The sequence below is a fragment of the Ralstonia sp. UBA689 genome (assembly GCF_002298975.1).
In the GTDB taxonomy this organism is placed as follows: domain Bacteria; phylum Pseudomonadota; class Gammaproteobacteria; order Burkholderiales; family Burkholderiaceae; genus Ralstonia.
The window spans coordinates 1-50,691 of the sequence record NZ_DBMV01000007.1 but is presented as its reverse complement, the minus strand read 5'-3'; the positions used below and the strand labels follow the sequence as shown (position 1 = coordinate 50,691).

Below are 50,691 nucleotides of genomic sequence, written 5' to 3'. Positions count from 1 at the left end.
CCCGCTTACAAAAATTCAAGGCACCATCAAGAGCAGGAACGGCCAAACCGACGGGGCACGCAACCGAACGCGTAGATCGAATGTGGCGCGGCGCACGAGGGACAAGACGAAGAGGCGCGCTGGCAAAAGATTGTTTCCTTTACCCCTGCCCTAGATGGCGCCTTGAATTTTTGTTGCAGGGAGGAAAAAGAGATGGGGCTTGTCTGAGGCCCTTTAGGGCCGAGTTTGCCCCGTCTCCCTCCCTGCGACAGAAATTCAAGGAATGGGTCGCCATCTTGGGCGCGCCTTTCTTTTGCTTACTTTTCTTTGGCAAGACAAAGAAAAGTGAGTCAGCCCCGGCAGGGGATGAAACAAGGGATGGACCACCAAGGTAAAAAAACAAAAAAAGCCTAACCATGCCGCCGCGCAGCCAACGCCACCCCACCCATCAGCAACAGCGCAGCCACCACCTCAAGCCCATGCGGCCACCGCCCCGCATAAACAAATCCATACAGCAGCGCAAACACCGTCTCAAACACAATCAACTGCCCCGAGAGCGTCAACGGCAGCTTGCGGCTGGCCGCATTCCAGAGGCTGTTGCCAAGCACGGAGGCCCCCAGCGCCACGCCGGCATTGACCAGCCAGAACATCGCCCAAGCCGATGCAGGCTGCGCAGCGCCTGTCGCCATGCCAGGCACGAGAAACGCCGGCACCGCCAGCACCAACGACAGCGCTCCCGTTGCAATGCCGGTCAAGAGCGACCACTCCCGGCTGGTGAACTGCGGACGTTCGCGCAAATACCGCGCATTGCACACCGCATACACCGTCCAGCATGCCAGCGCACCGGCGGCCATCAACAGGCCGATGGCGTAGGTGCTGCCATGTCCGCCCGCGTTCGCGGCGGGGGCATCCAGGTAGATGCACGCGACGCCCGCAATAGCCATGGCAAGTGGGAGCGCCAACCGCCGCAGGGGCAGGCTGCCCCGTTCGGCCGCGCCAGCCAGCGTGACCGTCACCGGCAGCAGCCCGACGATCAACGACACCGGCGCGACGCCCGCACGCTGCACGCCGCCGGCCACGCACAGGTAATACAGCAGGTTGCCCGGCAGCGACAGCAACAGCAGCACCACCCAGTCGCGCCGCGTGGTCTTGTGCCACAGCGCGCGCCACACGGGCAAGGCCAGCGCGAGTGAGAGCACGCCGTACAGCACGTACCGCGCCGCCGACAGCGCCAGCGGTGAGAACGCGGGGAGCATCTTCGGCGCGACGAAGATGATTCCCCACAGCGCGCCGGCCGCCACGCCGCACGAGAGGCCCATGAGGTGATCGCGCCGCGCGCCGTGTTGTGCCCGGGCCAGGTGCGTTGCGGTGGAGGTGTCGCCGACAGCCATGAACAGTTCGGTCCTGAAGATCAATCGAACCGGCACTCTGCGCGTGTGCGTGCTCAGCCGTCTTGGCGAGGGCGGATGCGCTTTGGCAAAGACGGAAACGGGAGGGCGGGCGAGACTTGGCGTCGCTAACACAACCCAGCGCAGCGGTCCTGGCTAGGCGTGCCGACGCAGACAGTACTTGAGTACGGCCAGGAGGCACAACGACGCCAGGAGGGCTTTGTTAGCGACGCTTAGCCGCGCCGCACGGCTGCGGGCGTGACGCCGTGCGCGGCCTTGAGATGGCGCGTGAGGGCGCTCTGGTCGTAGTAGCCGGTGCGCGCGGCAATCTCTGCGATCGGCAGCGCGGTGGCTTCCAGCAGCGACAGCGCATGCCGCAACCGCACCTCGGCCAGGCGCGCATGCAGCGTGGTGCCGTACTCCGCGCGAAACAGCGTGGCCAGGCGCCGTGCGCTCAGGCCAACCTCGGCGGCGAGCGCATCGGCGGTGAGCGGCTCGGCATAGCGCTGCTCGATGGCGTGCCACGCGCGTTCCGCCCGTGCGTCGGGGCGAGCGTGTATCTGCGTCGACTGGTTGGCCGGATGCGCGGCCAGTGTTGCCAGCGCAAGCGACGACCACGCGTTGGCCAGCGTGGCATCAAGGACAGGGCCCGCATGCGGCGCGTGGGCGCTCTGCAGCCAGGCCGTCAGCGCGCGCAGCCCGGGGGTGAGCGGAAAGAACACGCGGTTGGCCAATCCGCCCAGGTCGGGCGCATCGATGGCCTGCGCGGCAATGTCCAGCACAATGAAACTGTTGGTGCCGGCCGCCTCGAAGGCGTGCGTGGCCCCGGCGGGAATGAGCGCGGCATGATGGGTGTCAACGCAGCCGGCGCGGCCGTCCACGTCCATCTCCAGCACGCCGCGAGCGGGCATCACGACTTGCACAAAGTCGTGGGCGTGGGGCGGAGCGGCGAGGCCGTAGGTGCGGAAGTCCAGCATGATCGGCCGAGGATAGCACCGGCGATCAGGCAAAAAAATACCCGGCCACAGATGACTCCCGCGCCGGGTGCTGAACTTTCACGGACGAGGATCCGTGAGAAGAGGAACGAGCGTATCGTGCGCCGTGTGCGTGACAGCCGCGTGTCAGTTCATTCCTCCGTGATCGTCACGACGTTCGGATAGAACGCGAGCATGCCGGCCACCTCTTCGGCCAAGGGGATGGGGTGCTCATACGTCCATACCGCGTTTGTGGCGCGTTCGTCTCCGGCCACGATGGTGTAGTAAGACGCCTGCCCCTTGTAAGGGCATTGAGTGTGATGCTGGGTACGCTCCAGCAGGTTCATCCGTACATCGTCGCGCGGGATGTACAGCACCGGCGGGAGCGAGCGCTCACGCAGCGTGCGCGCGGCCCGTGTGTCGGCGATGGTGTGGCCGTTGAAGGTGACCGTTACGCGACGCGGGTGGGCTTCAACAACGATGGGGGCGTTCAGTTCGAGATCGGGCATGCGGTGCTCCTGCATCGAATGACACGGCCCCGCACATGCGGGGCGCCCTTTTACTCTAGCGGATAGCCGCACGCCGCGCCGGACGCCACCGGCACGCCACTTGCCGTGTGCCCCATGCACTACCAGTGCGTTTCGCTCTCCGGCGTGGACGACACGCGGTGGATCGCCAGGTCCGCACCCATGAATTCGGCCTCACGATCCAACCGCAGCCCCACGAACTTGCGCAGCGTGCCGTACACCACCGTGCCGCCGATCAGCGCGATGACAATACCGCCTGCCGTGCCCGCCAACTGCGCCCAGAACGACACGCCGCCCAGGCCGCCGAGTGCCTTTAGGCCGAAGATGCCGGCCGCAATGCCGCCCCACGCGCCGCACAGCCCATGCAGGGGCCACACGCCCAGCACGTCGTCGATGCGCCAGACGTTCTGCACGCGCGTGAACATCCAGACAAACAGGATGCCCGCAATGCCGCCGACGGCCAGCGCGCCCAGCGGGTGCATCACGTCGGAGCCGGCGCACACGGCCACCAGGCCGGCGAGCGGCCCGTTGTACGAGAAGCCCGGATCGTTCTTGCCCATCCACCACGCGGTGAGCGTGCCGCCCACCATGGCCATCAGCGAGTTAATGGCGACCAGGCCGCTCATCTTGTCCAGCGTCTGTGCGCTCATCACGTTAAAGCCGAACCAGCCCACCGCCAGCACCCACGCACCGGCCGCCAGGAACGGGATGTTCGACGGCGGATGCGCGGCGATGCGGCCGTCGTCCTTGTAGCGGCCGTGGCGCGCGCCCAGCAGCAGTACCGCCGGCAGCGCGATCCAGCCGCCCACCGCGTGCACCACCACCGAGCCCGCAAAGTCGTGGAACTCCGCGCCCGTCACGGCCTGCAGCCAGTGCTGGATGCCGAAGCGCTCGTTCCAGGCAATGCCCTCGAAGAACGGGTAGACGAAGCCCACCAGCACGAAGGTCGCCGCCAGTTGCGGCTCGAAGCGCGAGCGCTCGGCAATGCCACCCGAGATGATGGCCGGGATGGCCGCCGCAAAGGTCAGCAGGAAGAAGAACTTCACCAGCTCGTAGCCGTTCTGCTGCGCGAGCACGTCGGCACCAGAGAGGAAGTTGATGCCATAGGCCACCGAATAGCCGATGAAGAAATAGGCAATGGTCGACACGGCAAAGTCGACCAGGATCTTGACCAGCGCATTGACCTGATTCTTCTTGCGGACGGTGCCGAGCTCAAGGAACGCGAAGCCGGCATGCATGGCAAGCACCATGATTGCGCCCAGCAGGATAAAGAGCGCATCGCCCCCGGTTTTGATGGTGTTCATTGTGGTTGTCGAGCGGGTTTGGAATCAGCGCCATTCGGGTGCAATGCAGTCTCCAGAACGCCCTCAGATGACGCAAAAGGCATCGACAGATGCAAAATGCGTTCCAACGGTGTGCAAAAGCGTGACGTGGCGCACCATGGCCGTGCGCGCGACATCTTTGTCGAACCCGGTTGTGGGGTTGGCTCGAATCCGGTGCGTGATTGCCTTGATTTGGTGCGTCTAGCGATGGATATGCGCCGATGTGGTGCGTTGCCTGTCTACGGCTTGGGGGCCGACACAGCGAACGAGGCGGCCACCGCGTTCCACAGTGCTTCGTAGCGCAGGCGGACTGCGCTGGCCCCCTCCGGCGAGGCGGCGGGCGATTGCATGTGCAGCATGACCAGCGCGCCGTCGGTCGGCACGATGAACACGCGGCCGACCAGCGTGTTGCCGGCCGCGCGCGGTACGTGCGGGCCAGGCGATTCGCCAATGTAAGTGGCCCAGATACCGGGCCGGCCGCCGAACGACTGCGTCCCCCAACTGATCAGCCGGCACGGCAAGGCCACTGCCTGCCGCACGGCATCACGCATCCAGCGGGGTTCGCGGGTATCGGGCACGGTCTCCGGCTCGCCTTCCGTGGGGCGTACGATCAGCTCGATGCGTGACAGGCCGGCGCCGCCCTGGTTGGCCCAAGCGCCGATCGCCACGCGCCCCGGGTCAGGCTTGCGCGGCGCGGCAGGCGGCACGCGCTCCCACGAGAATGGCAGGTGCAGCATCAGGTTCGCGCCGCGTGCGTTCGGCCAGTCAGACAACGTGACGCCCTGGGTGAAGCGGCCGGCCAGTTCGTCGGCCGGGCGGTCGTCGTAGACCACCGCCAACAGCGTCTGCAGCGTTGGGCGGTCCTGGCTGCCCTGCGCGCGCGCTGTTACGCGCTCGGCCAGGGCGTGGGCCGTCTGCTCGGTTTGCGTGGCAACCGCAACGCTGGGTTGGTGGACGTCCAGCACACGCTCGATCAGCAGTTGGCGCTCGTCATCGGCCAGCGGAATCCCCGCGATCAGGCGGCGCGTGCGGGCCAGGGCCTGCGGAAAAGCGTTGTCGAACTGGTTGCGGGCGCGGATCAGCTCTTCGCGCTGGCCCGGAAACCGCTGGATGGCACGGTCCAGCGCCTGGCTCTGCACCGTCAGGAAACCAAGCACGCTGACCAGCCCGGGGATGGCGCCGGGCGTGTAGTCCCACGCCACAGCGTGGCCGGACCACGCCAGCATGGCGGTCAGACACCAGCGCATCGTTGCGCGGCTTGGCATTGACATGTCCCCCTGTGGCCGAACCCGTTGCCGGCCAAAGCCCGAATGTACCGATTTGTATTGATTGTGCGCAAGACGGGGCTTGCACCGAGCAGGCGCGGTGGCATGCGGGTTTGCGCAAAGCGAGCAAGACAAAAGGCGCGACGAGTTGACGTTTACGTCAACCCCGAAAATACTGTCTCTTCGACCCCCCGACCGGCACGCCGCGCCTTGTGCGGCGCACAACACGTCCAACGCCGGCGCCCACTTATCGAAGGTGGAGACATGACCGATCTTTCCGCTGCCCGCGCGGCCGACCCCACGCCCGCCAGTGAGCCCGCACCGATACGCAACAAGGTGCGTTTCGTGACAGCGGCCTCGCTGTTCGACGGGCATGACGCGTCGATCAACATCATGCGGCGCATCCTGCAGTCGATGGGTTGCGAGGTGATCCACCTCGGGCACAACCGCTCGGTGGACGAGGTGGTCAACGCCGCGCTGCAGGAAGACGTGCAGGGCATTGCGGTGTCCAGCTACCAGGGCGGCCACGTCGAATACTTCAAGTACATGATCGACGCGCTGCGCACGCGTGGCGGCGAGCAGATCCAGGTGTTCGGCGGCGGCGGAGGGGTGATCGTGCCGGCGGAGATCCGCGAGTTGCAGGACTATGGCGTGGCGCGCATCTACAGCCCCGAAGACGGTCAGCGCATGGGCCTGGCCGGCATGATTGCCGACATGGTGCGGCGCTGCGATATCGACCTTGCCGCCTATGCGCCGACCACGCTGGAGCCCGTCGTCAGCGGCGATCGCCGCGCCCTGGCGCAACTGATTACCGCACTGGAGTCGGGCCGCGTCGATCCGGCATTGCGCCAGGCCGTGCACGCGGCTGCGATGGCCGCGCCGACGCCGGTGCTCGGCATCACGGGCACCGGCGGCGCTGGCAAGTCATCGCTGACCGACGAGTTGATCCGCCGCTTCCGGCTCGACCAGCAAGACGCGCTGCGCATCGCCGTCATCTCGATTGATCCGTCGCGGCGCAAGTCGGGCGGCGCGTTATTGGGCGACCGCATCCGCATGAACGCGATCAACCATCCGAACATCTTTGTGCGCTCGCTCGCCACGCGCGAGGCCAGCAGTGAGATTTCCGACGCGTTGCCGGATGCGATTGCCGCGTGCCGGGCGGCGGGCTTCGATCTCATCATCGTCGAGACCTCCGGCATCGGCCAGGGCGATGCGGCCATCGTGCCGCATGTCGATCTGTCGATGTATGTGATGACGCCTGAGTTTGGCGCCGCCAGCCAGTTGGAGAAGATCGACATGCTCGACTTTGCCGATCTGGTGGCGATCAACAAGTTCGACCGCAAGGGCGCGCAGGACGCGTGGCGCGATGTCGCCAAGCAGGTGCAACGCAACCGCGAGCAGTGGCATGCCCGCCCCGAAGACATGCCGGTGTTCGGCACGCAGGCTTCGCACTTCAACGACGACGGCGTAACGGCGCTGTACCACGCGCTGGCCGATCGTCTTGCCGAGCGCGGCATGGCAATGGGTGATCGCATCTTGCCGCGCCCAGCCGGCCACTGCTCGACCAGCCATGACGCCATCGTGCCGCCCGCGCGCGCGCGCTATCTGGCCGAAGTGGCCGGCACCGTGCGCGGCTACCACGGACGCGTCGAGGCACAAAGCCGCCTCGCTCGCGAGCGCCAGCAACTGCAGGCCAGCCGCCGCATGCTAGAGGCGGCCGGCTCGACCGTGCACACGCTGTCCGCGCTCGACAAGCTGGCCGCCGAGCGCGACGAACAACTCGGCGCCACCGAGCGCAAGCTGCTCGCCATGTGGCCTGATCTGCGCCGCGCGTATTCCGGCGACGAATACGTCGTGAAGATCCGCGACAAGGAAATCCGCACCGCACTCACGCACACCACGCTCTCCGGCACCACTATCCGCAAGGTTGTGTTGCCGCCATATGAAGACGACGGAGAGGTTCTTCGCTGGCTGATGCGCGAGAACGTGCCGGGCTCATTTCCCTACACCGCCGGCGTGTTCGCCTTCAAGCGCGAGAACGAAGACCCGACCCGCATGTTTGCCGGCGAGGGCGATGCCTTCCGCACCAACCGTCGCTTCAAGCTCGTCAGCGAGGGTATGGACGCCAAGCGCCTCTCCACCGCCTTCGACTCCGTCACGCTGTATGGCGAAGACCCAGCCGTGCGCCCGGACATCTACGGCAAGGTCGGCAACTCCGGCGTGTCGATCGCCACGCTGGACGACATGGAGGTGCTGTACGACGGCTTTGATCTGACCAGCCCGAACACGTCCGTCTCCATGACCATCAACGGCCCCGCGCCGACGATCCTGGCGATGTTCATGAACACCGCCATCGACCGGAACCTCGCCAAGTTCCGTGCCGACAACCATCGCGAGCCGACTGAGGGCGAAGAGGCGAAGATCCGCGCGTGGGTGCTGCAGAACGTGCGCGGCACGGTGCAGGCCGACATCCTCAAGGAAGACCAGGGGCAGAACACCTGCATTTTCTCGACAGAGTTCTCGCTCAAGGTGATGGGCGACATCCAGGAGTATTTCGTGCACCACCAGGTGCGCAATTTCTATTCGGTGTCGATCTCGGGTTATCACATCGCCGAGGCCGGGGCGAACCCGATCTCGCAGCTTGCCTTCACGCTGGCCAACGGCTTTACGTACGTGGAGGCGTACCTTGCGCGCGGCATGCACATTGACGACTTCGCGCCCAACCTGTCGTTCTTCTTCTCCAACGGCATGGACCCGGAATACAGCGTGCTGGGCCGTGTTGCGCGCCGCATCTGGGCGGTGACCCTGCGTGACAAGTACGGCGCGAATGAGCGCAGCCAGAAGCTGAAGTACCACGTGCAAACGTCGGGCCGATCCTTGCACGCGCAGGAGATTGCCTTCAACGACATCCGCACGACGCTGCAGGCGCTGATCGCCATCTACGACAACTGCAACAGCCTGCACACGAATGCCTACGACGAGGCCATCACCACGCCCACGACCGAGTCCGTGCGGCGTGCGCTGGCCATCCAGCTCATCATCAACCGCGAATGGGGCTTGGCCAAGTGCGAGAACCCGAACCAGGGCAGTTTCGTCATCGATGAACTGACGGACCTCGTGGAAGAAGCGGTGCTGCAGGAGTTCGAGCGCATTGCCGAGCGCGGTGGTGTGCTGGGTGCCATGGAAACCGGCTACCAGCGCGGCAAGATTCAGGAGGAGTCGATGCTGTATGAGCAGCGCAAGCACGATGGCTCGCTGCCCATTGTCGGCGTGAATACGTTCCGCAACCCGGAAGTGGAAGGCGCGGTGCCCGCACATATCGAACTGGCGCGCTCCAGCGAGGAAGAGAAGCAGAGCCAGCTCAAGCGGCTGCAGGAGTTTCACTCGCGTCATGCTGATCGCGCGCCGGCCATGTTGCAGCGCCTGCAGCGCGCCGTGATCGATGATCAGAATGTGTTTGCGGTGTTGATGGAGGCGGTGCGGGTTTGCTCGCTGGGGCAGATCACGCATGCGCTGTTTGAGGTGGGGGGGCAGTATCGGCGCAATATGTAGGGGGCCCCTACGCAGTGTCCCGGCGCGGGTGAAAGAAAGGGGCGCGACGCTGCCCACCATACGGTCATCCGGCCGAATGTGATGTTGCCGTCGGCGGGGCTTTTCCGCGTGTCGCCCGGTCGTTTATGCTCTGCACTTTGTTTCATTCCAATACCAAGCGAGGAGCATTTTTCATGGCAATTCAAACGGTCGGCATCGTCGGTGCCGGAACAATGGGTAACGGCATTGCTCAGGCATGCGCCGTGGTTGGGCTGGACGTGGTGATGGTGGACATCAGCGATGCCGCCGTGCAGAAGGGCATCGCCACCGTGGCTGGCAGCCTGGATCGCCTCATCAAGAAAGACAAGCTGACCGAAGCTGACAAGGCCGCCGCGCTCGCGCGCATCCAGGGCTCGACGTCGTACGACGACCTCAAGCGCGCCGACCTCGTCATCGAGGCCGCCACCGAAAACCTCGAACTGAAGATCAAGATCCTCAAGCAGCTCGAAGCCGTGGCTGCGCCGCATGCCATCGTCGCGTCCAACACCTCGTCGATCTCGATCACCAAGCTGGCCGCCGTGCTGCAAGACGCCAGCCGCTTTATCGGCATGCACTTCTTCAACCCGGTGCCGATGATGGCGCTGGTGGAGATCATCCGTGGCCTGCAGACGAGCGACGCCGCGCACGCCGCCGTCGAGGCGCTGGCCAAGCAACTCGGCAAGACGCCGATCACGGTCAAGAACAGCCCAGGCTTTGTGGTTAACCGCATCCTGTGCCCGATGATCAACGAGGCGTTCTGCGTGCTGGGCGAGGGCCTGGCGTCGCCGGAGGAGATCGACGAAGGTATGAAGCTCGGCTGCAACCACCCGATCGGGCCGCTGGCGCTGGCCGACATGATTGGCCTGGACACCATGCTGGCCGTGATGGAAGTGCTGTACACCGAGTTTGCCGACCCGAAGTACCGCCCAGCCATGCTGATGCGCGAGATGGTGGCCGCCGGCTACCTGGGCCGCAAGACCGGTCGCGGCGTGTACGACTATCGGAAGTAAGCCGCCAACGACCCGGCATTCGCGCTGTCCTTCAACTGTCAGGCGGGTTTCGCGCGAAGTGTCCGCAAGTGTGCATGGAGGCGGTGTGGCGGTGCGTTGATGATGACGCATCGCCACACCGCTTTTTTTCTTTCTCACACACCGGACCCAGCCATGTCGCGCTACGCCTTCCGCCTGCTCAACGTCTTTGCCGAATCCACCTTTGGCGGCAACCAGCTCGCCGTCTTCGAAGACGGACGCGGCCTGGACGACGCCACCATGCAGGCCATCGGACGCCAGTTCAACCTGTCCGAGATCACCTTCATCTTCCCTGACGACACGGATGGCGCTACGGCGCGTTTCCGCATCTTCACGCCCGACTATGAGATGCCGTTTGCCGGCCACCCGTCGCTGGGGACCGCGCAGGTGGTGCGCGAACTGTACGGTCCGGGCAACGCGCTGACGCTGCGCTGCCAGTCGGGCATCGTCTCGTTGACGGCGCAGGACGAGGGGTGGTCTCTGGTGCCGCCGCGCTCGGGCGCACTGAGCACGCGCGAGGTGGATCCGGCCATTGCCGGCATGCTGGGGCTGGACGCCGATGCGCTGGCGGGCGCACCGATGTGGGTGGATGCCGGCATCGAGCAACTGCTGGTGCCGGTCAAGACGCGCGCCGATGTGGAGCGCGCCCGGCCCGACCCGTCAGCCTTCGATGCGTGGCCGCGCAGCCGCAACGATGGGCGCAACGCCTACGTGTTCACCATGCCCGCGCCCGGCAGCAACGATCCGGTGGTCTCGCGCTTCTTCTTCGAATACGGCACGGGCCTGTGGGAAGACCCGGGCACCGGTTCGGCATGTGCCAACCTGGGCGGCTGGTTGCGTGCGACGGGCCATGCCTTGCCAGCAAGCTACCGCATCGAGCAGGGCGCGGCGGTGGGGCGGCCCTGCCACCTGACACTGCGTGTGGATGCCGACGGCACCATCCACGTCGGTGGCCGCGTGATCGAGATCGGTCGCGGCACGCTGACGATTTAATCTGCGGCGCCCAACTGTTTGCAGTAGAACGTCGTCCCGCAGAACGCGCCGTCGGGCATCAGCGCGTAGTTGGGCACCGAGCCCACGCGCTGCCAGCCGGCGCGCGCGTACAGCCGCTCGGCATCGCCGCCGGTGACGGTGTCGAGCACCAGCACCGTTTTGCCCTCGGCACGCGCGACTTCGTCTATCGCCACCATCAACCGCTGCGCCACGCCTTGCCTGCGCGCGCGGCGGTGCACGAGCATCTTGGCGACATCGGCGCGGTGGGGCTGGTTTTCGGGTTGCGCCAGGATCAATTGCACGGTGCCGAGGACGGCGCCACGTTCGTCTTCCGCAATCAGCAGCGCGCGCTCGCCGTGCGCCAGGCCTTCGACCACATCACGCCAGAACGCCCGCGCCTTGTCGTGCGACAGCGGCCACATGAAGCTGACCGAGGCGCCGCCTTCCACGCAGTCGATCAGCACGTCCGCCAGCGCATCGATGCAGGCGCACGCTTCATTGGCGCCCACGCGCCGCACGGTGAGGGTGTCGGTCATCACGGTCTCCAATGGCCGGGCTGCACGGTCGTTAGCGCAACGAGATAGCGCGCCGGCCGTCGCGTCGGGTTGTGATACGCGATCGGGCGGTCCAGCCGCATGGTCAGGCAATCGCCCGCGTTCAGGCGCCAGTGCGCGTCGCCCACGGTCATTTCCATCGTTCCCTCGATCACCCACACCTGCTGGTGGATCTCGGCGTCGCGCGCGCCGGTGTCGTAAGCGACGCGTTCACCGGGCGGGAAGTGCACTTCCACAAGCTGGATCGGCGAGCGCGCGGCCGGCGAGAGGTTGCGGCGCACGTAGCCCGAGGCGGGGTCGGTCCATTCGGGTTGCTCCGCTGCGCGCGATACGGGCGACGGCTCGGTGGCCGGCGTGGAACCCTCCTCGAACAGCGAGGCGAGCGTCACGCCCAGCGCGGAGCTGAGCCGGTCGAGCACGGCGGCGGTCGGGCTACTCTGGCCGCGTTCGATCAGGGAGATGGCCGAGCGGCTGACCTGGCTGCGTTCGGCCAGGGCTTCGAGCGACAGGCCCTGGGCGTCGCGCAAGTCGCGCAGGCGTTGGGCGATACGTTGGTGGATGTCCATGATGTCCAGTTTAGTGGAAATATTCGTCCGGTAAACTGGAATTTTGAGGCGCTCGCATTGCCCTTGCCATTGGTAGTGCTTTCCAGCTGCTCCGACTCGTTGCTGGGATTGCTGCTAAATTGCCCTTCGCGCATTTTTTTTGTCCCTTTTTCTAGACGATCGGTCTATTAATCGATTCAGGAGCCCGTCATGTCGCAACGTGAAGCCGTCAACCGCCGTATCGTGCTCGCCAGCCGCCCGCGCGGCACACCAACGCCCGAGAACTTCCGCATTGAAGAGACGGCCGTGCCACAACCGCAGGACGGCGAGGTGCTGCTGCGCACGCTGTATCTGTCGCTCGATCCGTACATGCGCAACCTGATGGACGAGGTGGGGCCCGGCTATGCGCAGCCGGTGGCGGTGGGCGCGCCGATGGTTGGCGGCACGGTCAGCCGGGTGGTGGCGTCCCGGCATCCGCAGTTTCATGAGGGCGATCTTGTGCTCGGCGGCGGCGGCTGGCAGGACTACGCCGTCGCCGCCGGCCAGGAACTGACGCCGCTGGGCGACATGGCCGAACCTTCACTGGCGTTGGGCGGGCTGGGCATGCCTGCGTTCACGGCATATGTGGGGCTGCTGGACATCGGCCAGCCTAAAGCTGGCGAGACGGTTGTCGTGGCTGCCGCTACGGGCGCAGTTGGCGCGGTGGTCGGGCAGCTCGCCAAGCTCAAGGGTGCGCGCGTGATTGGCATTGCGGGTGGGGCAGACAAGTGCCGATACGCCGTCGAGACACTTGGCTTCGACGTGTGCCTGGACCGCCGCGAGCCCGACCTCGCCAGGCGCCTGGCCGAGGCCTGCCCGGACGGCATCGACGTCTATTTCGAGAACGTCGGCGGCGAGGTGTTCGACGCGGTGCTGCCGCTGCTGAACATCGGCGCACGCGTGCCGGTGTGTGGCTTCATCGCGCACTACAACGACGAGGCCGTCACCGGCCCGGACCGCCTGCCCAAGCTGACGGCCGCCGTGTTGCAGAAGCGCATCCGCATGCAAGGTTTCATCATCCTCGACCACTATGCCGATCGCTACGACGCCTTCCAGCGCGACATGCGTGCGTGGGTGGCGGCCGGTAAGGTGAAGCTGCGCGAAGACCGCATCGATGGGCTGGAGAACGCCCCGGCCGCGTTCATCGGCCTGCTCGAAGGGCGCAACTTTGGCAAGCTGGTGGTGCGCGTGACGCAGGCGTGATCGCTCCGAAAGCGCGGCGGTTAGTTCCGCCGCTGCACGACGGGCGGTATCCAGGTGGCGTCGAGCGCTGCCTCTTTCGGCCACGTCAATTGCAGGCGCAGCAGGAACGGGCCCACAGGCGGCGGCAGCCAGTTGCGGCGCTCGCCCTTGGGCTGCGCTCGCTGGATCAGGATGTCGAGCGAGCCGTCGCGGTTCAGGCGCGGGCGGTCTGCCTCGCTCAGCACGTTGCGCAGGCCGGGGTGCTCGGTGGTGCGGCGCGGTTGCTGCACGGCGGCCACCGCCCAGCCGGCGTTCTCCGGCGGGAGCTGGTCGCGGTCGAAATGCAGCACGTAGCGGTGCGCGCTATCCAGCGGCATGCCGTTGGCGTCAGCTCTGGTGGTGCCGATCAGCATGTCCTGCGGCACGTCGGTGCCACCACCAGACCACGCCACGATGGCGCGCTGTGCGTAGTCCAGCCCATAGGCGCCGATCATGCGCGGGATGAACCAGCCGTTCTGGGTAACCGGCGGCTGCTTGGCGGCCGTGTCCAGGCTGTCGCGTGCGGCGGCCACGCCGGCGTCCATCACCTTCAGGCTGGCAGCGTCCACGGCGTTGGTGTCGAACGGTGATCCCGGCACCAGCCCCAGGTTGCTCAGCGATTGCACCATCGTCGAGTCGGCCGCGTGCGGCGGGTTGTCCTTGAGCAGCGCGGCAAAGCGCGTGAAGTAGGCGTTGGCGTCGAGCGCGGTCACGCGGCGTCGTGCCGCATCCAGGCTGACATCAACATCGTCCGGTTTGTTGGTATCGGCCTCGGTTTCGCGCGCGGCGGGTTTGCCGAAGGCGTCCAGCGGCGTGATGCGATAGCGGTCCTGCACGCGGCGTGCGGCGGCGATGTCGCGCTGGCCGGCCACCTGCGTGCGGGCGACGATCCAGACCAGGTTCGTGGGTGCGGCGATCTGTTTGACGCCTGCCGGCAGCGTGCCTTCCCAGCCCGGCGGCGTGATGGCGTAGTGGGCGGCGCGTGTGCCGGTGGTGCGGTTGCCGAGCGATTCAAACACGTCCGTCCACGCGTCGTGCAGGGCCACCCAGATGTGGCGGCGGCCGACGTCGGGCAGGCTCAACACGACCGGCCCGTTGCGCAAATCGATGAAGGCGCTGCTGGAAAGCATGTCCACGCGGGCGCGCACGCCGGTGGGCAGGGCTTCATCGTCCAGCGTGCGCTGGTGCATGAAGCGGCCGGTGGGCGCAAGTGCGGACGTGGTCTGCAACAGGGCGTCCGTCATCATCAACGGAAACCCGTACACATAGGCCGATCGGACTTGCGCCTCGCCGGGTTGTGGCAGGCGCAATTCGGTACTGGCGGTGGGTTCGGGGTTCTGGGTGGAGCAGCCGGCCAGGGTAAGGGCCGCCACGCTCAGCGCCACGGCAGCCAGCTTGGTAAGCGGGCGCGCGGGCGCAGGGCAGTGCGTCATCGTGTTCTCCTTTGTCGTCGGTGCGCGCAACAGGAAACGAGACGCCTGTCGAACATCCCCCCAAGGATGCTTGCGCATACGGTTGCGCGTGGGCCGATCCCATGGCGCCGCGCATTTCGTCGTGAATCTTTGGACTGTAGGAGTGCCGTCGGCGCAAGTCAATCGAGGTGCCGTGGGGGGCGCAAGCGCTGTTCAAGCTACAGGCGCAGGTGCAGTGCGAGACGCAATTTGGCGGCGTCGTACTCGGCCTTCAGGCGCGCGACGATCTCGCCGGCGGGCGGCAGGTCGGCAATCTGGCCAACGCCCTGGCCTGCGCCCCAGATGTCTTTCCATGCCTTGCCACGGGAGCTGCCGTCGCCAAAGTTCATCTTCGATTTGTCTGCCTCGGGCAGGGCGTTCGGGTCCAGGCCGGCCAGCTCGATGCTCTCGCGGATGTAGTTGCCGTGCACGCCGGTGAAGAGGTTCGTATAGACGATGTCGGATGCCGCCGCGCGCAGAATGGCCTGCTTGTAAGTCTCGGCCGCGTGCGCCTCCTGGCTGGCGATGAAGCGCGTGCCGATGTAGGCCAGATCCGCCCCCATGGCCTGCGCGGCGAGGATGGCATCGCCCGTGGCGATGGCGCCCGACAACGCGATCGGCCCGTCGAAGATGTGCCGCACCTCGCCCACCAGCGCAAACGGCGACAGCGTGCCGGCATGGCCGCCCGCGCCCGCCGCCACCAGAATCAGCCCGTCGACGCCGGCTTCCAACGCCTTCTCGGCATGGCGCAGGTTGATCACATCGTGCAGCACGATGCCGCCGTAGCTGTGTACGGCATCCAGGATCTCCTTGACCGGCGCGCGCAGCGAGGTAATGAAGATGGGCACCTTGTGCTTGATGCAGGTGGCCACGTCCTGCTCAAGCCGCGCGTTGGAGTGATGCACGATCTGGTTGACCGCCAGCGGCCCCACCACCTCATGCGGATGCGCGGCGCGGTGAGCGGCCAGGTCTTCGTTGATCCGCGTGAGCCACTCGTCCAGCACTTCGGCCGGGCGGGCGTTGAGCGCAGGAAACGCGCCGACGATGCCGGCCTTGCACTGTGCCAGCACCAGTTCGGGATAGCTGACGATGAACATCGGCGATCCGATCACCGGCAGCGTCAGGTGTTGCAGCACGGGCGGCAGATGCTTGGCGGCGGGCATGGCGTCTCCTGGCTGATGTGCGCGGGGTGCGCCGATTGAGTATAGGAAGCGGGCGCCACACTTTGTGTACCAGCTTCTGCGCTAGCATGCGATGCATCACACGCGCGCCAAAGCACAGGAGACCGCCATGACCGCCCCGTTGTCCATCGATGCCGCCACCGCCGCCGCAGATCAGGCGCTGTTTCCGGGCTTCCGCCCGTTTCGCCAGGTGGTCAATGGCGTGGAGATTGCTGGCGTGATCGGCGGCAGCGGGCCGCCGCTGCTGTTGCTGCACGGGCATCCGCAAAGCCACGTGATCTGGCACAAGGTGGCGCGCGATCTGATGCGCGACTACACCGTCGTCGCCACGGACCTGCGCGGCTATGGCGCCTCGTCCAAGCCGCCCGGTAGCGCCAGGCACGCGGAATACAGCAAGCGCACCATGGCGCAGGACCAGGTGGACGTGATGCGCGCGCTGGGCTTCGGCCGCTTCCGGCTGTGTGCGCACGATCGCGGCGCCCGCGTCGCGCACCGCCTGTGCGTCGATCACCCCGCGCACGTGGAGCGCGCCATGCTGCTCGACATCGCCCCCACGCTGGCCATGTACGAGCACACCGATATGGCCTTTGCCTCGGCGTACTGGCACTGGTTCTTCCTGATCCAGCCGTCGCCGTTTCCAGAAACGCTCATCAACGCCACGCCGGATTTCTACATCGGCAAGCTGATAGGGTTGCGTCACGCCGGGCTCGACCCGTTCGCGCCGGAGGCGATGGCCACCTACGCCGCCGCCATGCGCGAGCCCGCCTGTGTGCACGCCATGTGCGAGGACTACCGCGCCGCCGCCACCATCGACCTGGAACACGATCGCGCGGATCGCTCAGCCGGCAAGCGCGTGAGCGTGCCGCTGCGCGTGCTGTGGGGGGAGCATGGGGTGATTCAGCGGTGCTTCAAGCCGCTGGAGCTGTGGCAGGCCGTGGCCGATGACGTGAGCGGCGGCACGGTGCCGTGCGGGCACTACGTGCCGGAGGAGGCGCCGGAGGCGCTACTCGCAGAGATGCGGGCGTTCTTTGCGTGAGCGATTGGCTCACCCCTCCGCCCACTCCCGCAACAGGTTGTGATACGTCCCCGTCAACGCAATCACCGACGGGTCTTCCTGCCCCAGCAGCCCCATCAGCCGCTGCAGTTCCGTATCCATCTGGAACAGCAGCGTGCGATGTGCGTCGCTGCGCACCATGCTTTGCAGCCAGAAGAACGAGCACACCCGTGCGCCGCGCGTGACGGGCGTGACGCGATGCAGGCTGCTGCTCGGGTACAGCACCATGTCGCCGGCAACAAGCTTGACGCGGTGCTCGCCGAAGGTGTCGTCGATGACGAGTTCACCGCCGTCGTAGTCTTCCGGCTCGGTCAGGAACAGCGTGCAGGAAAGATCGCTGCGAATGCGGAAATCGGTGCCGCGCAGGTGGCGTATGGCGTTGTCGACGTGGTTGCCGAAGGTCTGGCCGCCCGCGTAGCGGTTGAACAGCGGCGGGAAGACCTTGTGCGGCAGCGCGGCCGAGAAGAACAGCGTGTTGGCGGAGAGCGCGTCCTGAATGAAGGTGCCGACCTCGCGTGCGGCGGACGAGTCCTCAGGCAACTGCATGTTGTGCTTGACCTGCCCGGACTGCGCGCCGGCGGTGACTTTGCCGTCGACCCACTCGGCGGCGTCGATGATGGCGCGGCATTGCGCGACCTGCGCCTTCGTCAGGACGGCGGGGATGTTCAGCAGCATGGGGTTTCCGTTTGCAACACGCCGGCCAGGGCACGCAGGCGTGCGTCGGGGTGGCCGGCAAGAAAATCGTGGGCGCGGGCGACAAAAGCCGGTGTGGCGGCGCCCGGTACAGCCTGCATCCATGTGCGGGCTTCGTCGGAACGCCCCGCAAGTGCAAGCAGGCGTGCGGCGTTGAATCGGCCGCGGAAGTCGCCGCCCTCGGCTGCGCGCAGATAGCAGCGCAGGGCCGTCGCCAGGTCCGCTTCGACCTCCCAGCCGTCTTCGTAGAAGCCGCCCACCACGTTGATCGACTTGGCGTGCCCTTGCGCGGCGGCGGCCTGGAAAAGCGCGAAGGCTTGCGCGCGGTCCTTCGGCACGCCGCGCCCAAGCTGCAGGCTGGTGGCGTAGTTGTATTGGCCCCAGTCGAGGCCGGCGTCGGCGGCGAGGGCGTACCAGTGCGTGGCCGTTTTGTCGCACGCGGGCGTGCCCCAGCCGTGCTCGTAACAGCGGCCGAGCATGTTGGCGGCCATGGCGTGGCCCGACAGCGCAGCGGTCTTGAACCAGAACAGGGCTTCGGCCGGGTTGCGTTCGATGCCGTGGCCGTCGAGCAGCCATTGGCCGAAAATGGCCTGCGCATCAGCATGCCCCCGCTGCGCTGCACCGGCCAGCCAGCGCGCGGCGCGCTCGGCAGGGCCAGCGAGCACCGCATGGATGGCATCGACCGCCGCGCGGTCAGGCGCGGCGGCATTGGGGTGTAGCGACATCGGCTCAGTATCGGATGCCCAACGTCAGGATCGCCGCGCGCCCCGGTGCTAGCGATGCATAGTGCGATGCATAGGCCTGCTTGAAGTACGTCTTGTCGAACAGGTTCTGCACGTTCAGTTGCAGGCTGGCGTGCTTGTCGATGCGGTAAGCGGCCATCGCGTCAAAGCGCCAGTACGCGGGCACCCACTTCGGGTTGGCGGGGTTGGTGCTGCCCCAGACCTTCGAGACGTAATACGCACCGCCGCCCAATGTGAGCTTCGGCATCGGCTGGTACGTTGTCCACAGGCTGAAACTGTTCTTGGGCGTGTTGGGGAATGCGGCGCCGTTGGTGCCACCGAAGGCCGCGCCCGCGCCGCCGTTGTTGCGCAGTTCGCTCTTCAGGAACGTGTAGCCGCCAAACACTTGCCACTTGTTGGTGAGCGCGCCCGACCAACCGAGTTCGAAGCCGTCCACGCGCTTGTTGCCGGCCATGGCGGCGGTGCCGTCCTGCTGGACGATGCGTGCGTTGGTGGTTTCGATGCGGAAGACGGCCGCGGTCAGCGCCAGCTTGTTGTCCAGCACGTTCCACTTGGTGCCGAGTTCGTAGGCGCGGTTCTTCTCGGGGGCCAGCACGTCGCCGCGATTGCCTGCACGGTCCGGTGTAAGTGAGCTGGTATCGGAGCCTTGCCCGGCTACCGAGCCACTCGGTGTGGACGACGTGCCATAGGCCACATAGATGCTGCCGTTCTGCGCGGGTTTGAAGACCAGGCCGAGTTGGTAGTTCAGCAGGTTGTCGTCGCGCGAGAAGCTGGAGCGCACGCCCTGTGCGTTGGCCGACGTGGTGGCCGAAGCCGAGTAGCGGTCGTAGCGGATGCCGCCGTTGATCTGCCAGCGCGGCGACAGCTCGACGGTGTCGAACACGTACACCGACTGCGTGCGCACGGTCGTCTCCGCCGGATTGTTGTTGCGCGCAATGGTGCCGGACCACGGGTCATGCGGGTTCGGGTCGAACAGGCTCGTGCAGTTGTAACCACCCGCCGTGCCCGTGCCGTTTGGGCAGCGGTTGCTGCCGGTGGCGACGCTGTAGGTGTCGTTTCTGCTGTGCTCGCGCGAGAACTCCACGCCTGCCGCATAGCTGTGCTTGAAGCTGCCAGTTTCGAACTTGCCGGTCGCCTCGGTCTGGTTGGCGATGGTGTTGGCGACAGAGTAGCGCGAGTTGGTGCGGCGCCAGACCATGCCGTAGTAGATGTTGCCCTGGCTGTCGTCGGGCTGGGTCCAGATGTAGTCCTGGCTGGTGCGGGCGACGCGCGTGGTGTTGCGCAGTTTCAGTGTGCTGGACACATCCTGCTCCAGCGCCAACGTGCCCATGTCGACGCGGTCGCGGCGGAAGTCGCGCGACAGGCCGTAGTAGACATTGCGATCGACATCCACGGGTGCGCCGTCTCCGGGGCCGAACAGTTGCGGGCGACCATCGGTGCGGCGGTTGAACGTGCCGTTGTTGTAGGGGATGCCGGTGTCGGGCGTGTCGTTCGACTGCAGGTGGTAGTACGAAAGCGTGGCGCGCGCGGGCGTGCCCAGCCCGAAGGCAATGGCCGGCGCGATGCCCCAGCGGCTGAAGCTCGTCACGTCGCGGCCCGGCACGCCGGCATCGTGGTACAGCGCATTCAGGCGGAACGCCGCGTGCTCGCCGATCTGGTAGTTGCCGTCGGCTGTGGCGCGCTTGTAAGCCGCGTTGCCCACCGACAGCGTGCCCTCGGTAAAGTGCTCCAGCTTCGGTTGCTTCGAGACGATGTTGATCGCCCCGCCCGCTGAGCCTCGCCCTTCATACGCGCCCGACGGCCCCTTGATGATTTCCACCGATTCCACGTTGAACATGTCGCGCGATTGCGCGCCGATGTCACGCAGCCCATCGAGGAAGGTGCTGGCCTGCGCGTCGTAGCCGCGGATGAACGGGCGGTCGCCCACCGGGTTGCCGCCTTCGCCCGCGCCAAACGCGATGCCTGGCACCGTGCGCAGCGCCTCGGTGAGCGTGGCAGAGCCGGTGTCCTGCAAGATCTCGGCCGGAATCACAGTGACGGACTTGGGCGTGTCGACCAGCGGTGCGGTGAACTTGCCGCCCGAGGCTTCGTCGGTCTTGAAGCCGCTGCTGCCGGTGACGGTCTGCGCCGGCAGGGTGGTCGTCACAGCGTCTTTCTTCGTGTCGGCGACTGCCGGCGCGGAGGCCATGGCAAAGCTCATCGCCCCCGTCAGGTATCCCACCACCGAATGTTCCGCGCGCTTGCGCTCCGTCTGTGCTGCTTGCATGGCCGAGTGTTCGCTCCCTTGAGAGATTTGGTTACATATTTGATGCAAATGAGAATTATTATTGTTTAGGCGCAGGGGCGTCAAGGCATTGGCTGGCGGCATTCTTACGCACCAGGAAAATTGGCTGACAGATCAAGATGTTGCGGATGCTGAACCCTCTGCCCCGTCACAACATGGCACGTTCCGCGTTTGAAGGCTTCCATTTATTCAATCAAATGATTTAGTATTGCCGGGCAGGCTGTCCAACCGAATCTCTCTTCCAAGGTGAGCATCGCGTGAGCACCGACCCGGAACTCCTCATTGAGCAGCGCGGCCAAGCGCTGTGGTTGACCATCCAACGTGAAGACCGTCGCAACGCCATCAACGGCGCGGTGATCGACGCTCTGGGCCAGGCGCTGGCCGATGCCGGGCGTGATCCGGCTGTGCGCGCCGTGGTGCTGACCGGCGCCGGCACGCGCGCTTTCTGCGCGGGGGCCGATCTGCAGACCGGGCAATCCTTCCGCTTCGACTATTCCCAGCCGCATCAGGCCCTGGCCGACCTGTTCCGCCAAGCGCGCCGCTGCACCGTGCCGCTCATTGCGCGGGTGAACGGTGCCTGCATGGCGGGCGGCATGGGGCTGCTGGCGATGTGCGATCTGGCGGTGGCCAGCCGCAATGCCGTGTTCGGCTTGCCTGAAGTGAAAGTGGGCTTGTTTCCGGCCCAGGTGCTGGCCGTGCTGCAACACCAGTTGCCGCGCCGCGTGCTCAACGAGCTGTGCCTGACCGGCGAGCCGATGGATGCGGAGCGCGCGCTGGCCACCGGCCTCGTCAACGCGGTGGCCGAGCCCGAAGCGCTCGATGCTGCCGTCGACGCGCTGCTGGCACGGTTGCTCGACAAATCGCCCTCGGCCATCCGGCGTGGGCTGTATACGCTCAAGCAGGTTGAGCATCTGGGCTTCGAGCCGGCGATGGCCTTTACTGAAAGCCAGATCGGCCTGTTTGCCCTCACTGAAGACGCACAGGAAGGGCAGGCCGCTTTTCGCGAGAAGCGCGCACCCAACTGGACGGGCCGCTGACATGCAAAAGAACTCCGTCTCCATCGGCGGCGCCAGCGGCTTCTGGGGCGATAGCGTGACCGGCCCGATGCAGCTCGTCGCCTCGGGGCGCCTCGACTTTCTCGTCTTCGACTACCTGGCCGAACTGACAATGTCGCTGCTGGCCAGTGCGCGCATGAAGAACGCGGAGCTGGGCTACGCCACCGACTTCGTGAACGTGGCGATGCGCGCGGTGCTCAAGGATGCGCTGGCGCAGAACATCCGCATCATCGCCAACGCGGGCGGCGTGAACCCACGCGGGTGTGCGGCTGCCCTGCAGGCGCTGGCCGATGAGCTGGGCGTGAGCGTGCGCATTGCCGTGGTGGAGGGCGACGATGTGATGCCGCTGCTGCCCGCGCTGCGCGATAAAGGCGTGCGCGAGATGCAGAGCGGTCGCCCGCTGCCCGACAAGGTGGTCAGCGCCAACGCATATCTGGGCGCGCTGCCGATCAAGGCGGCGCTCGACGCGGGCGCGCAGGTGGTCATCACTGGCCGCTGCGTCGACAGCGCCGTCACGCTCGGCGCGCTGATGCACAGCTTCGGCTGGGCCGCCGACGACTACGATCGCCTCGCTGCCGGCAGCCTTGCCGGGCACATTCTCGAATGCGGTTGCCAGGGCGCTGGCGGCTTGCATACCGATTGGGAAGCCGTGCCCGACTGGGCGCACAGCGGCTACCCCATCGTTGAATGCCGGAACGACGGCAGCTTCATCGTCACCAAGCCGGCAGGCACGGGCGGCCTCGTCACGCCTGCCACCGTGGGCGAGCAATTGCTGTACGAGATCGGCGATCCGGCGCGCTACGTGTTGCCCGACGTCGTGTGCGACTTCGCGCATGTGACGATGGCGCAGGCCGGCGAACATCGCGTCGATGTGCGCGGCGCACGCGGCTTGGCCCCGACGCCAGACTACAAGGTGAGCGCTACGTACGCCGATGGCTATCGCGCCACCGGCCAACTCACCGTGGTCGGCTTCGACGCCGATCGCAAGGCACGCCGCACGGCCGAGGCGATTCTTGAGCGCACGCGTGGGCTGTTCCGCAAGCTCGGCTTGCCGGACTACAGCGCCACGCATATCGAGACGCTGGGTTCTGCGTATCTGTTCGGGCCGCATCAGCCTGATGTGCCGCGCTTTGAATCGGTGATGTGGCTGGCGGTGGCGCATCCGAACAGGCAGGCGCTGGAACTCTTTGCACGTGAGATTGCACCGGCCGGCACATCGTGGGCACCCGGCACGACGGGCGCGGGCGGACGGCCCAGCGTGGTGCCCGCCGTTAAGCAGTTCGCCTTCCTGCTCGACAAGGCGCGCCTGCAGCCGCGCGTGACTCTGCTGGGTGGGCAGACCATTGACGTGGCGGTGCCGACCGGTGGCGTGCCGCTCAATGCATCGTCGGCAGCAGCATCTGCGCCCGTTGCGCCGTCAACCGCGCCGACCCGAGAAGTCCCGCTCATCGAACTTGCCTACGCCCGCAGCGGCGACAAGGGCGATACGTCCAACATCGGCGTCATCGCGCGCCGGCCGGAAGACATGCCGCTGCTGCGCGCGCAGCTGACCGAAGGCGCGGTGGCTGCGTACCTCGCGCACGTTGTGAAGGGCCCCGTGACCCGCTATGAGCTGCCGGGCATTCACGCGCTCAACTTCGTCTGCGAGCAGGCGCTCGGTGGCGGCGGCATGGCGTCGCTGCGCAACGATCCGCTGGGCAAGGGCATGGCGCAGGTGCTGCTGGCGATGCCGGTGCGCGTGCCGGTCGATCACCCCTAACCAACGAGGCGACCATGTACGCAGGCCTGTTGCCGTCCATGCAGTTCAACGCAGAGCACGACACGTTTCGCGAAACCGTCCGCCGCTTCGTCGACAGGGCCGTGCTGCCGAACATCGACGCCTGGGAAGAGGCCGAAACCTTCCCGCGCGAGTTGTATCGCGAGGCTGCCGATCTTGGCCTGCTGGGCCTCGGCTTTCCCGAGGAAGTCGGCGGCACGCCGGGCGACCTGTTCATGGAACTGGCGATGATCGAAGAACTGACGCGCGCAGCCAGCGGCGGGTTGCTTGCTTCGCTGTTCAGCCACACCATCGGCGCACCGCCCATCGTGGCTGGCGGCTCGGCGGAACTGAAGGCACGCGTGCTGCCCGCCATCCTGTCGGGCGAGAAGATCAGCGCGCTGGCCATCACCGAGCCCTCGGGCGGGTCGGACGTTGCCAACCTGGCCACGCGCGCCGTGCGCGACGGCGATCACTACGTCGTCAACGGCAGCAAGATCTTCATTACCTCCGGCATGCGCGCGGACTACCTGACCGTGGCCGTGCGCACGGGCGGGCCGGGGGCGGGTGGTATTTCCGTGCTGCTGATCGACGGCGATACGCCGGGCCTGTCACGCACGCCGCTCAAGAAGATGGGCTGGTGGTGCTCCGACACGGCACAACTGCATTTCGACAACTGCCGCGTGCCCGCCGCAAACCTGCTCGGCCAGGAGAATGCCGGCTTCGCGCTGGTCATGCGCAACTTCAACCACGAGCGCCTTGCGCTGGCGATGCAAGCCTACGGCCTGGCCCGCGTATGCCTGGCCGAAGCTGTGGAATGGGCTAGCCAGCGCGAGACGTTCGGCAAGCGCTTGGTGCAGCATCAGGCCGTGCGTCAGAAACTCGTGGCGATGGCCACGCGCATCGAAGCCACGCGCGCGCTGCTCGAAGATCTGATGCGCCGCCTGCAGGCCGGCGAATCACCAGTCGCGCAACTGTGCATGCTGAAGAACTTCGCCACGCAAAGCTTGCAATTCTGCGCCGACACGGCCGTGCAACTGCTCGGCGGCATGGGTTTCATGCGCGGCACCAAGTCGGAGCGGATCTACCGCGAAGTGAAGGTCTACATGATCGGCGGCGGCGCGGAGGACATCCTCAGCGATCTCGCCGCACGCCAGCTCGGCTGGGTCTAACGCTCAATAGGGAGACACACCATGTATCGCTCAGTCTTTCGACCAGGGTTGTTCCAGGGCCAGGTGGCCATCGTGACAGGCGGGGGCAGCGGCATCGGCCGGTGCACCGCGCATGAGCTGGCGTCGCTGGGTGCGGCGGTGGCGCTGGTGGGGCGCAATGCCGACAAGCTTGCCGCCGTGCGCACCGAGATCGTCGAGGCCGGCGGCACCGCGCATGCCTATGTGTGCAACATCCGCGACGAGGCGGCGGTGCAGGCGCTGGTGGCGCAGATCTATGGCGAGCACGGTCGCATCGACGCGCTGGTCAACAACGCGGGCGGACAGTTTCCGGCGCCGCTCAAGGAGATCTCCGCCAAGGGCTGGGAGGCCGTGCTGCAGACCAACCTGACGGGCGGTTTCCTGATGGCGCGCGAGTGCCTGAACCAGGCGATGCAGTTGCACGGCGGCGCCATCGTCAACATCGTTGCCGACATGTGGGGCGGCATGCCCAACATGGGGCACTCGGGTGCGGCGCGTGCGGGCATGGTCAACTTGACCGAGACGGCGGCGTTCGAGTGGGCGCAGTACGGCGTACGCGTGAACGCGGTGGCGCCGGGCTATGTGGCCTCTTCGGGCATGGACGCATATCCGCCATGGATGGCCGAGACCATCCGCAGCATGCCGGGCACCGTGCCGCTGGGGCGCTTTGCCACCGAGGCGGAGGTGTCGGCGGCCATCGTGTATTTGCTGTCGGAGGCCGCGGCGTTCATCACGGGCACGACGCTGCGGGTGGACGGCGGCCGGCCCAACGTGCGGCCGGGCACGCCGATGCGCGCGCCCCGGCACGGCGCGGAGCCGTTCAACGGTTTCCATCTGGCGGTGACGCCCAAGGTGCTGCAAGACAAGGAGGGCAACGATGCCGGCCATTGAATCGCGCATCGTCCAGCAGAGCGACGCTTACCAGCAGAACCACGCCGCACTCGCGGAGCTGGTCGACCAGTTGCGCGCGCTGGAAGCCCGCACGCGCGACAAGTCCGAGGCGTCGCGCGCGCGCTTTGAGCAGCGTGGCCAGTTGCTGCCGCGTGACAGGCTTGGCCGCCTGCTCGATGCCGGCGCACCGTTTCTTGAACTGTCGACGCTGGCCGGCTTCTGCCTGGACCACGCGGACCCCGCACGCTCGATTCCCGGTGGTGGCTTCATCGCTGGCATTGGCTGGGTGAGCGGCGTGCGCGCGATGATCATCGTGGACGACGCGGGCATCGACGCCGGTGCCGTGCAGCCGATGGGCATCGAGAAGTTCCAGCGTGCGCAGGCGATTGCATTGGAGCAGAAGCTGCCGTTCATCCACCTGGTCGAATCGGCCGGCGCCAATCTGCTGACCTATCGCGTGGAAACCTTCATCCACGGGGGCAGCGGCTTCTACTGGCTGGCGCGGCTGTCGGCGGCGGGCATTCCGGTGATCAGCGTGGTGCACGGGTCGAGCACGGCCGGCGGCGCGTACATGCCGGGTCTGTCGGATTACGTGGTGATGGTGCGTGACCGCGCGCGCGCGTTCCTGGCCGGCCCGCCGCTGCTGAAGGCGGCTACGGGCGAAATCGCTACCGAAGAGGAACTGGGCGGCGCCGAGATGCACGCCACCACCTCGGGCCTGGCTGAATACCTGGCCGAAGACGATGCGGATGCGCTGCGCATCGCGCGCGAACTCGTGGCTGCGCTGGATTGGAACCGCGATGTGCCGGCGCCGGATCGGCCGTATGCACCGCCGCGCTTCGATGCGGAAGAACTGCTCGGCATTGCGCTGACCGATCACCGCAAACCGCTCGACATGCGGGAGGTCATCGCACGCATTGCCGACGGGTCGGATTTCCTGGAGTTCAAGCCCGACTACGGACCCGCGACGATCACCGGGCATGCGGCCATCTGTGGCATGCGCGTCGGCGTCATTACGAACAACGGGCCGCTCGACCCGGCGGGTGCCACAAAGGTGGTGCACTTCATCCAGGCGTCCTGTCAGTCCGATACGCCGCTGCTCTACCTGCAGAACACCACGGGCTTCATCGTCGGCAAGGCGTCGGAGCAGGCGGGCATGATCAAGCACGGCTCGAAGATGATCCAGGCCATGTCCAACGCTACCGTGCCGCGCATTACTGTGCACTGCGGCGCGTCGTTCGGGGCGGGAAACTATGGCATGTCGGGGCGCGGCTTCTTCCCGGATTTCTGCTTCAGTTGGCCCAACGCCAAGACCGCAGTGATGGGCGCCGAACAGGCCGCCGGCACGATGGCTACCGTCATGGCCGCCAGCATGCAGCGCAAGACGCAGACCGTCGACCACGAGGCCATCGAGGCAATGCGCGCCAAGGTGATCGACACCTTCGAGCGGCAGTCCGGCGCGTTCACCATCTCGGGCCGCCTGTTGGATGACGGCGTGATTGACCCGCGCGACACGCGCAAGGTGCTGGCCTGCGTGCTGGCCGTGTGCGACGAGGCGCGCCGCCGTGTGCTGCATCCCATCCAGTTCGGCGTTGCGCGACCGTAGCCGCGCCCACACAAACAAGCGAATCAGTCAGGACCACCGGAGCGAAACACCATGCACTTCACCCACGAGCATCAGGAACTGCAACGCAACCTCAGGCGCTTCATCGACAGCGACATCAACCCGCACGTCGACGAGTGGGAAGAGGCTGAGATGTTTCCCGCCAAGCAGCTCTTCAAGAAGATGGGCGAGTTGGGCTTTCTTGGCATTGCCAAGCCGACCGAGTTCGGCGGGCTGGGCCTCGACTATTCGTATGCGATGGCAATGGCCGAGACGCTCGGCCACATTCGCTGCGGCGGCGTGCCGATGGCCATCGGCGTGCAGACCGACATGGCAACGCCCGCACTCGCCCGCTTCGGCTCGGATGAACTGCGCGCGCAGTTTCTCGCGCCCGCCATCACCGGCGACGCGGTGGCGTGCATCGGCGTGTCGGAACCGAGCGCCGGGTCCGACGTGGCCGGCATCAAGACCACCGCGCGCAAGGACGGCGACGACTACGTCATCAACGGCAGCAAGATGTGGATCACCAACAGCCTGCAGGCCGACTGGATGTGCCTGCTGGCCAACACGTCGGACGATGCTGCGCACCGCAACAAGTCGCTCATCATCGTGCCGATGAACACGAAGGGGGTGTCAGTCGGCAAGAAGATCCGCAAGATCGGCATGAATTCGTCGGACACCGGCCTCATCTACTTTGACGACGTGCGCGTGCCGCAGCGCTACCGCATCGGCGAGGAGGGCAAGGGCTTTACGTACCAGATGCTGCAGTTTCAGGAGGAGCGCATGTGGGCGGCGGCCAGCAGCCTGGAGTCGATGATGATGTGCATCGACACCACCATCGAGTATGGCCGCGAGCGCAAGCTGTTCGGCGCCAGCCTGCTCGACAACCAGTGGGTGCACTTCAAGCTGGCCGAGTTGAAGACCGAGGTGGAGGCATTGCGTGCGCTCACCTACCGCGCGTGCGATCTCTACATCCACGGGCAGGATGTGACCGAGCTGGCTTCCATGGCCAAGCTCAAGGCCGGACGCCTCGCGCGCGTCGTGCCGGATGCGTGCATGCAGTTCTGGGGCGGCATGGGCTTTACGTGGGACAACCCGGTGTCGCGCTACTACCGAGACGGGCGCCTGGGCTCCATCGGCGGCGGCGCGGACGAGGTGATGCTCGGCATCATCTGCAAGTACATGAACACGCTGCCGGGCAAGAAGGGCTGAGCGATGGCCAAGCCGCACGCAGCTTTCCGTTCTGTCCTGATTGCCAACCGGGGCGAGATCGCGCTGCGCATCATGCGCACCGCACGGCGCCTGGGGATGCGCACCATTGCCGTGTATTCCGACGCCGACCGCGATGCGCCGCATTGCCGCGCCGCAGACCTTGCCTTGCCGATCGGCGCATCGCAGCCGCAGGCGTCGTACCTGAACATCGCTGCGTTGCTGGAGGCCGTACGCCGCTCCGGCGCCGAAGCCGTTCACCCCGGCTACGGCTTCCTGGCCGAGAGCGACGCTTTTGCCGCCGCGTGCGCTGATGCCGGCCTCGTCTTCATCGGCCCGCCGGCCGACGCCATTCGCGCCATGGGCAACAAGGCCGGTGCCAAGCGGTTGATGGAAGCCGCCGGCGTGCCCTGCGTGCCCGGCTACCAGGGCGAGGACCAATCCGACACGCGCATGGCGCAAGAGGCCGAGCGCATCGGTTATCCGGTGATGATCAAGGCCGCAGCCGGCGGCGGTGGGCGCGGCATGCGGCGCGTCGATCGTGCGGAAGACTTTGCTGCGGCACTGCAATCGGCGCGCTCCGAGGCGGAGAACGCTTTTGCCTCCGGCGAGCTGATCCTCGAAAAGGCCATCGTCGAGCCGCGCCATATCGAGGTCCAGGTATTTGCCGATACGCATGGCAACGTCGTTCACCTGGGCGAGCGTGACTGCTCAGTGCAGCGGCGGCACCAGAAGCTGATCGAAGAATCGCCGTCGCCCGCCGTATCGCCCGAGCTGCGTGCGCGCATGGGGGCGGTGTCGGTGGCGGCAGCGCGTGCCATTGGCTACGTGGGCGCGGGCACGCTGGAGTTTCTGCTTGCCCCGGATGGCGCCTTCTACTTCATGGAGATGAACACGCGCCTGCAGGTCGAGCATGCCGTGACCGAGGCGGTGATCGGCGTCGATCTAGTCGAGTGGCAGTTGCGTGTGGCGATGGGCGAGGCGCTGCCGCTCGCGCAGGCCGAAATCGATGCGCGCCGTGCGCAGGGCGGCCACGCCATCGAAGTGCGCCTGTGTGCGGAAGACCCGCAGCAGAACTTCCTACCGCAGAGTGGCACCGTCGCCCGCTGGCGTGCGCCGCGCGAGGAGCGCACGGACCACGCGCTGGCCGATGGGCTGGTGGTGTCGCCGTACTACGACTCGATGCTCGCCAAGATCGTCGCGCATGGCACCGACCGCGCGGATGCCTGTCGCCGTCTGGCGCATGCGCTGGACGACTGCTTGTTGCTGGGCTTGCCGACCAACCGCGCGTTCTTGCTGCAGTGCGTGACGCACCCGGCGTTTCAAGCGAGCGATGTATCGACAGCGTTCATCGAGCGGTATTTTCCGGCGGCGACGCGCCAAGCGGCCGTACCCGATGCAGCGGTCTGCCAGGCGGCCGCGATGTTGCTCACGCATCTGCGCAAGGGCGGCGCGCATCGCTACCCCGATGAGCTGCAAGGCTGGGCGAGCAGCCGCACCTACCCCGCGCTGTGCCGCTTCACGCTCGACGGCGAGGCCATCGAGATGCGAGTGCGCGCACTCGCAGCGCAGCGCTGGGAACTCACATGGGACGGCGGCATTGCCGAGGTGCAGATCCTGTCGGAGGCCGACGGCCGCCTCACTCTCGCGTTGGGCGACACGCTGTGCCAGCTCGACTACGCTGTCACCGAAACCGACTGCCACTTCGTGCTGGACGGCCGCGAGCATACCGCCGTCGACACCACTTACGCCAAGGCCGAGCGCAACGGCGAGCAAACGGGAAGCGGCCGCATCAGCGCGCCAATGAACGGCCGCGTGGTTGCCGTGCACGTGGCCGAAGGTGAGGCGGTGTCCGCCGGGCAGGTGCTGCTGGTGGTCGAGGCGATGAAGATGGAACACAGCATTGCCGCGCCGCTGGCCGGTGAGGTGAAAGGTTTGTTCATCCAGGTCGGCGCGCAGGTGGCGCCGGGCGGCCTGCTGATGGAGATTGCGGCCGCCTGAAGGCGCCGCGCTTGTTGTTCTTTCGGTTGTTTCGTGCAGGTCATGCGGTCCCACAGGAGACGTCCCATGTTCGAAGCCACGCCAGACACCACGCTGGAAGCCAACCTGCTGAACCGGGTGGCGCTCGGCGATACGTTACATCGCAGTGCGCGCAAGTTCGGCGCCAAGAAGGCCCTTGTCGATGGCCCGCGCCGCATCAGCTACGCCGAACTCAACGCAGACAGCAACCGCTACGCGCATCACTTGCTTGCCAGCGGCCTCAAGCCCGGTGACAAGGTCGCCATGGTTTGCGGAAACTCGGCGCAGTTCCTGGTGGCGGCGTACGGCATCCTCAAGGCGGGGCTGGTGTGGGTGCCCATCAATGCGATGCTCGCCCCAGATGATGTGCGCTACATCCTCGAACACGCCGAGGCGCGGCATGTGATTGTCGATGCGCCACTGCTCCCCCCGCTGCGCGACACGCTGGCGGCATTGAACCTGCCGGTGCATGTCGGCTTTGGCGAGCCGGCCGTCGGCGGCCCGCTGACCGTCGCGCAGGCGCTGCAAGGCCACGCCGATACGCTGCCCGCCGTCATCATCGACGAACGCGACCTCGCGCTCATCATGTACACCAGCGGCACCACCGGCCGGCCCAAGGGCGCCATGCATTCGCACCGCTCGGTGCATGCGGCGCTGATGTCGAACATTGCCGGCCTGAACCTGAATGCGGCCGACGTGTTCTCGTGCCTCCTGCCGATGTTCCACTGCGCGCAGTTTGCGACCGCCGCTTCCGCCATCACGTTGGGCGCGACGCTGGTGATCCAGCGGGGGTTTGATCCCGCCATGTTGCTCGACGCCATTGCCACCGAGCGTATTACGCAACTGTTCGGCCTGCCGCTCATGTACGCCGCGCTGCTGCATCATCCGCTGCGCGCACAGCGTGATCTCTCCAGCCTGCGTCTGTGCCTGTATGCGATGGCGCCGATGGCGAAGCCGCTGCTCGAGCGTCTGATTGCCGAGGTGTGCCCAAACTTTGCGCTCGGCTCCGGCCAGACCGAAATCTTCCCGATGACGATGTACTTCGCCCCCGACCAGCAGTTGCGGCACACCGGCAACTACTGGGGCCAGCCATGCATGGTCAACGAAGCGGCGGTGATGGATGACCAGGGCAATCTGCTCGGCCCCGGCCAGTTGGGTGAGATCGTGCACCGCGGCCCCAACGTCATGCTGGGCTATTACAAGGACCCGCAGGCCACCGCCAACGCGCGCCGCTTCGGCTGGCACCACACCGGCGACCTCGGTATGTGGGATGACGACGGCCAGCTCCAGTTCAAAGACCGCATCAAGGACATGATCAAGACCGGCGGCGAGAATGTGCCGTCGGTCAAAGTGGAGGAGGTGCTGCTGCGCCATCCGGCGGTGGCGAACGCGGCAGTGGTCGGGTTGCCGCATGTGCATTGGGTGGAAGCAGTGGCGGCGTTCGTTTGCCTCAAGCCTGATGCACAGGCCGACGCCGCAGCCTTGCAGGCCCATTGCCGGGAACACTTGGCAGGCTTCGAGGTGCCCAAGCACATCGCCGTGGTCGACAAGCTGCCGATGACGGCCACTGGCAAGATCCAGAAGCATGTGCTGCGCGGCGCCAACCAGGCGCTGTTCGATGTCGATGCGCGGTAAGCGATAAGAGCGCTCAGGCTGCCGGTTTGGGCGGCGTACGCAGGATGAACAGCACCGCCTGATCGGCCAGCGCATCGATGCTGATGCCCGCGCCGGCCTGATACCACTGCGCCGTCCAGTTGAGCGCGCCGAACATCAGCAGGCGGTCTACCGGTGTTGGCTGGGCCCATTCGCCTGATGCGCGCAGGCGTTCAATGACGCGCGTCCAGATGCCTTCGTAGCGGTCCTTGAGCGCGATGATGCGTTCCTGCGCTTGCGGCTCCAGCGAGCGCCATTCATACAGCATCACCGGAATGAAGTCCTGGTGGGGCGCGAGCAGTGTGTAGAGGTGCGCGCGCACGAGCTGCCGCATCGCCTCGCGAGGCGGCAGGCCGTCAACGTCGATGGCCTCGATGTCGGCCAGCGCCACCGTCAGGCCGTGCTCGATCACGGCTTGCAGGATGTCCTGCTTGGTCTTGAAGTAGTAGAACCAGCTTCCGGCATGCACGCCCGTGGCGGCAGCAATGTCGCGCACCGTGGTGTTGCCGTAACCCTTCTCGCGGAACAGCCGGGCCGATTGCTCGATCAGTGCGCGGCGCAGCCCTTCGTTGGCGTCCTGCGCGGGGCGGCCGCGCTTGCGGCGTGGCGCGGCGTCGGCTTCTGTCGTGGCTTCAACGGCAGATTCGGTTGGCTTGGGTGTAGCGGGTTTCGACATGCCCTGGCGAAGAGAAGAGGCGTCGCTGCATTGTAGCGGCGCGCAGCCGCTGCGCGGCACGTCAATCGCGGTTGTGGATACGGTCGCGCTCGACCGATGCAGCATTCGCTTTGACCAGCGCAGCGATGGACGCGTCGAGCAACGCAGTCATCGACTGGTTCGCAAAAAAGCGTGTCTGCAGGCGCGGCATCAGCGTGGTCTGCATGAACCATGCGCTCAGCGCGTCGTAAGTCAGCGCTTGCTGCTCCAGCAGCTTGAACTTCACCAGCACGCGGATGGCGTGCAGGGCGTTGCGCTCGGGATCGGCGCGCAGATACGCCAGTCGCCCGAGCGAGGCATCAATGGCCGCATTGACTTCAGTGAACGGCCTGCCATGCCCTGGAACCACCATGCGCGCATCGAGTTGCGCGATGCGCTCCAGGATCGCCTCCTGCTCGGCAAAGCCGCTCTCGCCCTCCAGCTCGGGGAAGATCACGCCAAAGCCACGTTCCCACAGCGCATCAGCCGAGAGCAGCACGCGCGTGTCCGGGCTATAGAGGATGACCGCATTCGGGTCGTGGCCCGGCGCGCTGATCGCCTGCCAGTCGAGGCCGCCCAGGCGCAGTGTCATGCCGTCGGCCAAGCCCGCGTCGTCGTCGGGCAGTGTAAAGCGGGCACACTCCTGGCCGGTGGGGCCGTAGCTGAGGGCGTCGGTGTCCCAGCGGCGCACGTCGTCGACTTGTGCGGCGGGCACTCGCGTGTGGCAACCGTAGAGCGCCTGCAGCGCCGCGTTGCCGCCGCAGTGGTCGGAGTGCAGGTGCGTGTTCAGCAGGCGGCGCAGCGGCTTGCCTTGCAATGCGTGCTGCACCAGCGCCACGGTCTGCGGCGCATGCGTGAGGTAGCCGGAATCGACCAGCGCGCAGCCGCCATGCGCTTCGTCGTCAACGAAAAGGATGTTGTTGGACGACAGCCAACCGCGCTCGAACACGCGCATCGAATCGGGCAGGGTGATGACGTCGTGTTCGGCCATGGGGAGCGGTCAGTTGTTGCTCGTGTCCTGAAGCCACGCGCATGCGCGCTCAGGCAGCGTCTGCCAGATGGCAAGCCGCGCGTCATCATTCAGCGTGGACCACGCGGCAATCTCATCGATCGTGCGCATGCAGCCAAGACACAAGCCGCGCGCGTCGTCCATCTTGCACACGTTGATGCACGGCGAGCCCACCGGCCGCGCCTGCTCGGCCTGCGCGCGGCTGTTGCGCAGCTTGGCCGCAGACAGCTTCAGTTGTGCGCGTGTGCAGGCGTTCATGAGGGCGTTGGCCGACGGATCAATCGCGCAGGGCGACGTCTGCCACCGGTGCGCCGGTCATCGCTTCCAGCTCGGCGGGTGTGAGGTTGAAGACGGCGTGCGGATGGCCGGCGGCGGCCCACACGCTGTCGTACTGGAACAGATCCTGATCGAGCAGCATGACCGGCTTGACCGCATGGCCGACCGGGCACACGCCGCCGATGGCGTAGCCCGTCTTCTCGCGCACGAACTTGGCGTCGGCCTTGGCCAGCGCGCCGACTTGCGCGGACACCTTGGCCTCGTCGACGCGGTTCGTGCCGCTGGCGATGACCAGTACGGGCACGTCGTCCTCGGCACGGCGGAAGATGATCGACTTGGCGATCTCCGCCACCGAGCAACCCAGGCCGGCCGCCGCTTCGGCCGACGTCTTGCCGGTGGCGGGCAGCATTACGATGGTCTTCTCGTAGCCGAGCGTGCGCAGGTGGTCGGCCACGCGCTGGGCAGACTCCGGCAGGGGGACGTTTGTATCGTTTGCGCTCATCGTCGTTGTCAGTCGTTTTTTGGAGGTATCAACATCAGATACAGGCTTGGGCGATCTGGTCCTGCAGCTTGAGCAGCAGCGCGCGGCCCGCACGCGAGGCGGTTGGCCGGCCGATAGCCTGGGAGATGAAATCACCCGCCAGCACCACCTTGTCCAGATCGATGCCGGTGCGGATGCCCAGCCCGTGCAGCAGGTACAGCACGTCTTCGGTGGCCACGTTGCCGGTTGCGCCCTTGGCATACGGGCAACCGCCCAGCCCCGCCACGGACGCGTGGAAGATGGCGATGCCCACTTCCAGGCTGGCGAGGATGTTCGCCAGCGCCTGGCCGTACGTGTCATGGAAATGGCCCGAGAGCCGATCGATCGGGAACGTTGCCGCAGCCGCCTCCATGACATTCTTCACGCGCCCGGCCGTGCCCACGCCAATGGTGTCGGCAATGTCGATCTCGTCGCAGCCCAGGTCGGCCAGTCGCTTGATCACATCAACGACAGATTCCACCGGCACCTCGCCCTGATACGGGCAGCCCAGCGAGCACGAGATCGACCCGCGCACGCGGATGCCAGCGTCCTTGGCGGCCTTGGCCACCGGCGCGAAGCGCTCGATCGATTCGGCAATCGAGCAGTTGATGTTCTTCTGCGCGAACGCCTCGCTGGCTGCGCTGAAGATCACGACTTCATCCGCACCCGCGGCGGCCGCGCCCTCGAAACCCTTCATGTTGGGTGTGAGCACCGAATACAGCGTGCCCGGCCGGCGCTGGATGCGCGCCATCACCTCGGCGCCGTCGGCCATCTGCGGCACCCACTTGGGCGACACGAACGATGCGGCCTCTACGTTGACGAAGCCGGCGTCGGACAGTCGGTCCACCAGCTCGACCTTTGTTTCGGTCGAAACCGGTGCCTTCTCGTTCTGAAGACCGTCGCGCGGGCCAACCTCGACCACCTTCACGAAATGCGGAGTGCTCATCTCAGTAACCTCGTTGCAGATCGACGATGCCGGCAATCGGCTCGCCAGCTTCCAGCGCGCGAATCTTGCGTGCGATCTGGGCAATGCTGACCTCGCGCAGCGTCAACGCCGAAATGTGCGGCGTGATGTGGATGCGCGGTTCGGTCCAGAAATGGTGGTCCGCAGGCAGCGGTTCGGTGCGGAACACGTCGAGCGCGGCGCCGGCAATGTGGCCGCTGCGCACGGCGGCCAGCAGGTCGTCTTCCACCACATGCTTGCCGCGCGCCACGTTGACGACGAACGCGCCCGGCGCGAGCTGACCGAGCAGCTTTGCGTCGATCACGTTTTCGGTGTCGGCGGTCAGCGGCAGCACATTCACCAGCACGCGCGTGCCCGACAGGAAGCCGGGCAGCGCGTCGGTGCCGGCACGGCAGTCGATGCCTTCGACGTGTTTGGCCGAGCGGCTCCAGCCGCGTACCGGAAAGCCAAAGCCCGCCAGCGTCTTGGCGATATGCGTGCCCAGCACGCCCAGGCCCAGCACGCCGACGACGAACTCGTCGCGATTGAACGGCTTGAGGAAGCGCCACATCTTGGCTTGCTGCTGGCGCTCGTACTCGTCCAATCGGCGGAAGAAACGCAGCACGGCATGCGTGACGTATTCGCCCATCTGCGCGGCCATGCCGGCGTCGTCCAGACGCACGATTGGCAGGCCTTCGGGAATCGCATCGGGCGATTGCGCACGCAGGCCGAGGATGGCATCGACGCCCGCGCCCAGGTTGAACACCGCGCGCAAGTCGCGGCGATCGCGAAGCATGTCGGCGGGCGGCTGCCAGACCACGGCGTAGTCGGCGTCCTGCGCCGCGCCTTGCTCCCACACCGACAGCCGCGCCTCGGGCAGCGCCTGCGCAAAACCATCGAGCCAGGGTTGGGGCTTGCCGTCGGGCGTGTAGATCTGGATGTGCATGGGGCCCTGCGTGCTAGTTGACGTATACGTCAAGGAGTGTAGCAGGGGCGTTGCAAACGCGGGAGAGTAGCGGCGGCCCTTCTGTTCAAGGGTTTTCGCCGCTTACCGTTTACCGATTGTTGACCGAGATGATCTTGATTGATGTCTTGCCGGGGGAGGAGGTGGCTACGCCGCTGATCCACACTTCGCCGCCACCGACCATCAGGCCACGGTAGCTGACGAACAGGTCTTCAAATTGCTGAGCCTCGATGGCGCGTTTGACCTTGTTGTTGAAAATCGTGGGGTATGCGCGCTTGAACTCCGCCGGCGTGCGGACAGCGTTTCGGCCGTTTATTCGTAGCGGATAGCGAATCAGTTGGCTGAGTGTGTCTTTGTCGTCACGTCTGGATGCGATCTTGAGACAGGCGAAGAAGGCACTTGCCTCGGGAAGGTCTAGACCGGCTTGGTCTTGGAGCGTCCGCGTAAATTCCTTTTCCTGTTCGGAAGAGGGGAAAGAAAGGCGATGCTCTGCTTCGTATCCAGGTTCGCTCTGAATTAGATTCGAGCAGTCTGCGTGCGCTGCGCCAGCAACCGCCAGCATTGCAACCAACGTGACCGAACGCGCGGAACGCATGGGCTTAGTGGGTAGAGTCATAGCGGTTGTTGAGGTACATGTCATATTCCTGTCGGCGCCGCTTAACTAGGCCAGGAACACCTCGATTGGTGATATCCAAGAACTCCCTTGCCGCTTCAGCGTAGCGCTTCGTATTGCTCTTGTGGCAGAGCATCGGGGCAACCCTTGCGATATCGCCAACGTTGAATGCCAGTGAACACAGTGCGTCAAACTCGTGCTGGTGCAGCGGAACGTGAATCGCTCTACGAACGACGTCCTCATGCCTTGAGATGTCGAGCCTAAAGAATCTCTCCGCCTCGGCTAAGGAAATTGGCCTGTTCACCGCAATGCCCAGATCGCGGCACGATCGTTTGCCGTTGACGAGATGTCCCCAGCCTGCGGTGCAGTAGTCCAAGTCATCGTCGTAGTACTTGAGGAGAAGTTTTTCCCAATCTTTGATGAACGCCTGGCCGAGAAATGAGAGAAAGAGGCAACCGGTGTGCCGCCTTTGAGCATCGATGGGTGCCATCGAGGGTTGATCTGGGTTTGTTGGGCAGCTAGTGGTGAGCGTCATCGCCGGTCTCCGTTTGGGTGCTTCCGACACTCTGCTGTTGTCCTGTGGACTTGGACATCGGCGGATTCTGAAAATAGCAGATGGCGTTAACGCACAGGTGGCGATCAACGCCGCCTTGCTCTACTGCTCGCGAGCTGTACGACTACGCTACTGGCGCAACTGCCGTAACACAGTAGCCGCGTCCTTGACGCGGCCCGCCTCGACATCGTTCAAGCCTTTGGACGCTTCCTCCAAGAGTGTCAGCAACGCGTGCGCTTCTCTTGCCTGATGGTTGTTCGACAGATCAGGCGCCTTCCGCCGGCTTGAACGCCAGCAGTTGCACGCCTTCGGTCACCTGATCGCCGACGCCATACAGCACGGATTCGACCACGCCATCGGCCGGCGCAGTGAGCGTGTGCTCCATCTTCATCGCCTCCATGACGACCAGCGGTGCACCCTTGGTGACGGTCTGGCCCGGCGTGGCGAGCACGGCGATGACCTTGCCGGGCATCGGAGCGGTCAGCTTGCCGCCTTCGTCGTCGGCTTCGCCGGCGTGGGCGAGCGGGTCGTGGCGCTCCAGCGTCCAATGCGCGCCGCCGGTAAAGACGTGGAAGGCTTCGCCATCCACGTGCACCTGACCGGTCGCCTTGTGCGAGCCGAGCGCGACGCTGAAGCTCTCGCTGTGGCGCTGCGTGGTGAAGGGCGCTTCATGGCCGTTGGTTTTCAGGCGCGTGCCATCACGGCCGTAGACGAGCGTGGCATCGATGGCTTGATCGCCCTGCGTGAAACGCAGCGTGCGTTCGGCTGCGCCATTGAGACGCCAGCCGCTGCCGCGCGCCCACGGCGAATGCGGATCGCGCGTGTCGGTACGCAGGCCGCGTGCCTCTCGCGCCAGCAGCGCGGCCACGGCCAGGGCGATGGCATCCTGCGGCACCTCGGGCGCGGCGGGGAACAGCGTGTCGTGGTGGCGCGCGATCAGGCCCGTATCCAGGTCCGCGGTGGCAAACGGATTCGATGCCACGAGGCGGCGCAGGAAGGCCACGTTGGACGACAGTCCAACCAGATGGAAGCTGCCCAGCGCCTGCAGCATGCGTGCGAGCGCTTCTTCGCGGTCGCGGCCCCAGACGATCAGTTTGGCGATCATCGGGTCGTAGTAAGGGCTGATGGCGTCGCCTTCGCGCACGCCGGCATCGATGCGCACGGCGGCCGGTTCGCCATTGGGTTGCGCGCCAACGGTGAATTCCACCGCCGCCGGCGTGCGCAGCACCTTCAGCGTGCCGATGGAGGGTAAGAAATCGCGGTCGGGGTTCTCCGCGTAGATACGCGCTTCGAGCGCATGGCCGTGGATGTGCAGTTCGTCCTGCGCGCGCGGCAGCGGCTCGCCGGAGGCCACGCGCAGTTGCCATTCGACCAGGTCTTCGCCCGTGATCATTTCGGTGACGGGGTGCTCGACCTGCAGGCGCGTGTTCATCTCCATGAAGTAGAACGTGCCGTCTTCATCGACGATGAACTCAACCGTGCCCGCACCCACGTAGCCCACGGCGCGCGCGGCAGCCACGGCGGCTTCGCCCATCGCGCGGCGGCGGTCCAGCGTCATGCCGGGGGCGGGGGCTTCTTCCAGCACCTTTTGGTGGCGGCGCTGCACCGAGCAGTCGCGCTCGAACAGGTAGACGGCACCGCCGAAGCTGTCGGCGAAGACCTGGATTTCGATATGGCGCGGGCGGGTGAGGTATTTCTCGATCAGCACGCGGTCGTCGCCAAAGCTGGACGATGCCTCACGCTTGACCGAGGCCAGCGACGCTTCGAACGCATCGCCCGATTCCACCACGCGCATGCCCTTGCCGCCGCCGCCGGCGCTGGCCTTGATGAGCACTGGGTAGCCGATGCGGTCGGCCTGCGTGCGCAGGAAAGTGGCGTCCTGGTTGTCGCCGTGATAGCCGGGCACGAGCGGCACACCGGCCTTTTCCATCAGCGCCTTGGCCGCGCTCTTGCTGCCCATCGCCTCGATGGCCGATGCCGGCGGGCCGACGAAGATGATGCCGGCATCGGCGCAGGCCTTGGCGAACGCCTCGTTCTCTGACAGGAAGCCGTAGCCGGGGTGGACGGCTTGCGCACCCGTGGCGCGGGCGGCTTCGAGGATGCGGTCGGCGCGCAGGTAGCTGTCGCGGGCGGCGGGCTCACCAATGTGGATTGCCTCGTCGCAGGCTGCAACGTGGCGTGCATTGGCATCGGCATCCGAATAGACGGCGACCGTGCGGATGCCGAGTTTGCGGCAGGTGGCGGCGACTCGGCAGGCGATTTCGCCTCGGTTGGCGATGAGGAGTTTGGTGATCATGGTGTTGTTGCGTCTCCTGGTTTTTGCTTTTGCACTTTTGGTGCATCCCTTGTTTCATCCCCTGCCGGGGCTGACTCACTTTCTTTGTCTTGCCAAAGAAAGTAAGCAAAGAAAGGCGCGCCCGAGATGGCGACACCCTCCTTGAATTTGTGTAACCGGGCGGAGAGGGAGGCAAACTCGCTTCGCTCAGACAAGCCTCCCTCTTTTTCCCGCCCGCTTACACAAATTCAAGGCGCCATCTAGGGCAGGAACGTCAACGGCGAAACCGTTGGTGTGCGTGCCCCGTCAGGCTCTTGTTTGTTGCTGTGCGCTGCTTCGCTTCGCTCGCAACTCCAACTGGTTTTGCTCGCCTTGCGTTGCGTCTTGCCGCGTACCTACTACTGCGTGGATGCTTCGATGGTTTGGCCGTTGGAGCCCTTGATGGCGCCTTGAATTTCTGTTGTAAGGAGGAAAAAGGAAGGGGAACTGTCTGAGCGAAGCGAGTTTTCCCCTTCCCCTCCTTGCGACATAAATTCAAGGGGAAGTCGCCATCTCGGGCGCGCCTTTCTTTTGCTTACTTTTCTTTGGCAAGACAAAGAAAAGTGAGTCAGCCCCGGTAGGGGATGAAACAGGGGATGGACCACCAACAAAAAACCATCCCCAAACCAAACACGTCAGTCCGCCGGCGTAATGTCGATATGGCAATGCGAAGACTGCGCCCCGGCATGCGATTCATGGTGCATGTGATCCTGCACCTCCACCCGCATCCCCAACCGCGCCAGCAACTGACGATCCGCATCGGCCTCCGGATTGTCAGTCGTCAGCAACTTCTCGCCATAGAAGATCGAATTCGCACCCGCCATAAAGCACAACGCCTGCAGCGCATCGTCCATCGCCTCACGACCAGCCGACAACCGCACCATCGCCTTGGGCATCGTGATCCGCGCCACGGCAATCGTGCGCACGAAATCAAACGGGTCGAGTTCTTCGTTGCCCGCCAGCGGCGTGCCTTCCACCTTCACGAGGTTGTTGATCGGCACCGAATCCGGATACGGCTCCATGTTCGCCAGTTCGGCGATCAGGCCCGCACGCTCGTGCACCGATTCCCCCAACCCGACGATGCCGCCGCAGCAGACGTTGATGCCCGCGTCACGCACGTGATCGAGCGTGTCGAGCCGGTCTTGATACGTGCGCGTGGTGATGATCTCGCCGTAGAACTCGGGCGCGGTGTCGAGGTTGTGGTTGTAGTAATCCAGCCCCGCTTCCTTCAACTGCGCAGCCTGTTCCTGCTTGAGCATGCCGAGCGTCACGCACGTCTCCAGCCCCATCGCCTTCACGCCGCGCACCATGTCGGCCACGGCATCGAGTTGATGCGGCTTCGGGTTGCGCCACGCGGCACCCATGCAGAAGCGGCTCGCGCCGTTCTGCTTGGCGCGCGAGGCTGCTTCGAGCACGGCGTCGATCGGCATGAGCTTTTCAGCCTCGACGCCAGTGTCGTAGCGTGCAGACTGCGGGCAGTACGAGCAATCTTCCGGGCAGCCGCCGGTCTTGATGGACAGCAGCGTCGAGAGCTGCACGGCATTCGCATCAAAGTTGGCGCGGTGCACCTGCTGCGCCTGGAACAACAGGTCGTTGAACGGCAGCGCGAACAGCGCTTCGATGGCTTCGCGGCTCCAGCGCGCGTCGGACGCCTGGCCCGACATGACGGGCGCTTTGGCGGCGTTCGGAACGAAGTTGAGCGGAGTGGATTGCATGAGGACTTCCTTCAAGTGATGCGTGGTTTCGTTGTTATGCGGGTCAGGCCGGCAGCAGCCAGTTCGGCTTGCGCTTGCCCAGAAAACTCTGCACGCCTTCGCGGCCTTCTTCCGAGGCGCGAATGGCGGCGATGCGGTTGGCGGTATCGGCCAGCAGCGCTTCGTCGATGCGCACACCGCTGATCTCTCGCACGAGCCGTTTGCTCTCGCGCACGGCATTCGGACTGTTGGCGACCAGCGCGGCAGTGATGTCGTTGACCTTGGCGTCGAGCGCCTCGGCGGTGACGAGTTCCTGCACGAGGCCAAGGCGATGCGCCTCGACAGCGGAGAATCGCTCGGCGGTGATGAAGTAGCGGCGCGATGCCTGCTCGCCCAGTGCTCGGATCACGTACGGGCTGATGGTGGCCGGGATCAGCCCGAGTTTGGCTTCGGACAGACAGAAGTTGGCGCTCTCCACCGCGACGACGATGTCGCATGCGGCGACCAGGCCGACGCCGCCGGCATACGTGTCGCCGTGCACGCGTGCGATCACGGGCTTCGGGCAGGCGTAGATGGCGCGCAGCATTTCGGCCAGGCGCAGGGCGTCGGCGCGGTTCTCGTCGTCGGAGTAGCCGGCCATCTTCTTCATCCAGTTCAGGTCGGCACCGGCGCAGAAGGCCGGGCCGTTGCCGGACAGGACGATGGCGCGCACGCTGTCTTCTTTCGCCAGCGCGTGGAAGGCGCCCGTCAGCTCGGCAATCACCGTCTCGTTGAAGGCGTTGCGCACATCCGGCCGGTTGAGCGTGAGCGTGGCGACGGCGCCGTGCTGGGCAAAGGCTAGCGTCTCGAAGGCGTTCATTGGGTGTCCTTGTTGGGGCCGCCTTGCGTGGTGGCGGCGTTGGCCGGCGCAGCGGCATGCACCGGGCCGGCAGGCAGGCCCAGTTCGCGCAGGAACGCATCGACCTTGGGCAGCCAGATGTTCAGGCCCGCGCGGCTGGCAAACATGCCGTGCGAGTCGCTCTGGAAGTTGCCGTAGTCAACCAGACGCGCCTTGCCGCCTGCCCCGGCGTAGGCGGAAAACAGCCGTTCGGGCAGCGGCTTGGGCCAGTAGCTGTCGTTGTCCCCGTAGAACCACAGCGATGGATAGTGCGACTGGCGGCCGTAGCTCTCGAAGGCGCGCACGAGGTTGTCTTCCCATGCGACGCAGGTGTCGTTGCGCAGGCCACCTGCGAAGTTCACCAAGCCGCGCACGCCGGGGTAGGCGATGGTGCCGAACGCCATCGTGGTCAGGCCGCCGTGCGACTGGCCCATGATGACGATGCGGTCGCGGTCGACGTACGGCTGGCGGGTCAGGTAGTCGAGCGCTGCGACAACGTCTTCGCTCTGCACGAGACCGTTGCTCTCCACATTGCAGCCGCCGCCGATGTAGGCGCCGCCCGACTTGGAGAAGCCCTGGCGCATCGGGATCGCCACCACATAGCCGCGCGCGACCAGCGCCGCTGCCTGGGCGCTGTAGCGCGCGCGGCTCTGGAAGGACGGGTTGCCGTGGGCCTTGCCGTGGTTCAGCACGATGAGCGGAAATGGTCCATCGCCTTCCGGTTTGTAGATGGTGGTTTCCAGCTTGACGGTGAAGATGCCCGCAGACTTGGGTACCTCCACCACTTCCTCGCGGATACCTGACGGGTCAGAGGGTGTGTCCTGCGCATGCGCGGAGGCAAGCAGCAGCGCGCAGCCAACGGCTGCCCATGCGCTGCGCCACATCCGCACGTCCTTACTGTTCACAGCAATATCCTCATCCGATGGCGGCCCGCTTACATGCGGAACACGCCGAAGTTCATGTCGCCAATAGGCGCGTTCAGGCTGGCCGACAGGCCCAGGCCGAGCACGCTGCGCGTGTCGGCCGGGTCGATCACGCCGTCGTCCCACAGGCGCGCGCTGGCGTAGTACGGATGACCCTGGCGCTCGTACTGCTCGCGGATCGGCGCCTTGAAGGCGGCTTCCTCATCGGCGCTCCACTGGCCGCCCTTGGCCTCGATGCCGTCGCGGCGCACGGTGGCGAGCACGCTTGCAGCCTGCTCGCCGCCCATCACGGAGATGCGCGCGTTCGGCCACATCCACAGGAATCGCGGTGAATATGCACGGCCGCACATACCGTAGTTGCCCGCGCCAAACGAGCCGCCGATGATGACGGTGAACTTGGGCACCTGCGCCGTGGCCACGGCTGTCACCATCTTGGCGCCGTTCTTGGCGATGCCTTCGTTCTCGTATTTGCGGCCGACCATGAAGCCGGTGATGTTCTGCAGGAACACCAGCGGGATCTTGCGCTGGCAGCACAGCTCGATGAAGTGCGCGCCCTTCAACGCCGCTTCCGAGAACAGGATGCCGTTGTTGGCGATGATGCCGACCGGATACCCCCAGATGCGGGCGAAGCCGCACACCAGCGTGGTGCCGTAGCGCGCCTTGAATTCATCGAAGGCGGAATCGTCGACGATGCGGGCGATGACTTCGCGCACGTCGAACGGTTTGCGCGTGTCGGTCGGGATCACGCCATAGAGTTCTTCTGCGGGAAAGCGCGGCTCGACGGGCGCATGAATCTGCACCTGCTCGGGCTTGCGGCGGTTCAGGTGCGCGACGATGTTGCGGGCCTGTGCCAGCGCGTGCGAATCGTTGTTGGCGAAGTAGTCCGCCACGCCAGACAGGCGCGTATGCACATCGGCGCCGCCCAGGTCTTCGGCGCTCACTACCTCGCCGGTCGCGGCCTTCACCAGCGGCGGGCCGGCCAGGAAGATCGTGCCCTGTTCCTTGACGATGATGGATTCATCGCTCATGGCCGGCACATACGCGCCGCCCGCCGTGCACGAGCCCATCACCACCGCGATCTGCGGGATGCCCTTGGAAGACAGGTTGGCCTGGTTGTAGAAGATGCGGCCGAAGTGGTCGCGGTCGGGAAAGACGTCGTCCTGGTTCGGCAGGTTGGCGCCACCCGAATCGACCAGGTAGACGCAGGGCAGATGGTTCTGCTCGGCGATCTCCTGCGCGCGGATGTGTTTCTTCACCGTCATCGGGTAATACGTGCCGCCCTTGACCGTGGCGTCGTTGCAGACGATCACGCATTCCTGCCCCGAGATGCGGCCGATGCCGGTGATGATGCCGGCGCCCGGTGCCGCGTCGTCGTACATGCCGTACGCCGCCAGTTGCGAGAACTCCAGGAACGGCGTGCCCGGGTCGAGCAGTTGCTGTACGCGGTCGCGTGGCAGCAGCTTGCCGCGCGCGAGGTGCTTGGCGCGGGCGTCTTCACCGCCACCCTGGGCGATGCGGGCGACCTTGTCGCGCAAGTCTGCGACCAGGGTGCGCATGGCATCGGCGTTGGCCTTGAAGTCTTCGGCACGGGGGTTGAGCTTGGTCTCTAGCGTCGGCATGGCGGAAGTGCAGTGGGTTCAGTCAGGGAAGGTGCCGTCGACGTACAGCCAGCGGCCTTCGGCGGATTCAGCGCCGCTCGCGTCCAGGCGGACGAAGCGGCTCGTTTCATGCAGGCGATGAGCGCGGCCGCCCACCTTGTAGCGCGCGACGAATTCCACCGTCGCATGCGTGGCGTCTTGCGGTGCGTGGCGTTTTACATCCAGTCCAAGCCAGCGCGTGGCAGGAGCGCCTGCCTCGCTGGTCTCCAGATCGGCAGGGCAGGTGGACGGATGCCACGTGCGGCGCAGATACGCCGTGTCGCCCAGCACATAGGCGCTGTAGCGTGAGCGCATGAGCTGCTTGGCGGTGGCCGGTACAGCATCGCCCGCGTGGAACGGGCCGCAGCAGCGCGCATAGGCACCGCCGCCGCAGGGGCAGGCATCGGCCGGGCCGATCAATCGGGCTTGGGTGGCGCACATTAGGCCAGCAGCTCCGGCAGATGGCGCATGTCGGTGAAGGTGCGCGTGGCGCCTGCGGCAATCAGCGGGCCGGGGGCGTTGCGGCCGGCGTAGGCCAGCACCGTCATGCCCGCCGCATGGCCGGCGGTCACGCCGGTGGGGCTGTCTTCAACCACCACGCAGCGCGCGGGTGCCACGCCCAGCCGTTCTGCGGCCAGCAGATACACGTCCGGTGCAGGCTTGCTTCGCTCGACTTCTGTGGCCGAGAAGATGCGCGCGCTGGTCGGTTGGAAGCGGTGGATCAGGCCTGTGCGGTTCAGTTGCAGCTCGACTTTCATGCGGTCGGCGCCGGAGGCCACGGCCATCGGCAGGCCGAGCGTGGACAGCGCTTCAATCGCATCCGCAATGTGCGGCACGGCTTCCACCTCGGCCTCAAGCAATGTGTTGCGGCGAGCGTAGAAGGTGGACAGCCAGTTCGGCGGCAGCGGCGCGCCGCGCATCTCGGCAATCGCATCGAGTTCTTCGCGGATGGCCTTGCCGAGAAAGCGCTTGATGGAATCTTCCTGGCTGATGCCGATGCCGAGTTCGTTCAGCATCTGCCAGATCAGCCGGTTGACGAGGGGTTCGCTGTCGACCAGGACGCCGTCGCAATCGAACAGGATGGCGTCAAAGCGGGGGTGGGTCGAGGCGGGTTGGGTCACTGCAGTCATGCGTTCTTCGTTGGCTTTTCGTAGGCGGCGACCGGGGCGCCGGCCGCCTTCCAGGCGGTGAAACCGCCCTCGATATGCGCGACGCGCTCAAGGCCCATGTCCTGTACGGTCTTGGTGGCCAGCGCACTGCGCCAGCCGGCCGCACAGAAGAAGACAAAGGTCTTGTCTTGCGCAAAGGCTGGCTTGTGATACGGCGATTCCGGATCGACCCAGAACTCCAGCATGCCGCGCGGGGCATGCAGCGCGTGCGGGATCACGCCTTCGCGTTCCAGCTCGCGGATGTCGCGTACGTCGACGAACTGCACGTTCGGGTCGTCGAGCAGGGCGCGCGCCTCGTCCACCGACAGCGTTCGCACTTCGGACATGGCCAAGTCAACCAATGCGCGGAATCCCTTCTTCATCGTCATGTCGGCGTGCTCCTCAAACGTGGCTCTCAAACGCGACCATCACGCAGCAGCGCTTCGATCTGGTCAAAGCGGTCGAAGCCCCAGAACGGCTCGCCGTCGACGATCACGTAGGGCGAGCCGAACACGCCGCGCGACATCGCCAGGTCGATCTCGGCCTTGAGTTGGTCCTTGATCTGCTGGCTGCTGGCCCCCGCGTTGAGCGCGGCACCGTCGATGCCCATCGTGTCGGCGATCTTCATCACCTCGGCGGGCTCGCCGATGTTGATGTCGTCGACGAACAGCCCGCGGTAGACCGCGCGTGCGAAGTCGATGGCGCGGTCGCCGCCGTGGTGGTCGTGCACCCACAGGGTGGCGCGCGCCGCGTATTGCGTCGGCAATGGGAAGTGCGTCGGCTTGCGGTATTCGATGCCATGAAAGCGCGCGGTGCGCTCGAAGTCGCGCCACGCGTAGTCGCCCTTGAGCGGAAGCTGCGGCAGGGGAGCGGCGCCGGTGGTCTTGAACACGACCCCCAGCAGGATCGGGTGCCACGCCGTTGCGCGGTTGTACCGCTGGGCGAGTTCCTCCACGCGCGTGCTGGCGAAGTAGCCGTACGGCGAGGAATAGTCGAAGTAGAAATCGATGGCCCCGTTCATGATGTGCTCCCCTTGTTGTGCTGCCGCTTCCCAAAAATGCCTACGCCAAGGCGCGGGCGATCAAGATTTTCTGGATATCGCTGGTGCCTTCGTAGATCTGGCACACGCGCACGTCGCGGTAGATGCGCTCCACCGGAAAGTCGTTCACATAACCGTAGCCGCCGAAGACCTGGATGGCGTCGGAGCACACGCGCTCGGCCATCTCGCTGGCGTTGAGCTTGGCCATGGCCGCCTCTTTCAGACACGGCAGCCCCGCGTCCTTCAGGCTGGCGGCGTGCCAGACCATCTGCCGCGCCACGTCGATGCGCGTGGCCATCTCTGCCAGGCGGAACTGCACCGCCTGGTGCGCAAATAGCGGCTGGCCGAAGCTCTCGCGCTCCTTGGCGTACGCCAGCGCCGCCTCGAAGGCCGCGCGCGCCATGCCTACGCTCTGCGCGGCAATGCCGATGCGTCCGCCTTCCAGCCCGGACAGCGCCATCTTGTAACCGGCGCCTTCTTCACCCAGCAGGCAATCGGCGGGGATGCGGCAATCCTCGAACACAATCTGCGCCGTGTCCGACGAATGCTGGCCGAGCTTGTCTTCCAGACGCGCAACGACATAGCCCGGCGTCTTGGTCGGCACCAGGAACGCGCTGATGCCGCGCTTGCCTGCTGTCTTGTCTGTCACGGCCATGACGATTGCCACGTCGGCATGCTTGCCGCTCGTGATGAACTGCTTTACGCCGTTCAATACCCAGTGGTCGCCGTCACGTGTGGCGGTGGTGCGCAGGGCAGAAGCGTCGGAGCCGACGTGCGGCTCGGTCAGGCAGAACGCGCCGAGCATCTCGCCGCGCGCCAGCGGCACCAGCCACTGCTGCTTCTGCGTGTCGTTCGCAAACGCCATCAGCATGCTGCACACCGGGCAGTTGTTCACGCTGATGACGGTGGAGGTGCCGCCGTCGCCGGCAGCAATTTCTTCCAGGATCAGCGCCAGCGAGAGGTAGTCGAGCCCGGCACCGCCGAGTTCTTCCGGCACGGCCACGCCATACGCCCCCAACTCGCCGAGCTGGCGGTGCACGTCTTTCGGGAACGTCGCATCGCGGTCCCACGCCGCCGCGTGCGGCACGATCGCCTCGCGCACGAACGTGCGGATGGCATCGCGGATCATTTCCTGTTCAGGAGTCAGCAGCATCGCTCAGGCCTCACCACTCAATGACGCTGCCGTCGTAGTTGCGGAACCCGCTGTTGTCAGCGCGCGTGGCGCCGGCGATCACGCGGCGGATGCCCGCCACGCTCTCCTGCGGCGTGATGGCCGCGCCGGCGCCGCCCATGTCGGTTTGCACCCAGCCGGGGTGGAAGGTCAGGCACGTGGCGTTCTTGGCGTCGATCGACACCGCACGCAGCACCGCATTCACCGCCGCCTTGCTGGTGCGATACAGCCAGCCGCCGTTGCCCGTCATCTCGCCGATGCTGCCCATGCGGCTGGAGATGACGGCCAGCACGCCGCCGGGTTCATCGGCGCCATTGCGGCCGGCTTCCACCATCGGCAGCACGGCGGGCAGCACGCTCATCGGGCCCCACACGTTGGTGTGCATCACGGCATCAAAGTCGGCCTGGCTGACCGGCGTGGCGCCCTGCGTGCGCGGGCCGTAGATGCCCGCCACGTAGATCGCCACGTCCAGTGCTTCGCCGTCGAGCTTCCACGCCAGGCCGGCGACGGCGTTGGCGTCGGTCAGGTCCAGCACGTGGGTCTCGGCGCCCAGAGCCTGCAGCGCCTGGGCGGCGTCTTGCGTGCGCACGGTGGCGATCACACGCCACCCATCCGCGCGGTACTGCTTGACGGTCTCCAGACCGATGCCACGCGACGCGCCAAGGATGAGCGCGGTGCGGGTACGACGGGACGTTGTGTTCGTCATCGTGCGCGCCTTCCGATCAATAGAGTTCGATGCCCACGGCCGTGGCCTCGCCGCCGCCAATGCACAGGCTTGCCACACCGCGCTTGCCGCCACGATGGCGCAGCGCACCCAGCAGCGTCGCGATCACACGCGCACCCGACGCGCCGATCGGATGGCCCAGCGCACAGGCGCCGCCGTTCACGTTCACTTTGTCGTGCGGGATGTGCAGGTCGTGCATGGCGGCCATCGGTACCACGGCAAACGCCTCGTTGATCTCGAACAGGTCGACACTGTCGGCGTTCCAGCCAAGCTTCTTGAACAGCTTGTCGATGGCCGTGACCGGCGCGGTGGTGAACCAGCCCGGCGCCTGCGCGTGCGTGGTGTGGCCGAGCATCACCGCCAGCGGGGTGATGCCGAGTTGCTTGGCGGTCGATTCGCGCATCATCACCAGAGCAGCGGCGCCATCGTTGATCGAGGACGACGACGCAGCCGTCACCGTGCCGTCTTTCTTGAAGGCGGGCTTGAGCGAGGGGATCTTGTCGACCTTGATGCGGCGCGGGCCTTCGTCGGTGTCGATGACGGTGTCGCCGGTCTTGCCCGAGAGGGTGACGGGGGCGATCTCCCAGCGGAAGGCGCCAGACTCGGTCGCCTGCTGCGCGCGGCGCACGGAGGTCATCGCGAAGTGGTCTTGTGCCTCGCGCGTGAAGCCGTACTTTTCGGCGCAGTCCTCGCCGAAGGTGCCCATGGCGCGGCCCCCGCCTTTTTCGTCACGCTCGTAGGCGTCTTCCAGGCCGTCGAGCATCATGTGGTCATAGATCATGCCGTGGCCGATGCGATAGCCGCCGCGGCCTTTCGGGATCAGGTACGGTGCATTGGTCATGCTTTCCATGCCGCCCGCGACCACAACATCCAGCGACCCGGCCAACAGCGCGTCATACGCGTTCATGGCCGCGCGCATGCCCGAACCGCACATCTTGTTGACCGTCGTGCAGCCGACCGACAGCGGCAGGCCCGCACCGAGTGCAGCCTGGCGGGCCGGGGCCTGGCCCTGGCCGGCGGGCAGGACGCAACCCATGATGACTTCTTCGATCTGTTCCGGCTTCAGGCCTGCGCGTTCCACCGCAGCGCGGATGGCGGCGGCGCCGAGTTGCGGCGCGGTCAGGCTGGCGAGTTCGCCCTGGAATGCGCCCATCGGGGTGCGGGCGGCGGAGGCGATGATGATGCGGTCGGACATTGCTATCTCCTGGGTCTGTGCTGGCGACATGTTCTGCACTGTTGGTGCAGGGTTTGTGTGTCTCTCGCTGTTGGGGTTGTTGTTGGTGGTTCACCCCTGTTTCATCCCCTGCCGGGGCTGACTCACTTTTCTTTGTCTTGCCAAAGAAAAGTAAGCAAAAGAAAGGCGCGCCCAAGATGGCGACACCCTCCTTGAATTTGTGTAACCGGG

45 protein-coding genes are annotated in these 50,691 nt (G+C 65.9%); 13 read left to right on the top strand and 32 right to left on the bottom strand.

Annotation, left to right across the window (positions count from 1 at the left end; genetic code table 11):
• Positions 1 to 389 precede the first annotated feature (389 nt).
• The 5 genes from B4F51_RS03465 to B4F51_RS03445 all read right to left on the bottom strand — a co-directional run bounded on the left by B4F51_RS03465 (position 390) and on the right by B4F51_RS03445 (position 5,455).
• Positions 390 to 1,370 carry a DMT family transporter gene (locus B4F51_RS03465; RefSeq protein ID WP_296223696.1) on the bottom strand — a complete coding sequence of 327 codons (981 nt, stop codon included), beginning with the start codon at positions 1,368 to 1,370 and terminating at the stop codon, positions 390 to 392.
• Between the two features lie 230 nt (positions 1,371 to 1,600).
• Complete coding sequence (locus B4F51_RS03460; RefSeq protein ID WP_296223695.1) at positions 1,601 to 2,344, bottom strand: AraC family transcriptional regulator; 744 nt, start codon at positions 2,342 to 2,344, stop codon at positions 1,601 to 1,603.
• A gap of 149 nt (positions 2,345 to 2,493) precedes the next feature.
• Entirely contained in the window at positions 2,494 to 2,850 is a 357-nt protein-coding gene (locus B4F51_RS03455; RefSeq protein WP_296223694.1) for a DUF427 domain-containing protein, read from the bottom strand.
• 119 nt (positions 2,851 to 2,969) lie between these two features.
• Positions 2,970 to 4,172 carry an ammonium transporter gene (locus B4F51_RS03450; protein WP_296223693.1) on the bottom strand — a complete coding sequence of 401 codons (1,203 nt, stop codon included), beginning with the start codon at positions 4,170 to 4,172 and terminating at the stop codon, positions 2,970 to 2,972.
• A 257-nt stretch (positions 4,173 to 4,429) separates the two neighbouring features.
• Positions 4,430 to 5,455, bottom strand: a complete 1,026-nt coding sequence (locus tag B4F51_RS03445; protein ID WP_296223692.1) for a hypothetical protein — start codon at positions 5,453 to 5,455, stop codon at positions 4,430 to 4,432.
• A gap of 264 nt (positions 5,456 to 5,719) precedes the next feature.
• Between B4F51_RS03445 and icmF the strand changes: the two genes are divergently transcribed.
• From icmF to B4F51_RS03430, 3 genes are all read left to right on the top strand, one after another.
• Positions 5,720 to 9,007 (top strand): fused isobutyryl-CoA mutase/GTPase IcmF, encoded by a 3,288-nt coding sequence (gene icmF, locus B4F51_RS03440; protein ID WP_296223691.1) that lies wholly within the window; start codon positions 5,720 to 5,722, stop codon positions 9,005 to 9,007.
• Positions 9,008 to 9,180: 173 nt separating this feature from the next.
• Entirely contained in the window at positions 9,181 to 10,035 is an 855-nt protein-coding gene (locus tag B4F51_RS03435; RefSeq protein ID WP_296223690.1) for a 3-hydroxybutyryl-CoA dehydrogenase, read from the top strand.
• A 153-nt stretch (positions 10,036 to 10,188) separates the two neighbouring features.
• A complete protein-coding gene (locus B4F51_RS03430) occupies positions 10,189 to 11,046 on the top strand; it encodes a PhzF family phenazine biosynthesis protein (RefSeq protein ID WP_296223689.1) in 858 nt (285 codons plus the stop codon).
• On the opposite strand, the gene B4F51_RS03425 is transcribed toward B4F51_RS03430, so the two are convergent.
• Positions 11,043 to 11,582, bottom strand: coding sequence for a GNAT family N-acetyltransferase (locus B4F51_RS03425; protein WP_296223688.1), 540 nt, complete (start codon positions 11,580 to 11,582; stop codon positions 11,043 to 11,045). The genes B4F51_RS03430 and B4F51_RS03425 overlap by 4 nt on opposite strands.
• Positions 11,582 to 12,166, bottom strand: a complete 585-nt coding sequence (locus B4F51_RS03420; RefSeq protein WP_296223687.1) for a helix-turn-helix domain-containing protein — start codon at positions 12,164 to 12,166, stop codon at positions 11,582 to 11,584. Before B4F51_RS03420 ends, B4F51_RS03425 begins: the two co-directional genes overlap by 1 nt.
• 189 nt (positions 12,167 to 12,355) lie before the next feature.
• On the opposite strand from B4F51_RS03420, the gene B4F51_RS03415 reads away from it, so the two are divergent.
• Positions 12,356 to 13,387 carry an NADP-dependent oxidoreductase gene (locus tag B4F51_RS03415; protein ID WP_296223686.1) on the top strand — a complete coding sequence of 344 codons (1,032 nt, stop codon included), beginning with the start codon at positions 12,356 to 12,358 and terminating at the stop codon, positions 13,385 to 13,387.
• Between the two features lie 20 nt (positions 13,388 to 13,407).
• Here the strand turns inward: B4F51_RS03415 and B4F51_RS03410 are convergent, their stop codons facing one another.
• Together B4F51_RS03410 and B4F51_RS03405 are read right to left on the bottom strand one after the other, a co-directional pair.
• The gene (locus B4F51_RS03410) at positions 13,408 to 14,838 is read right to left on the bottom strand and encodes a DUF1254 domain-containing protein (protein WP_296223685.1); all 1,431 of its coding nucleotides are present in this window, start codon (positions 14,836 to 14,838) and stop codon (positions 13,408 to 13,410) included.
• A 197-nt stretch (positions 14,839 to 15,035) separates the two neighbouring features.
• Positions 15,036 to 16,019, bottom strand: coding sequence for an NAD(P)H-dependent flavin oxidoreductase (locus tag B4F51_RS03405; RefSeq protein WP_296223684.1), 984 nt, complete (start codon positions 16,017 to 16,019; stop codon positions 15,036 to 15,038).
• 127 nt (positions 16,020 to 16,146) lie between these two features.
• On the opposite strand from B4F51_RS03405, the gene B4F51_RS03400 reads away from it, so the two are divergent.
• The gene (locus tag B4F51_RS03400; protein ID WP_296223683.1) at positions 16,147 to 17,073 is read left to right on the top strand and encodes an alpha/beta fold hydrolase; all 927 of its coding nucleotides are present in this window, start codon (positions 16,147 to 16,149) and stop codon (positions 17,071 to 17,073) included.
• A gap of 9 nt (positions 17,074 to 17,082) precedes the next feature.
• On the opposite strand, the gene B4F51_RS03395 is transcribed toward B4F51_RS03400, so the two are convergent.
• From B4F51_RS03395 to B4F51_RS03385, 3 genes are read right to left on the bottom strand one after another with little or no spacing between them, the layout of a single operon-like run.
• Complete coding sequence (locus tag B4F51_RS03395; protein ID WP_296223682.1) at positions 17,083 to 17,766, bottom strand: Fe2+-dependent dioxygenase; 684 nt, start codon at positions 17,764 to 17,766, stop codon at positions 17,083 to 17,085.
• Positions 17,757 to 18,509 (bottom strand): tetratricopeptide repeat protein, encoded by a 753-nt coding sequence (locus B4F51_RS03390; protein ID WP_296223681.1) that lies wholly within the window; start codon positions 18,507 to 18,509, stop codon positions 17,757 to 17,759. The genes B4F51_RS03395 and B4F51_RS03390 overlap by 10 nt, the downstream gene beginning before the upstream one ends.
• Positions 18,510 to 18,513: 4 nt before the next feature.
• The gene (locus B4F51_RS03385) at positions 18,514 to 20,793 is read right to left on the bottom strand and encodes a TonB-dependent receptor (RefSeq protein WP_296223680.1); all 2,280 of its coding nucleotides are present in this window, start codon (positions 20,791 to 20,793) and stop codon (positions 18,514 to 18,516) included.
• A gap of 275 nt (positions 20,794 to 21,068) precedes the next feature.
• On the opposite strand from B4F51_RS03385, the gene B4F51_RS03380 reads away from it, so the two are divergent.
• The 8 genes from B4F51_RS03380 to B4F51_RS03345 all read left to right on the top strand — a co-directional run bounded on the left by B4F51_RS03380 (position 21,069) and on the right by B4F51_RS03345 (position 32,169).
• Entirely contained in the window at positions 21,069 to 21,848 is a 780-nt protein-coding gene (locus B4F51_RS03380) for an enoyl-CoA hydratase/isomerase family protein (RefSeq protein WP_296223679.1), read from the top strand.
• A 1-nt stretch (position 21,849) separates the two neighbouring features.
• Positions 21,850 to 23,625 carry an acyclic terpene utilization AtuA family protein gene (locus tag B4F51_RS03375; protein ID WP_296223678.1) on the top strand — a complete coding sequence of 592 codons (1,776 nt, stop codon included), beginning with the start codon at positions 21,850 to 21,852 and terminating at the stop codon, positions 23,623 to 23,625.
• A gap of 14 nt (positions 23,626 to 23,639) precedes the next feature.
• Positions 23,640 to 24,794 (top strand): acyl-CoA dehydrogenase family protein, encoded by a 1,155-nt coding sequence (locus B4F51_RS03370; protein ID WP_296223677.1) that lies wholly within the window; start codon positions 23,640 to 23,642, stop codon positions 24,792 to 24,794.
• 21 nt (positions 24,795 to 24,815) lie between these two features.
• Positions 24,816 to 25,703: an SDR family oxidoreductase gene (locus B4F51_RS03365; protein WP_296223676.1), complete on the top strand. Its 888-nt coding sequence runs from the start codon at positions 24,816 to 24,818 to the stop codon at positions 25,701 to 25,703.
• Complete coding sequence (locus B4F51_RS03360; protein ID WP_296223675.1) at positions 25,690 to 27,309, top strand: acyl-CoA carboxylase subunit beta; 1,620 nt, start codon at positions 25,690 to 25,692, stop codon at positions 27,307 to 27,309. Before B4F51_RS03365 ends, B4F51_RS03360 begins: the two co-directional genes overlap by 14 nt.
• Before the next feature lie 51 nt (positions 27,310 to 27,360).
• Positions 27,361 to 28,518: an acyl-CoA dehydrogenase family protein gene (locus B4F51_RS03355; RefSeq protein WP_296223674.1), complete on the top strand. Its 1,158-nt coding sequence runs from the start codon at positions 27,361 to 27,363 to the stop codon at positions 28,516 to 28,518.
• Positions 28,519 to 28,521: 3 nt separating this feature from the next.
• The gene (locus tag B4F51_RS03350; RefSeq protein WP_296223673.1) at positions 28,522 to 30,516 is read left to right on the top strand and encodes an acetyl/propionyl/methylcrotonyl-CoA carboxylase subunit alpha; all 1,995 of its coding nucleotides are present in this window, start codon (positions 28,522 to 28,524) and stop codon (positions 30,514 to 30,516) included.
• Between the two features lie 66 nt (positions 30,517 to 30,582).
• On the top strand, positions 30,583 to 32,169 hold the full coding sequence (locus B4F51_RS03345) for an AMP-binding protein (RefSeq protein ID WP_296223672.1): 1,587 nt from the start codon (positions 30,583 to 30,585) through the stop codon (positions 32,167 to 32,169).
• 13 nt (positions 32,170 to 32,182) lie between these two features.
• Here B4F51_RS03345 and B4F51_RS03340 read toward each other — a convergent pair whose 3' ends face one another.
• From B4F51_RS03340 to B4F51_RS03245, 20 genes are all read right to left on the bottom strand, one after another.
• The gene (locus B4F51_RS03340) at positions 32,183 to 32,863 is read right to left on the bottom strand and encodes a TetR/AcrR family transcriptional regulator (RefSeq protein WP_296223671.1); all 681 of its coding nucleotides are present in this window, start codon (positions 32,861 to 32,863) and stop codon (positions 32,183 to 32,185) included.
• Between the two features lie 61 nt (positions 32,864 to 32,924).
• Positions 32,925 to 33,872 carry an MBL fold metallo-hydrolase gene (locus B4F51_RS03335; RefSeq protein ID WP_296223670.1) on the bottom strand — a complete coding sequence of 316 codons (948 nt, stop codon included), beginning with the start codon at positions 33,870 to 33,872 and terminating at the stop codon, positions 32,925 to 32,927.
• A gap of 9 nt (positions 33,873 to 33,881) precedes the next feature.
• Positions 33,882 to 34,148 carry a DUF1289 domain-containing protein gene (locus tag B4F51_RS03330; RefSeq protein ID WP_296223669.1) on the bottom strand — a complete coding sequence of 89 codons (267 nt, stop codon included), beginning with the start codon at positions 34,146 to 34,148 and terminating at the stop codon, positions 33,882 to 33,884.
• Positions 34,149 to 34,167: 19 nt separating this feature from the next.
• Positions 34,168 to 34,668: a YbaK/EbsC family protein gene (locus B4F51_RS03325; RefSeq protein WP_296223668.1), complete on the bottom strand. Its 501-nt coding sequence runs from the start codon at positions 34,666 to 34,668 to the stop codon at positions 34,168 to 34,170.
• A 34-nt stretch (positions 34,669 to 34,702) separates the two neighbouring features.
• A complete protein-coding gene (locus B4F51_RS03320) occupies positions 34,703 to 35,632 on the bottom strand; it encodes a hydroxymethylglutaryl-CoA lyase (RefSeq protein ID WP_296223667.1) in 930 nt (309 codons plus the stop codon).
• 1 nt (position 35,633) lies between these two features.
• Positions 35,634 to 36,575 carry a 2-hydroxyacid dehydrogenase gene (locus B4F51_RS03315; RefSeq protein WP_296223666.1) on the bottom strand — a complete coding sequence of 314 codons (942 nt, stop codon included), beginning with the start codon at positions 36,573 to 36,575 and terminating at the stop codon, positions 35,634 to 35,636.
• A gap of 109 nt (positions 36,576 to 36,684) precedes the next feature.
• Positions 36,685 to 37,188 (bottom strand): hypothetical protein, encoded by a 504-nt coding sequence (locus tag B4F51_RS03310; RefSeq protein ID WP_296223665.1) that lies wholly within the window; start codon positions 37,186 to 37,188, stop codon positions 36,685 to 36,687.
• A gap of 4 nt (positions 37,189 to 37,192) precedes the next feature.
• On the bottom strand, positions 37,193 to 37,741 hold the full coding sequence (locus B4F51_RS03305) for a lysozyme (protein WP_296223664.1): 549 nt from the start codon (positions 37,739 to 37,741) through the stop codon (positions 37,193 to 37,195).
• Positions 37,742 to 38,024: 283 nt separating this feature from the next.
• Complete coding sequence (locus B4F51_RS03300) at positions 38,025 to 40,055, bottom strand: acetyl/propionyl/methylcrotonyl-CoA carboxylase subunit alpha (RefSeq protein ID WP_296223663.1); 2,031 nt, start codon at positions 40,053 to 40,055, stop codon at positions 38,025 to 38,027.
• Positions 40,056 to 40,708: 653 nt separating this feature from the next.
• The gene (bioB, locus tag B4F51_RS03295) at positions 40,709 to 41,788 is read right to left on the bottom strand and encodes a biotin synthase BioB (protein ID WP_296223662.1); all 1,080 of its coding nucleotides are present in this window, start codon (positions 41,786 to 41,788) and stop codon (positions 40,709 to 40,711) included.
• Positions 41,789 to 41,831: 43 nt separating this feature from the next.
• Positions 41,832 to 42,626, bottom strand: a complete 795-nt coding sequence (locus tag B4F51_RS03290) for an enoyl-CoA hydratase/isomerase family protein (RefSeq protein WP_296223661.1) — start codon at positions 42,624 to 42,626, stop codon at positions 41,832 to 41,834.
• Positions 42,623 to 43,549, bottom strand: coding sequence for a dienelactone hydrolase family protein (locus B4F51_RS03285; protein ID WP_296223660.1), 927 nt, complete (start codon positions 43,547 to 43,549; stop codon positions 42,623 to 42,625). Before B4F51_RS03285 ends, B4F51_RS03290 begins: the two co-directional genes overlap by 4 nt.
• A gap of 29 nt (positions 43,550 to 43,578) precedes the next feature.
• Positions 43,579 to 45,186 carry a carboxyl transferase domain-containing protein gene (locus B4F51_RS03280; RefSeq protein WP_296223659.1) on the bottom strand — a complete coding sequence of 536 codons (1,608 nt, stop codon included), beginning with the start codon at positions 45,184 to 45,186 and terminating at the stop codon, positions 43,579 to 43,581.
• 18 nt (positions 45,187 to 45,204) lie between these two features.
• Positions 45,205 to 45,645 (bottom strand): YchJ family protein, encoded by a 441-nt coding sequence (locus tag B4F51_RS03275; RefSeq protein WP_296223658.1) that lies wholly within the window; start codon positions 45,643 to 45,645, stop codon positions 45,205 to 45,207.
• A complete protein-coding gene (locus B4F51_RS03270; RefSeq protein WP_296223657.1) occupies positions 45,645 to 46,334 on the bottom strand; it encodes an HAD family hydrolase in 690 nt (229 codons plus the stop codon). Before B4F51_RS03270 ends, B4F51_RS03275 begins: the two co-directional genes overlap by 1 nt.
• The gene (locus tag B4F51_RS03265) at positions 46,331 to 46,741 is read right to left on the bottom strand and encodes a rhodanese-like domain-containing protein (protein WP_296223656.1); all 411 of its coding nucleotides are present in this window, start codon (positions 46,739 to 46,741) and stop codon (positions 46,331 to 46,333) included. Before B4F51_RS03265 ends, B4F51_RS03270 begins: the two co-directional genes overlap by 4 nt.
• Positions 46,742 to 46,767: 26 nt before the next feature.
• Positions 46,768 to 47,373 (bottom strand): 2-hydroxychromene-2-carboxylate isomerase, encoded by a 606-nt coding sequence (locus tag B4F51_RS03260; RefSeq protein ID WP_296223655.1) that lies wholly within the window; start codon positions 47,371 to 47,373, stop codon positions 46,768 to 46,770.
• A gap of 40 nt (positions 47,374 to 47,413) precedes the next feature.
• Positions 47,414 to 48,544, bottom strand: a complete 1,131-nt coding sequence (locus tag B4F51_RS03255; protein WP_296223654.1) for an acyl-CoA dehydrogenase family protein — start codon at positions 48,542 to 48,544, stop codon at positions 47,414 to 47,416.
• Between the two features lie 10 nt (positions 48,545 to 48,554).
• Positions 48,555 to 49,268: an SDR family oxidoreductase gene (locus B4F51_RS03250; protein WP_296223653.1), complete on the bottom strand. Its 714-nt coding sequence runs from the start codon at positions 49,266 to 49,268 to the stop codon at positions 48,555 to 48,557.
• A gap of 16 nt (positions 49,269 to 49,284) precedes the next feature.
• Positions 49,285 to 50,481 (bottom strand): acetyl-CoA C-acetyltransferase, encoded by a 1,197-nt coding sequence (locus B4F51_RS03245; RefSeq protein WP_296223652.1) that lies wholly within the window; start codon positions 50,479 to 50,481, stop codon positions 49,285 to 49,287.
• Positions 50,482 to 50,691: the final 210 nt, after the last annotated feature.

Bases quoted from the DNA above. Each gene is read 5' to 3' on its own strand.
- B4F51_RS03370 (WP_296223677.1), top strand. From the start codon at position 23,640: ATGTACGCAGGCCTGTTGCCGTCCATGCAGTTCAACGCAGAGCACGAC.
- B4F51_RS03305 (WP_296223664.1), bottom strand. From the start codon at position 37,741: ATGACGCTCACCACTAGCTGCCCAACAAACCCAGATCAACCCTCGATG.
- B4F51_RS03330 (WP_296223669.1), bottom strand. From the start codon at position 34,148: ATGAACGCCTGCACACGCGCACAACTGAAGCTGTCTGCGGCCAAGCTG.
- B4F51_RS03345 (WP_296223672.1), top strand. From the start codon at position 30,583: ATGTTCGAAGCCACGCCAGACACCACGCTGGAAGCCAACCTGCTGAAC.
- B4F51_RS03460 (WP_296223695.1), bottom strand. From the start codon at position 2,344: ATGCTGGACTTCCGCACCTACGGCCTCGCCGCTCCGCCCCACGCCCAC.
- B4F51_RS03310 (WP_296223665.1), bottom strand. From the start codon at position 37,188: ATGCGTTCCGCGCGTTCGGTCACGTTGGTTGCAATGCTGGCGGTTGCT.
- B4F51_RS03350 (WP_296223673.1), top strand. From the start codon at position 28,522: ATGGCCAAGCCGCACGCAGCTTTCCGTTCTGTCCTGATTGCCAACCGG.
- B4F51_RS03265 (WP_296223656.1), bottom strand. From the start codon at position 46,741: ATGACGATGAAGAAGGGATTCCGCGCATTGGTTGACTTGGCCATGTCC.
- B4F51_RS03245 (WP_296223652.1), bottom strand. From the start codon at position 50,481: ATGTCCGACCGCATCATCATCGCCTCCGCCGCCCGCACCCCGATGGGC.
- B4F51_RS03270 (WP_296223657.1), bottom strand. From the start codon at position 46,334: ATGACTGCAGTGACCCAACCCGCCTCGACCCACCCCCGCTTTGACGCC.
- B4F51_RS03250 (WP_296223653.1), bottom strand. From the start codon at position 49,268: ATGACGAACACAACGTCCCGTCGTACCCGCACCGCGCTCATCCTTGGC.
- B4F51_RS03425 (WP_296223688.1), bottom strand. From the start codon at position 11,582: ATGACCGACACCCTCACCGTGCGGCGCGTGGGCGCCAATGAAGCGTGC.
- B4F51_RS03275 (WP_296223658.1), bottom strand. From the start codon at position 45,645: ATGTGCGCCACCCAAGCCCGATTGATCGGCCCGGCCGATGCCTGCCCC.
- B4F51_RS03335 (WP_296223670.1), bottom strand. From the start codon at position 33,872: ATGGCCGAACACGACGTCATCACCCTGCCCGATTCGATGCGCGTGTTC.
- B4F51_RS03365 (WP_296223676.1), top strand. From the start codon at position 24,816: ATGTATCGCTCAGTCTTTCGACCAGGGTTGTTCCAGGGCCAGGTGGCC.
- B4F51_RS03385 (WP_296223680.1), bottom strand. From the start codon at position 20,793: ATGCAAGCAGCACAGACGGAGCGCAAGCGCGCGGAACATTCGGTGGTG.
- B4F51_RS03280 (WP_296223659.1), bottom strand. From the start codon at position 45,186: ATGCCGACGCTAGAGACCAAGCTCAACCCCCGTGCCGAAGACTTCAAG.
- B4F51_RS03300 (WP_296223663.1), bottom strand. From the start codon at position 40,055: ATGATCACCAAACTCCTCATCGCCAACCGAGGCGAAATCGCCTGCCGA.
- B4F51_RS03255 (WP_296223654.1), bottom strand. From the start codon at position 48,544: ATGCTGCTGACTCCTGAACAGGAAATGATCCGCGATGCCATCCGCACG.
- B4F51_RS03340 (WP_296223671.1), bottom strand. From the start codon at position 32,863: ATGTCGAAACCCGCTACACCCAAGCCAACCGAATCTGCCGTTGAAGCC.
- B4F51_RS03290 (WP_296223661.1), bottom strand. From the start codon at position 42,626: ATGAACGCCTTCGAGACGCTAGCCTTTGCCCAGCACGGCGCCGTCGCC.
- B4F51_RS03445 (WP_296223692.1), bottom strand. From the start codon at position 5,455: ATGCCAAGCCGCGCAACGATGCGCTGGTGTCTGACCGCCATGCTGGCG.
- B4F51_RS03320 (WP_296223667.1), bottom strand. From the start codon at position 35,632: ATGAGCACTCCGCATTTCGTGAAGGTGGTCGAGGTTGGCCCGCGCGAC.
- B4F51_RS03435 (WP_296223690.1), top strand. From the start codon at position 9,181: ATGGCAATTCAAACGGTCGGCATCGTCGGTGCCGGAACAATGGGTAAC.
- B4F51_RS03410 (WP_296223685.1), bottom strand. From the start codon at position 14,838: ATGACGCACTGCCCTGCGCCCGCGCGCCCGCTTACCAAGCTGGCTGCC.
- B4F51_RS03390 (WP_296223681.1), bottom strand. From the start codon at position 18,509: ATGTCGCTACACCCCAATGCCGCCGCGCCTGACCGCGCGGCGGTCGAT.
- B4F51_RS03420 (WP_296223687.1), bottom strand. From the start codon at position 12,166: ATGGACATCCACCAACGTATCGCCCAACGCCTGCGCGACTTGCGCGAC.
- B4F51_RS03400 (WP_296223683.1), top strand. From the start codon at position 16,147: ATGACCGCCCCGTTGTCCATCGATGCCGCCACCGCCGCCGCAGATCAG.
- B4F51_RS03395 (WP_296223682.1), bottom strand. From the start codon at position 17,766: ATGCTGCTGAACATCCCCGCCGTCCTGACGAAGGCGCAGGTCGCGCAA.
- bioB (WP_296223662.1), bottom strand. From the start codon at position 41,788: ATGCAATCCACTCCGCTCAACTTCGTTCCGAACGCCGCCAAAGCGCCC.
- B4F51_RS03355 (WP_296223674.1), top strand. From the start codon at position 27,361: ATGCACTTCACCCACGAGCATCAGGAACTGCAACGCAACCTCAGGCGC.
- B4F51_RS03260 (WP_296223655.1), bottom strand. From the start codon at position 47,373: ATGAACGGGGCCATCGATTTCTACTTCGACTATTCCTCGCCGTACGGC.
- B4F51_RS03430 (WP_296223689.1), top strand. From the start codon at position 10,189: ATGTCGCGCTACGCCTTCCGCCTGCTCAACGTCTTTGCCGAATCCACC.
- B4F51_RS03450 (WP_296223693.1), bottom strand. From the start codon at position 4,172: ATGAACACCATCAAAACCGGGGGCGATGCGCTCTTTATCCTGCTGGGC.
- B4F51_RS03455 (WP_296223694.1), bottom strand. From the start codon at position 2,850: ATGCCCGATCTCGAACTGAACGCCCCCATCGTTGTTGAAGCCCACCCG.
- B4F51_RS03360 (WP_296223675.1), top strand. From the start codon at position 25,690: ATGCCGGCCATTGAATCGCGCATCGTCCAGCAGAGCGACGCTTACCAG.
- B4F51_RS03405 (WP_296223684.1), bottom strand. From the start codon at position 16,019: ATGCCCGCCGCCAAGCATCTGCCGCCCGTGCTGCAACACCTGACGCTG.
- B4F51_RS03325 (WP_296223668.1), bottom strand. From the start codon at position 34,668: ATGAGCGCAAACGATACAAACGTCCCCCTGCCGGAGTCTGCCCAGCGC.
- icmF (WP_296223691.1), top strand. From the start codon at position 5,720: ATGACCGATCTTTCCGCTGCCCGCGCGGCCGACCCCACGCCCGCCAGT.
- B4F51_RS03415 (WP_296223686.1), top strand. From the start codon at position 12,356: ATGTCGCAACGTGAAGCCGTCAACCGCCGTATCGTGCTCGCCAGCCGC.
- B4F51_RS03315 (WP_296223666.1), bottom strand. From the start codon at position 36,575: ATGCACATCCAGATCTACACGCCCGACGGCAAGCCCCAACCCTGGCTC.
- B4F51_RS03375 (WP_296223678.1), top strand. From the start codon at position 21,850: ATGCAAAAGAACTCCGTCTCCATCGGCGGCGCCAGCGGCTTCTGGGGC.
- B4F51_RS03465 (WP_296223696.1), bottom strand. From the start codon at position 1,370: ATGGCTGTCGGCGACACCTCCACCGCAACGCACCTGGCCCGGGCACAA.